At 71.9% G+C, this 56308-nt stretch carries 58 protein-coding genes (2 of these 58 cut by a window edge); 41 read left to right on the top strand and 17 right to left on the bottom strand.

Annotation, left to right across the window (positions count from 1 at the left end; all coding sequences use genetic code 11):
* From LDL48_RS07010 to LDL48_RS07020, 3 genes are all read right to left on the bottom strand, one after another.
* Positions 1 to 542, bottom strand: partial view of a trypsin-like peptidase domain-containing protein gene (locus tag LDL48_RS07010; RefSeq protein ID WP_225254193.1) — the beginning only. The gene continues 2980 nt to the left of window position 1, outside the view; the window shows 542 of its 3522 coding nt (coding positions 1–542); its start codon is at positions 540 to 542; its stop codon lies off the left edge, out of view.
* A 71-nt stretch (positions 543 to 613) separates the two neighbouring features.
* Positions 614 to 1072, bottom strand: a complete 459-nt coding sequence (locus tag LDL48_RS07015; RefSeq protein WP_225254194.1) for a hypothetical protein — start codon at positions 1070 to 1072, stop codon at positions 614 to 616.
* Positions 1073 to 1130: 58 nt separating this feature from the next.
* On the bottom strand, positions 1131 to 2261 hold the full coding sequence (locus tag LDL48_RS07020) for an acetyl-CoA C-acyltransferase (protein WP_225254195.1): 1131 nt from the start codon (positions 2259 to 2261) through the stop codon (positions 1131 to 1133).
* Positions 2262 to 2296: 35 nt separating this feature from the next.
* Between LDL48_RS07020 and LDL48_RS07025 the strand changes: the two genes are divergently transcribed.
* Positions 2297 to 2743 carry a PH domain-containing protein gene (locus tag LDL48_RS07025; protein ID WP_225254196.1) on the top strand — a complete coding sequence of 149 codons (447 nt, stop codon included), beginning with the start codon at positions 2297 to 2299 and terminating at the stop codon, positions 2741 to 2743.
* On the opposite strand, the gene LDL48_RS07030 is transcribed toward LDL48_RS07025, so the two are convergent.
* From LDL48_RS07030 to LDL48_RS07040, 3 genes are all read right to left on the bottom strand, one after another.
* Positions 2640 to 3620: a DMT family transporter gene (locus LDL48_RS07030; protein WP_225254197.1), complete on the bottom strand. Its 981-nt coding sequence runs from the start codon at positions 3618 to 3620 to the stop codon at positions 2640 to 2642. The two genes, LDL48_RS07025 and LDL48_RS07030, sit on opposite strands and share 104 nt — an antisense overlap.
* Positions 3621 to 3774: 154 nt before the next feature.
* Positions 3775 to 4686, bottom strand: a complete 912-nt coding sequence (locus LDL48_RS07035) for a rhomboid family intramembrane serine protease (protein WP_225254198.1) — start codon at positions 4684 to 4686, stop codon at positions 3775 to 3777.
* A 26-nt stretch (positions 4687 to 4712) separates the two neighbouring features.
* Entirely contained in the window at positions 4713 to 5240 is a 528-nt protein-coding gene (locus LDL48_RS07040) for a peptidylprolyl isomerase (RefSeq protein ID WP_225254199.1), read from the bottom strand.
* 172 nt (positions 5241 to 5412) lie between these two features.
* Here LDL48_RS07040 and LDL48_RS07045 point away from each other — a divergent pair, with 172 nt between their 5' ends.
* The gene (locus tag LDL48_RS07045; RefSeq protein ID WP_225254200.1) at positions 5413 to 6090 is read left to right on the top strand and encodes a hypothetical protein; all 678 of its coding nucleotides are present in this window, start codon (positions 5413 to 5415) and stop codon (positions 6088 to 6090) included.
* Between the two features lie 68 nt (positions 6091 to 6158).
* On the opposite strand, the gene eccB is transcribed toward LDL48_RS07045, so the two are convergent.
* Genes eccB through LDL48_RS07060 form a run of 3 tightly spaced genes read right to left on the bottom strand, consistent with a single transcriptional unit; the run spans position 6159 to position 9885 of the window.
* Positions 6159 to 7565 (bottom strand): type VII secretion protein EccB, encoded by a 1407-nt coding sequence (eccB, locus tag LDL48_RS07050; RefSeq protein WP_225254201.1) that lies wholly within the window; start codon positions 7563 to 7565, stop codon positions 6159 to 6161.
* Positions 7566 to 7608: 43 nt separating this feature from the next.
* Positions 7609 to 8730, bottom strand: a complete 1122-nt coding sequence (gene corA / locus LDL48_RS07055) for a magnesium/cobalt transporter CorA (RefSeq protein ID WP_225254202.1) — start codon at positions 8728 to 8730, stop codon at positions 7609 to 7611.
* A 60-nt stretch (positions 8731 to 8790) separates the two neighbouring features.
* Entirely contained in the window at positions 8791 to 9885 is a 1095-nt protein-coding gene (locus LDL48_RS07060) for an aminotransferase-like domain-containing protein (protein ID WP_225254203.1), read from the bottom strand.
* Positions 9886 to 9923: 38 nt separating this feature from the next.
* Here LDL48_RS07060 and LDL48_RS07065 point away from each other — a divergent pair, with 38 nt between their 5' ends.
* The 4 genes from LDL48_RS07065 to LDL48_RS07080 are packed head-to-tail and all read left to right on the top strand — an operon-like array spanning position 9924 to position 12929.
* On the top strand, positions 9924 to 10364 hold the full coding sequence (locus tag LDL48_RS07065) for an NUDIX hydrolase (protein WP_225254204.1): 441 nt from the start codon (positions 9924 to 9926) through the stop codon (positions 10362 to 10364).
* A 57-nt stretch (positions 10365 to 10421) separates the two neighbouring features.
* Positions 10422 to 11153 (top strand): phosphocholine cytidylyltransferase family protein, encoded by a 732-nt coding sequence (locus LDL48_RS07070; protein WP_225254205.1) that lies wholly within the window; start codon positions 10422 to 10424, stop codon positions 11151 to 11153.
* On the top strand, positions 11141 to 12202 hold the full coding sequence (locus LDL48_RS07075; protein ID WP_225254206.1) for an iron-containing alcohol dehydrogenase family protein: 1062 nt from the start codon (positions 11141 to 11143) through the stop codon (positions 12200 to 12202). Before LDL48_RS07070 ends, LDL48_RS07075 begins: the two co-directional genes overlap by 13 nt.
* Positions 12177 to 12929, top strand: coding sequence for a CDP-alcohol phosphatidyltransferase family protein (locus tag LDL48_RS07080; protein WP_225254207.1), 753 nt, complete (start codon positions 12177 to 12179; stop codon positions 12927 to 12929). Before LDL48_RS07075 ends, LDL48_RS07080 begins: the two co-directional genes overlap by 26 nt.
* Before the next feature lie 737 nt (positions 12930 to 13666).
* On the opposite strand, the gene LDL48_RS07085 is transcribed toward LDL48_RS07080, so the two are convergent.
* Both LDL48_RS07085 and LDL48_RS07090 read right to left on the bottom strand, forming a co-directional pair.
* Positions 13667 to 15220: an arylsulfotransferase family protein gene (locus tag LDL48_RS07085; RefSeq protein ID WP_225254208.1), complete on the bottom strand. Its 1554-nt coding sequence runs from the start codon at positions 15218 to 15220 to the stop codon at positions 13667 to 13669.
* Between the two features lie 31 nt (positions 15221 to 15251).
* Entirely contained in the window at positions 15252 to 16442 is a 1191-nt protein-coding gene (locus LDL48_RS07090) for a glycosyltransferase family 4 protein (protein ID WP_225254209.1), read from the bottom strand.
* Positions 16443 to 16467: 25 nt separating this feature from the next.
* Between LDL48_RS07090 and LDL48_RS07095 the strand changes: the two genes are divergently transcribed.
* The 24 genes from LDL48_RS07095 to LDL48_RS07210 all read left to right on the top strand — a co-directional run bounded on the left by LDL48_RS07095 (position 16468) and on the right by LDL48_RS07210 (position 42082).
* Positions 16468 to 17328 (top strand): Fpg/Nei family DNA glycosylase, encoded by an 861-nt coding sequence (locus tag LDL48_RS07095; protein ID WP_225254210.1) that lies wholly within the window; start codon positions 16468 to 16470, stop codon positions 17326 to 17328.
* Positions 17329 to 17687: 359 nt separating this feature from the next.
* Positions 17688 to 19187 (top strand): sugar transferase, encoded by a 1500-nt coding sequence (locus LDL48_RS07100; RefSeq protein ID WP_225254211.1) that lies wholly within the window; start codon positions 17688 to 17690, stop codon positions 19185 to 19187.
* 63 nt (positions 19188 to 19250) lie between these two features.
* Positions 19251 to 20000 (top strand): SDR family oxidoreductase, encoded by a 750-nt coding sequence (locus LDL48_RS07105; protein ID WP_225254212.1) that lies wholly within the window; start codon positions 19251 to 19253, stop codon positions 19998 to 20000.
* Between the two features lie 26 nt (positions 20001 to 20026).
* Positions 20027 to 21238: a sensor histidine kinase gene (locus LDL48_RS07110; protein WP_225254213.1), complete on the top strand. Its 1212-nt coding sequence runs from the start codon at positions 20027 to 20029 to the stop codon at positions 21236 to 21238.
* Positions 21235 to 21975, top strand: a complete 741-nt coding sequence (locus LDL48_RS07115; RefSeq protein ID WP_225254214.1) for a LytR/AlgR family response regulator transcription factor — start codon at positions 21235 to 21237, stop codon at positions 21973 to 21975. Before LDL48_RS07110 ends, LDL48_RS07115 begins: the two co-directional genes overlap by 4 nt.
* Before the next feature lie 210 nt (positions 21976 to 22185).
* Entirely contained in the window at positions 22186 to 22878 is a 693-nt protein-coding gene (locus LDL48_RS07120; protein WP_225254215.1) for a response regulator, read from the top strand.
* 38 nt (positions 22879 to 22916) lie between these two features.
* Complete coding sequence (locus LDL48_RS07125) at positions 22917 to 23900, top strand: sensor histidine kinase (protein ID WP_225254482.1); 984 nt, start codon at positions 22917 to 22919, stop codon at positions 23898 to 23900.
* Between the two features lie 290 nt (positions 23901 to 24190).
* Positions 24191 to 25819: a DUF4153 domain-containing protein gene (locus LDL48_RS07130; protein ID WP_225254216.1), complete on the top strand. Its 1629-nt coding sequence runs from the start codon at positions 24191 to 24193 to the stop codon at positions 25817 to 25819.
* A gap of 419 nt (positions 25820 to 26238) precedes the next feature.
* A complete protein-coding gene (locus LDL48_RS07135; protein WP_225254217.1) occupies positions 26239 to 26622 on the top strand; it encodes a DUF485 domain-containing protein in 384 nt (127 codons plus the stop codon).
* Positions 26619 to 28259: a sodium/solute symporter gene (locus tag LDL48_RS07140; protein ID WP_225254218.1), complete on the top strand. Its 1641-nt coding sequence runs from the start codon at positions 26619 to 26621 to the stop codon at positions 28257 to 28259. The genes LDL48_RS07135 and LDL48_RS07140 overlap by 4 nt, the downstream gene beginning before the upstream one ends.
* Before the next feature lie 78 nt (positions 28260 to 28337).
* The gene (locus LDL48_RS07145) at positions 28338 to 28922 is read left to right on the top strand and encodes a septal ring lytic transglycosylase RlpA family protein (protein WP_225254219.1); all 585 of its coding nucleotides are present in this window, start codon (positions 28338 to 28340) and stop codon (positions 28920 to 28922) included.
* 103 nt (positions 28923 to 29025) lie between these two features.
* A complete protein-coding gene (locus tag LDL48_RS07150; protein ID WP_225254220.1) occupies positions 29026 to 29814 on the top strand; it encodes an ABC transporter ATP-binding protein in 789 nt (262 codons plus the stop codon).
* Positions 29805 to 31400, top strand: a complete 1596-nt coding sequence (locus LDL48_RS07155) for an ABC transporter permease (RefSeq protein WP_225254221.1) — start codon at positions 29805 to 29807, stop codon at positions 31398 to 31400. The genes LDL48_RS07150 and LDL48_RS07155 overlap by 10 nt, the downstream gene beginning before the upstream one ends.
* A gap of 31 nt (positions 31401 to 31431) precedes the next feature.
* Positions 31432 to 31959: a flavin reductase family protein gene (locus LDL48_RS07160; RefSeq protein ID WP_225254222.1), complete on the top strand. Its 528-nt coding sequence runs from the start codon at positions 31432 to 31434 to the stop codon at positions 31957 to 31959.
* Positions 31960 to 32101: 142 nt separating this feature from the next.
* On the top strand, positions 32102 to 32440 hold the full coding sequence (locus LDL48_RS07165) for a DUF485 domain-containing protein (RefSeq protein WP_225254223.1): 339 nt from the start codon (positions 32102 to 32104) through the stop codon (positions 32438 to 32440).
* Positions 32440 to 34122: a monocarboxylic acid transporter gene (locus LDL48_RS07170; RefSeq protein WP_225254224.1), complete on the top strand. Its 1683-nt coding sequence runs from the start codon at positions 32440 to 32442 to the stop codon at positions 34120 to 34122. The genes LDL48_RS07165 and LDL48_RS07170 overlap by 1 nt, the downstream gene beginning before the upstream one ends.
* 59 nt (positions 34123 to 34181) lie before the next feature.
* Positions 34182 to 35138, top strand: a complete 957-nt coding sequence (locus LDL48_RS07175) for a UDP-glucuronic acid decarboxylase family protein (protein WP_225254225.1) — start codon at positions 34182 to 34184, stop codon at positions 35136 to 35138.
* Between the two features lie 109 nt (positions 35139 to 35247).
* Positions 35248 to 36552, top strand: a complete 1305-nt coding sequence (locus LDL48_RS07180; RefSeq protein ID WP_372472063.1) for an LCP family protein — start codon at positions 35248 to 35250, stop codon at positions 36550 to 36552.
* Positions 36553 to 36727: 175 nt separating this feature from the next.
* The gene (locus tag LDL48_RS07185; RefSeq protein WP_225254227.1) at positions 36728 to 37924 is read left to right on the top strand and encodes an LCP family protein; all 1197 of its coding nucleotides are present in this window, start codon (positions 36728 to 36730) and stop codon (positions 37922 to 37924) included.
* Between the two features lie 18 nt (positions 37925 to 37942).
* Positions 37943 to 38278, top strand: coding sequence for a rhodanese-like domain-containing protein (locus tag LDL48_RS07190; RefSeq protein ID WP_225254228.1), 336 nt, complete (start codon positions 37943 to 37945; stop codon positions 38276 to 38278).
* Positions 38275 to 39093: a glycerophosphodiester phosphodiesterase gene (locus LDL48_RS07195; protein WP_225254229.1), complete on the top strand. Its 819-nt coding sequence runs from the start codon at positions 38275 to 38277 to the stop codon at positions 39091 to 39093. Before LDL48_RS07190 ends, LDL48_RS07195 begins: the two co-directional genes overlap by 4 nt.
* Positions 39094 to 39199: 106 nt before the next feature.
* Complete coding sequence (locus LDL48_RS07200) at positions 39200 to 40408, top strand: sensor histidine kinase (RefSeq protein WP_225254230.1); 1209 nt, start codon at positions 39200 to 39202, stop codon at positions 40406 to 40408.
* 49 nt (positions 40409 to 40457) lie between these two features.
* On the top strand, positions 40458 to 41333 hold the full coding sequence (locus LDL48_RS07205; RefSeq protein ID WP_225254231.1) for a DUF5926 family protein: 876 nt from the start codon (positions 40458 to 40460) through the stop codon (positions 41331 to 41333).
* Positions 41333 to 42082: a glycoside hydrolase family 16 protein gene (locus LDL48_RS07210; protein ID WP_225254232.1), complete on the top strand. Its 750-nt coding sequence runs from the start codon at positions 41333 to 41335 to the stop codon at positions 42080 to 42082. The genes LDL48_RS07205 and LDL48_RS07210 overlap by 1 nt, the downstream gene beginning before the upstream one ends.
* Here LDL48_RS07210 and LDL48_RS07215 read toward each other — a convergent pair.
* On the bottom strand, positions 42066 to 43271 hold the full coding sequence (locus LDL48_RS07215; protein ID WP_225254233.1) for an arginine deiminase: 1206 nt from the start codon (positions 43269 to 43271) through the stop codon (positions 42066 to 42068). The two genes, LDL48_RS07210 and LDL48_RS07215, sit on opposite strands and share 17 nt — an antisense overlap.
* A gap of 311 nt (positions 43272 to 43582) precedes the next feature.
* Here LDL48_RS07215 and LDL48_RS07220 point away from each other — a divergent pair, with 311 nt between their 5' ends.
* From LDL48_RS07220 to pheA, 5 genes are all read left to right on the top strand, one after another.
* Positions 43583 to 44326: a hypothetical protein gene (locus tag LDL48_RS07220; protein ID WP_225254234.1), complete on the top strand. Its 744-nt coding sequence runs from the start codon at positions 43583 to 43585 to the stop codon at positions 44324 to 44326.
* A gap of 110 nt (positions 44327 to 44436) precedes the next feature.
* Positions 44437 to 44901 carry a PAS domain-containing protein gene (locus tag LDL48_RS07225; protein WP_225254235.1) on the top strand — a complete coding sequence of 155 codons (465 nt, stop codon included), beginning with the start codon at positions 44437 to 44439 and terminating at the stop codon, positions 44899 to 44901.
* A 76-nt stretch (positions 44902 to 44977) separates the two neighbouring features.
* On the top strand, positions 44978 to 45370 hold the full coding sequence (locus LDL48_RS07230; protein ID WP_225254236.1) for an ACT domain-containing protein: 393 nt from the start codon (positions 44978 to 44980) through the stop codon (positions 45368 to 45370).
* A 45-nt stretch (positions 45371 to 45415) separates the two neighbouring features.
* Positions 45416 to 46222: a hypothetical protein gene (locus tag LDL48_RS07235; RefSeq protein WP_225254237.1), complete on the top strand. Its 807-nt coding sequence runs from the start codon at positions 45416 to 45418 to the stop codon at positions 46220 to 46222.
* Positions 46223 to 46248: 26 nt separating this feature from the next.
* Positions 46249 to 47205: a prephenate dehydratase gene (gene pheA / locus LDL48_RS07240; RefSeq protein WP_225254238.1), complete on the top strand. Its 957-nt coding sequence runs from the start codon at positions 46249 to 46251 to the stop codon at positions 47203 to 47205.
* Between the two features lie 20 nt (positions 47206 to 47225).
* Here pheA and LDL48_RS07245 read toward each other — a convergent pair whose 3' ends face one another.
* The 3 genes from LDL48_RS07245 to LDL48_RS07255 all read right to left on the bottom strand — a co-directional run bounded on the left by LDL48_RS07245 (position 47226) and on the right by LDL48_RS07255 (position 48849).
* Positions 47226 to 47957 (bottom strand): AIM24 family protein, encoded by a 732-nt coding sequence (locus tag LDL48_RS07245; protein ID WP_225254239.1) that lies wholly within the window; start codon positions 47955 to 47957, stop codon positions 47226 to 47228.
* Between the two features lie 57 nt (positions 47958 to 48014).
* Complete coding sequence (locus LDL48_RS07250; RefSeq protein WP_225254483.1) at positions 48015 to 48356, bottom strand: metallopeptidase family protein; 342 nt, start codon at positions 48354 to 48356, stop codon at positions 48015 to 48017.
* Positions 48357 to 48420: 64 nt separating this feature from the next.
* A complete protein-coding gene (locus tag LDL48_RS07255; RefSeq protein WP_225254240.1) occupies positions 48421 to 48849 on the bottom strand; it encodes an OsmC family protein in 429 nt (142 codons plus the stop codon).
* 96 nt (positions 48850 to 48945) lie between these two features.
* Between LDL48_RS07255 and LDL48_RS07260 the strand changes: the two genes are divergently transcribed.
* The 4 genes from LDL48_RS07260 to LDL48_RS07275 all read left to right on the top strand — a co-directional run bounded on the left by LDL48_RS07260 (position 48946) and on the right by LDL48_RS07275 (position 52794).
* Entirely contained in the window at positions 48946 to 49770 is an 825-nt protein-coding gene (locus LDL48_RS07260; protein ID WP_225254241.1) for a ZIP family metal transporter, read from the top strand.
* Between the two features lie 34 nt (positions 49771 to 49804).
* Positions 49805 to 51064 carry a serine--tRNA ligase gene (serS, locus tag LDL48_RS07265; RefSeq protein WP_225254242.1) on the top strand — a complete coding sequence of 420 codons (1260 nt, stop codon included), beginning with the start codon at positions 49805 to 49807 and terminating at the stop codon, positions 51062 to 51064.
* A 108-nt stretch (positions 51065 to 51172) separates the two neighbouring features.
* Positions 51173 to 51985, top strand: coding sequence for an HAD-IIB family hydrolase (locus LDL48_RS07270; protein ID WP_225254243.1), 813 nt, complete (start codon positions 51173 to 51175; stop codon positions 51983 to 51985).
* Positions 51985 to 52794 (top strand): HAD family hydrolase, encoded by an 810-nt coding sequence (locus LDL48_RS07275; protein WP_225254244.1) that lies wholly within the window; start codon positions 51985 to 51987, stop codon positions 52792 to 52794. The genes LDL48_RS07270 and LDL48_RS07275 overlap by 1 nt, the downstream gene beginning before the upstream one ends.
* Here LDL48_RS07275 and LDL48_RS07280 read toward each other — a convergent pair.
* Complete coding sequence (locus LDL48_RS07280) at positions 52789 to 53364, bottom strand: bacterial proteasome activator family protein (RefSeq protein ID WP_225254245.1); 576 nt, start codon at positions 53362 to 53364, stop codon at positions 52789 to 52791. The genes LDL48_RS07275 and LDL48_RS07280 overlap by 6 nt on opposite strands.
* 34 nt (positions 53365 to 53398) lie before the next feature.
* The gene (gene ddaH / locus LDL48_RS07285; RefSeq protein WP_225254246.1) at positions 53399 to 54226 is read right to left on the bottom strand and encodes a dimethylargininase; all 828 of its coding nucleotides are present in this window, start codon (positions 54224 to 54226) and stop codon (positions 53399 to 53401) included.
* A gap of 68 nt (positions 54227 to 54294) precedes the next feature.
* Between ddaH and LDL48_RS07290 the strand changes: the two genes are divergently transcribed.
* Both LDL48_RS07290 and LDL48_RS07295 read left to right on the top strand, forming a co-directional pair.
* Positions 54295 to 54753: an Lrp/AsnC family transcriptional regulator gene (locus tag LDL48_RS07290; RefSeq protein WP_225254247.1), complete on the top strand. Its 459-nt coding sequence runs from the start codon at positions 54295 to 54297 to the stop codon at positions 54751 to 54753.
* A gap of 79 nt (positions 54754 to 54832) precedes the next feature.
* A protein-coding gene (locus LDL48_RS07295; protein WP_225254248.1) for a beta-propeller domain-containing protein crosses the window boundary here: on the top strand, positions 54833 to 56308 show its 5' portion. 414 nt of this gene lie beyond the right edge of the window; the window shows 1476 of its 1890 coding nt (coding positions 1–1476); the start codon lies at positions 54833 to 54835; its stop codon lies off the right edge, out of view.

Consider the following 56308-nt stretch of genomic DNA (forward strand, 5'->3'; position numbering starts at 1 on the left):
ATCCCGCACACCAGCCCGGTGGACCGGTCCACGATCGGCGCCCCGCTCATGCCGGACACCACACCGGTCTCGACACTCGCCTTCACGTACGGCCCGCTCGGTCCCTGGACCGCCATCCGGACGACGTCCACCGCCGCGCTGCCGACCGGACCGGTGCGGTTGAAGCCGTACGCGATGAGTTCGGCGTCCTGGTTCTGCCTGTGCTGCAGCAGCAGCGACCGGGTCTCGGCGACCGGGTGGTCGATGTTCGCGTCCAGGCCGATGAACGCCAGATCGGGGAAGGGGTACGCGCCCCGGGCCGCGCCGCCGCGCGGGAACCGGTCCAGCACCACGCCGGGCACGTCCTGCTCGTTGACCCGGATGCGGACCCGGATGCGCCCCTCGGCGTCGCGGTCCCGCCGCCCGGCGCCCGCGACCACGTGCGCACACGTCAGGATGATGTGGCGGTCGATGAAGAAGCCGGTCCCGGTGCTCCGGGCACAGGTGACGTGCACCGTGGCCTGGCGGACGCGGTCGAGGGCGGTGGTCGCCGAAAACGCCATGGGCCCCCTCGAGCCGTCACCCGTGCTGACCGTCCCGGGACGATCCTATCGGCGGCGTACCGGGGGGCCGGTCACGCGGCCACGGCCGCCGGGCGGGGTTCCGGCGCGGACAGCCGGCCGAACAGGCGCTGGGAGAGGGACTCCACCTGGCGTACCCGGTCGACGTCGCCCAGGTTCATCCAGAAGCGCTCCCGGACTCCGTCCACCGCGGTCGCGGCCAGCTCGACCGCGGGCTGGTGCCGTTCGGTCGTCCACGTCACGTTGCTCAGCCGCCGCAGGTTCACGTTGAGGTGCAGGCTCAGCCGGTGGAGCAGCCGGCTCTCCCGGATCACGACGAGCCGCCGGTTGGTGAGCAGCAGCACGAACTCGCCCGCCATCGCGGAGTTCGGCCGCAGGCAGCGGGCCAGGAGAACGGCGCTGTCGTCCGGGTCGACGCAGCGCCGGAAGACCGGCAGGTGCCGGCTCACGGTGGGGATCGCGACCCCGGCTTCCGCCGCGGCGGCGAGGAACGTGCGGGAGAAGACGTCCATGTGCCGTTTAACGGCCACGCCGCGGTGAAGCAGCGGCCACGCCGAGATGAATGACTTATTACAGGAGCTCGACGATTGTGGCGTTGGCCATTCCGCCGCCCTCGCACATCGTCTGCAGCCCGTAGCGCAGTCCGTGCTGTCGCATGTGGTGCACCATCGTGGTCATCAGCCGGGCACCGGAGGCACCGAGCGGGTGCCCGAGCGCGATCGCCCCGCCGCGCGGGTTGAGCCGGGCCGGGTCGGCACCGGTCTCCGCCAGCCACGCCAGCGGCACCGGGGCGAACGCCTCGTTCACCTCGTACACCCCGATGTCGTCCAGCTTGAGACCCGCCTTGGCCAGCGCCTTCGCGGTGGCCGGGAGGGGCGCGGTGAGCATGATGACCGGGTCGCCGGCCGCGACCACCGCGGTGTGCACGCGCGCCAGCGGGCGCAGCCCGTGCGCGGCCGCCCACCGCGACGTGGTCACCGCGAGCGCCGCGGCGCCGTCCGAGATCTGCGACGCCGAACCGGCGGTCACCACGCCGTCCGGCTTGAACGGCGTCTTCAGGGTGCCCAGTTTCGCCAGGCTGGTGTCCCGCCGGATGCCCTCGTCGGCGGTGCACCCGGCCAGGGGCGCGATCTCCGCGGTGAACTCGCCGGCGTCCTGGGCCCGCGCCGCGGCGGCGTGACTGGACAGGGCGTACTCGTCCAGCCGGGCCCGGGAGAACCCCCACCGCTCGGCCATCATCTCCGCGCCGACGCCCTGCTCGAAACGGTCGACGCCGTAACGGGAGCGGACCGCGGCGCCGTACGGATCGCGGTCCATGGCGCTGGAACCCATCGGCACCCGGCTCATCGACTCGACCCCGCCGGCCACCACCAGGTCGGCCTGGCCGGAGAGCACGGCGGCGGCCGCGAAGTGCACCGCCTGCTGGCTGGACCCGCACTGCCGGTCCACCGTGGTGCCGGGCACCGACTCCGGCCAGCCGGCCGCCAGCACCGCGTTGCGGCCGACGTTCCAGGACTGCTCGCCGACCTGCGACACGCAGCCCCACACCACGTCCTCGACGTCGTGCGGATCGAAGCCGGTCCGTCCGGCCAACTCGCGCAACACATGGGCCGAGAGATCGACCGGATGGACCTCCGACAACCCGCCGTTGCGCCGTCCCACCGGGGTCCGGACGGCGCCCACGATCACCGCATCACGCATGGTTCGACGGTACGCCGGACTGCCATAGTGGGACCATGACTCCCGAGCCCTGGCGGATCAAGCCGGTCCTCCCGGTCACGAAACTGCTCGGTGCGGTGGCGATCGTGGTGCTGGCGTTCGCGTTCATCCGGCGCGACCCGGTCCAGTGGGCGATCGCGCTGACCGCGTCGGCCGGCCTGGCCGTCTGGGCGCTGCGCGACCTGGTCGCACCGGTGCGGCTCGCCGCGGACGCCGACGGCGTCACCGTGGTGGTGGGCTTCGCCGGACGGCGCCGGCACGGCTGGTCCGACATCGAGCGGGTACGCCTGGACCGCCGCGACCGCCTCGGCGTGTCCTCGGAGTTCCTGGAGATCGACGCGGAGGACGCGCTCTACCTGTTCAGCGTGCACGATCTGGGCGCGGATCCGCGGGACGTGCTGCAGGTGCTCGAGGAACTGCGCGCCCAGTACGAGAAGGACGAACCCGGCCCGGCACCGGCCTGACGTAGAGCGCGGCGACCGAGGCCAGCAGCAGCAGTCCGCCCGCGACGGTGAGACCGGGCAGCGGCTCGCCCAGCAGCGCCACCGCGAGCAGCGCCGCGGTCAACGGCTCCAGCAGTGTCACCACCGCCGCCACGCTGCCCGGCACGGTGCGCAGGCCGGCGTAGAACAGCGCGTACGCGACCGCGGTCGTCACCACGCCGAGGAAGAGCAGCAGGGCCACGGTGTCCGCCCGCACGTCGAACGTGACACCGCCGGCCACGGCCACCGGCGCCAGCGCCACGGCACCCACCGCGGAGGTCGCGGTGGTCAGGGTGAGCGGGTCGCCGCGTTGGGACAGCTCCCGGCTGAGCAGGGCGGACACCGCGTAGCCGAGGCCTGCGCCGACCGCGGCGAGCAGGCCCAGCGCCGGTTGCGGCGCGTGCGCTCCGGGCTCGACCGTGATCAGCAGGAGTCCGGCCACGGCCGCGGTCACGGTCACGGTGATCCGCGGTCCCGGGCGGACCCGGGACCGGAACGCCTCCCAGGCCGTGGTGACCAGGGGTGCCAGGCCGAGGCTGACGACGGTGGCGACACCGACCCCGGCGTACGTCACGGCGGCGAAGTAGAGCGCCTGGTAGCCGCCGAGCAGGACGCCGGTGGCGAGCACCCGCCCGGGCGACGCCCGCAGTGCCTCGGTCCGCACGCCCCGGCGCAGCACCGCCCGCGCGGCGGCGGTGAACGCCAGGAGGACCGTGGCCGCGACGGCGAGCCGGTAGAAGCCGATGGTGGCCGGGGCCAGCCCGGTGCGGTCGCGCACCACGGCGACGGCGACCCCGGTGGTGCCCCACAACACGGCGGCCACGGTGATCGAGGACAGGTGGACATGGCGGTACGACATGACTGCGCTCCGGGAATGAGTCCAGGTCAGGGACGGCTGTCGGAGCGCAGACAGCAGCCACCCACCGCGTAGGGCGGGTCAGGGCGCGGGCGCTCCGGTCAGGAGCGCGGCGGGGGCAGAACGCCCGGGAACGGACTCACGGCGCCGACCCTAGTCAACCGAGCAGGTCGACGGTACGCAATATCGCGGCCAGCAGCAGGAGCGCGGCGACCGCGCCGCAGCCGACGCCCTGGATCAGGTTGCGGCGCTCGCGCGGGGCGTACGCCAGGATCGCGGCGACCAGCGCACCGGTCACCAGGCCGCCGAGGTGACCCGCAACGGAGATGTTGGCCACCACGAACGTGAACAGCACATTGATCATGATGATCGGCAGGATCGGCGCGACGCTCATGTTCAGCCGTCTGAGGACCACGAACGTGGCGGCCATCAGGCCGAAGACCGCGGTGGAGGCGCCGGCGGTGGCGGCGTTCGGGGCGGAGAAGAGGTACGCCGCCACGTTGCCGCCCAGCCCGGCGAGGACGTAGAGGGCGGCGAACCGCAGCCGGCCCAGCACCGCCTCCAGCTCGCGGCCCAGGATCCACAGCGCGTACATGTTCATCAGCAGGTGCAGCACGCCGTAGTGCAGGAACATCGCGGTGACCAGGCGGTACCACTCGCCGGCCGCGACGCCGTGCAACTCGCTGTCGAACGGGCCGTAGGTGGCGTACCCGATGACCGAACCCCAGTCGGTGAGCGGCGTGCTCTGCCCGAGCAGGCCGCCCCACCCGCCGCCGGCCACCGCGGTCATCCCGCCGGTCGCGACGGAGATGACCATCGCGAGCACGTTGATGCCGATCAGCGTTCGGGTGACCACACCGTCACGGCCGGCCACGCTCCCGCCGAAGGCGGTGCGGGCCGACCGTTGGGTGCGGCGTCCCTCGGCGACGCACTCCGGGCACTGGTGGCCGACCGACGCCGCGTTCATGCAGTCCGGGCAGATCGGACGCTCGCACCGGGTGCACCGGACGTACGTCTCCTTGGCGGGGTGTCGGTAGCAGACCGGAGCCGTCACCGGAGACTCACTCATGTCACAAAGATACCCGCACGGGGTAACTAGCCGGCGCGCTCGATCTCCACCCGCTCGATCACCACGTCCTCGCGGGGACGGTCACCCGGACCGGTCGGCGTGCCCGCGATCGAGTCCACGACCTTCGCGGACTGCTCGTCGGCGACCGTACCGAAGATGGTGTGCCGGCGGTTGAGGTGCGGGGTCGGGCCCACCGTGATGAAGAACTGCGAGCCGTTCGTGCCCGGCCCGGCGTTCGCCATGGCCAGCAGGTACGGGCGGTCGAACTGCAGCTCGGGGTGGAACTCGTCGCCGAACTGGAAGCCCGGGCCGCCGCGGCCGGTGCCGGTCGGGTCGCCCATCTGGACCATGAAGCCGGCGATGACCCGGTGCGAGATGGTGCCGTCGTAGTACGGCCCGCTGCCCTTCTGGCCGGTGCGCGGGTCGATGTAGTCCTTGGTGCCCTCGGCGAGCTCCACGAAGTTGCGCACGGTCGCCGGCGCGTGGTCCGGGAACAACTGCAGCCGGATCGGGCCGTGGTTGGTGTGCAGAGTGGCGTAAAGCGTCTCGGCCACGGGTACTCCTGTCTGTGTCGCGGTCGTCGATCCGCACCGCGGGCCGACGCTGGACAGTTCTTTGGCAGTTCGGATCCTCCCCCATGTGTCTGAATCCGGCAGCGCGGGGGTACCTGAGAAGGCAACATGACGTGGAGAGAGCCACAGGAGGTGGGCACTGGTGTTTGAAACCATGCGACGGAAGCGCCGCAGCACGAACATGAAGAGCGAGCTCGGCCAGAGCGTTGATCACTTCAAGCGCGCCGCTGCGATCGCCGCGCAGGAGACCAGCTCGACTGTCGGCCCGAAGTTCTCCGCGGCGCGGGACCGGGTGCAGCCGGCCGCCACCAAGGCGAAGGGCGCCGCCACGAGCAGCTGGGACAGTGCTCTGGCGACGTTGACGCCGCTGGTGGCTGCCGCGACGGAGAGCGCACGGCAGTCGAACGAGAAGGTGGTCAAGGTCGGCAAGAAGGCCGCCAAGGACAACCGGAAGAGCGCCAAGAAGCTCGAGAAGCACGCCGCGAAGGCACTGAACCGCAAGTCGTCGAGCCGCCGTGGCTCGCGTCTGATCGGTCTGGCTCTGATCGGTGGCGCGCTGGGCGCCGGCGCCGCGTACGCGCTGCGTCGCCGCCAGGCGGCCCAGTGGGACGAGTACGAGCCCAGCCGCCCGGTGACCGCCACCACGGCCGGCAGCGTGGACGACGCCGCGTTCGAGCCGGCGGACTCGGCCGCGTTCACTCCCCGCGGCACCGGGTCGGACGCCACCACCGTGGTGACCGACACCACGGACCAGACGTCCTCGACGCAGCACTCGGCGAAGGTCGCCCGGATGGCCGGCGGCCAGAACCCGAACGGCACCACCAAGAGCTGACCCCGGGCACCGACTGCCGCACGTCGGGCGGGCACCGTCATCGGTGACCCGCCCGTCGGGCTACCTGGTCAGCGGTCGGCGGTGGCCGATCTGCGGGCCCGCGCGGGATCCAGCGGCGGGCCCTGCGGCAGCAACGCCACCAGCTGGGCGGGCACCTGCACCGGCGCCTTCCCGGCGTACCCCAACCGGCCGAGCAGGTCCCGGGCGGCCAGCGGGTACCGCCGACCGGTGTCCGTGACAATGCTCACGGTGCCGCTGTCCGGCGGCGCGGTCGCCGACGCGGCGGCCGCCACCAGCGCGCCCCTGCCCCGCTCCACGTGCACCAGGTCGGCCTGCACCCCGCCGGGCACGGCCGGGGCACCGCGGACCGGCACACCGGCCGGAACGGTCGGGTCGATCCGTACCCCGTCTCCGGCCTGATCCAGCGGGAGGGTCATGCAGACCCGCGCGGCCGGGGTGATCAGCTCCGGCACGGCCGGCGGCAGGCCGCCGGCGTCGACCAGCTGCCGCCGGGAGGCCGGCAAGGTGTTGAAGGCACTGCCGAGTTCGACCGGCGGGTACGCGTCCGGCTCGGTCTGCAGCAGCAGCGCCTGCACCGCGGTGATCGGCGCCAGGCCGTCGGACAGCACGACACCCCACTGCTTGCCGTCGGTCACCAGCTGACCCACCCGCCAGTCCCGCACGCCGGAGTCGTCGCCGGCGTCCGGCACCGGCGGCGGGACGAGGTCCGGGCCCAGCGGCACCGAGTTCGCCCACGCCGCCGCGACCGGCCACGGCTGCCGGTCGGCCCAGCCCAGGGCGCGCAGCGTGGCGGTGGCCCGGCCCTCCGGGAACAGGAAGCGCTTGTTCGCGTACACCAGGAAGATCCGCTCGGCCGGGTCCTGGACCAGCAGCCCGGCCGGCGCCTGGCCGGGGCCGGGCGCAGCGGCGACCCGGCCGTCCGCGATCCGGTGGCCGACCAGCAGCGTGCTGCGCGGGCCGGAGTCGGACGCGGCCGGGTCCGGCGGCTGCGAGCACACCGACCAGCGGCCGGTCAGCAGGCTGCCGGCGGCGGGCAGCGAGTCCGGTGCGTCCGGGATGCCCAGCGGGTCACCCAGCGGCACCTTGGCCAGGTGGTCCCGCGAGGCGCTGACCACCCTGGGTTCCGACCCGCTCGTGACGAGTAGACCGGACGTGTAGTTGAGCACCGGGTGCAGCTTGCCGTCGGACTTCAGGAAGACGTACCGGGCGCCGGTGCCCTTCTCCAGGAACACCGCGGACTCGTCCTGCAGGTTGACGTTGCTGTGGCCGGTGAGCAGGCCGTAGACCGCGGCGGCGCCGACCGCCAGGGCCGCGATGACGAGGCTGACCAGTGCCGTGGTGCCGGCCCGGCGCAACGGCGAACGGTACGGGTCGGGCTCGTGCGTGACCAGCGCCGCCACCACCCGCTGCAGCGAGTACTGGTACGAGTGGAGCTGGTCCTGACGCGACGGCACCCGGCCACTTTAGGGGTCGGTCCGGGTGCGTGGGGGGCGCCGGTCAGAGCCAGCCGTTGCGCCGGAACGCCCGGTACAACAGCACCGAGATGCCCAGCATGAGGGTGACCACGACCGGGTAGCCGTACTGCCACTGGGTCTCCGGCATGTGCGCGAAGTTCATCCCGTACACGCCGGCCAGCGCGGTCCAGACCGCGGAGATACCGGCCCACGCGGCGATCTTGCGCATGTCGTTGTTCTGGTCCACCGTCACCTGCGCGAGCCGGGCCTGCAGGATCGAGTTCAGCAGATCGTCGTACGACGAGACCTGCTCCACGGTCCGGGTCAGGTGGTCCTGCACGTCCCGGAAGTATCGGCGGATCTCCTTGGAGACCACGGTGTTGTGCGCGGCGGTCAGCGTGGCGAGCGGGCGTTGCAGCGGCACCACGGCGCGGCGGAACTCCACGATCTCCCGCTTCATCTGGTAGATCTGCTGCACCGAGGTGCCCGAGTCGCGGGAGAACGCGCCCTGCTCGATGATGTCGAGATCCGCCTCGACCTGGTCGGCCACCTCGACGTAGTGGTCGACCACCCGGTCGGTGACCGCGTAGGCGACCGCCCACGGGCCCTGCTCCAGCAGGGTGGCGCGGCCCGCCTCCAGGTCGGCGCGCACCTGCGCCAGCCGGGAGGCGTCACCGTGCCGGACCGTGATCACGAACCGCGCCCCGATGAACAGCATCACCTGGCCGGTCTCGACCACCTGCGACGTCTCGGTGAGTTCCCGGTGCGGCACGTACCGGGCGGTCCGCAGCACCAGGAAGTCGACGCTGCCGAACTGCTCCAGCTTCGGTCGCTGCTCCGCCTTCACCGCGTCCTCGACGGCAAGTTCGTGCAGGCCGTACGTGCGGGCCACGGCGGTCATCTCGTCCAGCGAGGGCTCGTGCAGCCCCAGCCAGACGAACGCGTTGTCCCGCGCGCACGCCTCCCGGAACGCCGTCTCCGGGGTGAAGTCGCCCGGTTCGCGCTTGCCGTCGACGTACACGCCGCAGTCCACCACCGCGCTGAGCCGGTCCCCGTCGCGCCGCTGGTCGGCCGGGCCGTCGGCGGCTCCCAGGATGCGGTTCATCGCCCGCACCGGAGCGGTCCAGGCCCGCGACAACGAGCGGTTGATCCCGTTCTCACTCATGGCCGTGGACCCCTCTCGGTACGGTCGACCCGCCGGTGGGTCGTCGGAAGCGGCCCGAGGTTACCCGCGTACCTCCTCGATCGCGGTGGCCAGGCGCCGCACGCCCTCCTCGATCTGGTCCACGGTGACCGCCGAGAACGCCAGCCGGACCGAGTGCCGGCCGCCGTCCAGCAGGAAGTCACTGCCCTTGACGATGGCGACGCCCTTCTTCATGGCCGCCGGGAAGAGCCGGTCCACGTCGACGTCGTCGGGCAGGTCAACCCAGAGGAAGTACCCGCCGTCCGGCTCGGTGAACACCGCACCGGGCAGGTGCTTGCGGATCGCCTCGGCGAGGACCCGGGCCCGCTCGCCCAGCGCCGCGCTCACCGTGGCGATGGAGCGGTCGATGTCCCCGGAGACGCAGAACTGGTGCACGATCGCCTCGGACACCATGCCGGGCGAGATGTAGAGGTTGGTGGCCTTCTTCGCGATCGCGTCGATCAGCGCAGCCGGCCCGACCAGGTAGCCGACGCGGACGCCGGGGCAGACCGTCTTGGTGAAGCTGGACGCGTGCACCACCACGTTGTCGGTGTCCATGGAGAGCATCGAGGGCAGCGCCTCGCCGCGGAACCGGATGTCGACGTACGGGTCGTCCTCGAAGATCACGAAGCCGTACTGGGCGGCCAGGGCGAGCAGTTCGCGCCGCTTCTCCAGCGAGAGAGTGACACCGGCCGGGTTCTGGTAGTTCGGGATGATGTGTGCCAGCTTGGGGCGCAGACCCGACTCGAGCAGGCCACGCAGCTCCGCGACGTCGATCCCGTCCGGCTGGATCGTCACCTGGTGCACCTTGCCGCCCAGGTTCTGCAGGTTCAGCAGCGTCCGGTCGTACGTCGGCTTCTCCACCACGACGTCGTCACCGGCCGACACCAGGTGGTTGAACAGGAACGCGTCCGCCTGCAACGAGCCGTTCGTGACGATGACCTGCTCCGGCGCGACGCCGTGCTTGTCCGCGATCCACTTACGCAGCGGCTGGTAGCCGACGGACGTCCCGTAGGCCGTCATCCCGGCCGGATCGGTGTCGAAGGCACGCGCGGCGGCGGCCTTCAGGCCGGCCACGTCGACGATGTCCAGAGAGGGGGCGCCACGGGCGAACGAGATCAGCTGCTCAGCGGTCATGGGGCAAGCTTACGAGCCGCCTCGATAGGATTTTTCCCGTGCCCCTTCACGTTGCCGGTGCTTTCGTCGTGGACCAGCAGAGCCGCATTTTCTTCCAGTTCCGGTCCCCGCAGCGCAAGCTTTTCCCGAACACCTGGGACATCGTCGGCGGACACCTGGAACCGGGCGAAACCCCCGACGAGGCGATGCGCCGCGAGGTGTACGAGGAGACCGGCTGGCAGGTGTCCACGGTCCTGGCCGTGGTCGGCGAGTACGAGTACACCGGCGACGACGGCCTGCCGCGGCGGGAGACCGACTTCCTGGTCCGGGTGGACGGCGACCTGGAGCGGCCCCGACTGGAAGCCGGCAAACACACCGAGTTCCGCTGGCTCGCCGAGACCGAGCTGGACCTCCTGGACCTGAACGCGCCGGTGGACGGCGGCCTGCTGAAACGCGTCGCGCGGGAGGCATTCGTGACGCTGCGTACCGTCGGGCTGTAGCGACACCGCTATCCTCGGCTGGCACCCCCTCGGAATTCACCCGGAAGGAACCGCCACATGATCGGTCTGGTCCTCGCCGCCGGCGCCGGCCGCAGGCTGCGCCCGTACACCGACACGCTGCCCAAAGCGCTGGTCCCGGTGGACGGTGACACCACGATCATGGACATCTCGCTGCGGAACCTGGCCGCCGCCGGGCTGACCGACGTGACCATCGTGGTCGGCTACTGCGCCAACGCGGTCGAAGAGCGCAAGGACGCGTTCGAGCAGAAGTACGGCGTGAAGATCACGCTGGTGCACAACGACAAGGCCGAGGAGTGGAACAACGCCTACTCGCTCTGGCTCGCCCGGGACCACTTCGCCCAGGGCGCACTGCTGGTCAACGGCGACACCGTGCACCCGGTCGGCGTCGAACACACCCTCCTCGCCCAGCGCGGTCCCGGCATCCTGCTCGCCGTGGACAGCGTCAAGAAGCTGGCTGACGAGGAGATGAAGACCGTCTTCTCGGCGGATGGCCGCCTGGTGAAGATTACGAAACTGATGGACCCGGCCGAGGCGTTCGGCGAGTACATCGGGGCCACCGTGATCGAGGCGTCGGCCGCCGCCGACCTGGCCGACGCGCTCAAGACCACGTTCGAGCGCGACCCCAACCTCTACTACGAGGACGGCTACCAGGAGTACGCCAACCGCGGTGGCGAGATCCGCGCGGCCACCATCGGCGACGTCCCGTGGGTCGAGGTGGACAACCACGACGACCTGACCCGGGCCCGGGAAATCGCATGCCACTACTAGCCCGCAGTGTGCAGACGCCGCTGCACATCGACGTCCGGCGCGGCGCGGTCGCCGACCTGGGGCGGATCCTGGCCGACGGGCGGATCTCGGCCGGTGGCGACGTGGCGGTGGTGGTCGGCCCCGGCCTGGGCGAGCGGATCGCCGAACTGATCCGGCCCTCGCTCGGCTCCGCCGACGTCTACACCACCTCCGGCGGCACCCTGGACGCCGCCCTGGAACTCTCCGCGAAGCTGCGCTCCCGCAGCTACGACGCGGTCGTCGGGATCGGCGGCGGCACCACGGTGGACATCGCCAAGTACGCCGCCACCCGCTGGGCGATGCCGATGGTCTCGGTGGCCACCAGCCTCGCCAACGACGGCGTCGCCTCCCCGGTCGCCAGCCTGATCAACGACGGCATCAAGGGTTCCTACGGCGTACACATCCCGATCGGCGTCATCGTCGACCTGGACTTCGTGGAGAACGGCCCGGAACGGGTCAACCGCGGCGGCATCGGCGACGTGATCAGCAACCTCAGCGCGCTCGCCGACTGGGAACTGGCTCGCGAGGTGCGTGGCGAACCGGTGGACGGCCTGGCCGCGTCCCTGTCCCGGATGGGCGCCGAAGCCATGATCAACCACCCCGGCGACATGACCGACGACGGCTTCGTCACCGTGCTCGCCGAGGCGCTGATCTCCAGTGGACTCGCCATGGCGGTGTGCGGCAGCAGCCGTCCGTCGAGCGGCGGCTGCCACGAACTCATGCACGCCACCGACTCGCTCTTCCCGGGCACCGCGTCACACGGCGAGCTGGCCGGGCTGGGCGCGTTGTTCTGCACGTTCCTCCGCGGCGACGAGCAGCGCTTCGCCCAGATGGCCGACTGCCTGGCCCGGCACCAACTGCCTCGCACCCCCGCCGACGTCGGCCTCGACGCCGACCAGTTCGTCGAGATCGTCACGTTCGCGCCGCGTACCCGGCCGGACCGCTACACCATCCTGGAACACCTCGACATGAAGCCGGACGAGATCCGCGGAAGGCTGGCCGAATATGTCGACGCCGTCGCCGCACGCTGAGCCCGGTGGCGGGCCGCCCGCCGGCCCCCCGGCACCCAGTGCCGACGAGTACTACCAGGTCAACCGCGGCGGCGGCCTGTTCAGCGAGGCGGTCAGCCAGCGGCTCGGCGCCCGGATCGCGGTGTTCGCGTACAAGCACCGGCTGGCACCCACCGTCCTGACGGTGGCGAACCTGGGCCTCGGCTGCCTGGTCTCGTTCATCGTCGTGGCGACCGCCGAGCCGGTCGCGGACGACCGCTTCTGGGCCTGGCCGATCGGTCTGCTCGCGCTGGTCGGCTGGCAGATCGCGTACGCCCTGGACTGCGCCGACGGCCAGCTGGCCCGGGTCACCGGACAGAGCAGCCCGGCCGGCGCCCGCATCGACGTGCTGTGCGACGTGGCGGCCCAGATCGCGCTGGTGTCGGCGCTGGCGGCCACCGCCGAGGCACAGGTGCCGGAAACACCGGCGTGGCTGTTGGCGGCGTTCGCCGGGACCTGGATGGTCAACCTGATCACGTCCGTGATGCAGTCCGGCCCGAACGCGGCCAGCATGGTGACCAACCGGTCCATGCCGGTGCGCGTGGTCAAGCTGGTCCGCGACTACGGCGCGGTGATCTTCCTGGCCGGCCTGGTCCTGACCGTGGCCCCGCAGCTGACCATCTGGCTGGTCGGCCTGTTCACCCTGATCAACGGCGCCTTCCTGGCCGCAAGCATCGCCTTCGCCGGCCGCGAGTCCCTCCGCCGCTGACCCCTCCCACCCCGCCCCTGCCCGCCCAGTGGCGTCGATCTTGGACCTTCGGTGGGGACAAAAGCCGCATCACACCGACGAAACGGGCACCACAAGTCCAAGATCGACGGAGGGTGGGCTTTGAGGGGGTAGGGGCGATCGGGCTCGCGCCACGTCCGCAGTCCAACCGTCGGTCGGGCGGGTCCCTCAGGTCTCCGGGCACCCATGAGCGCCCTCCACACGCCTGCCCGCAACAGGCGTGTTCAGCTGCGGCTCCGTCCGCACCTCAACTCCCCACACCCCCGCAGCCAGCAACAGGCGTGTCCAGCCGCGGCTCCGTCCGCACCCCAACTCCCCACACCCCGCAGCCAGCAACAGGCGTGTCCAGCCGCGGCTCCGTCCGCACCCCAACTCCCCACACCCCCGCAGCCAGCAGCAGGCGTGTCCAGCCGCGGCTCCGTCCGCACCTCAACTCCCCACACCCCCGCAGCCAGCAGCAGGCGTGTTCAGCCGCGGCTCCGTCCGCACCTCAACTCCCCACACGCCCTCAGCACGCACCTAACGTGTGCAGCCACGGCATCGTCCGCACCCGAACTCTCCACGGAACCCAGGCGCGAGCACCGCGGCGTCCCCGTGCCGCGAGCGGAATCGGCACCCGTACAACGCGTCCGCCGATCTTGAAGTTGTGGAGGCGCGAAAGCCACCGGAACCGACAACTCCGGCACCACAACTCCAAGATCGGCGCGCGCGAGGAAGGGTCAGACGCGGACCGGGATGGCGGAGGAGGTGCCCAGGACCTTGCCGGTGGCGTCCAGGGCGTCCACCACCACGTACTCGGCCATTCCGGGGATGGTCAGGGTGGTCTCGAAGCCGGTGCGGTTCGCCTCCACCGCGGCCTGGTTCAGGGCGCGCGGCTGCCCGCCCGCCCGGGCCCGCCACTTGGTCACCTTCGTGGCGCCGTTCCAGCTCGCGCTGACCACCACGTTGCCGCCCTCGACCCGCAACCCCAGCGCCGGCTGGTCCAGCGGCACGCCCGCCCAGTCCGCCTTGTACGCCCGGTACGACTGGTTGTCCTTCGGCAGGTGTCCGGCCAGCCGCACCGTCCCGTCCGGATTGTGCTCGGTGAAGTGCGGCATCTGGCCCCAGCCGACGAAGAAGCCGCCGTCCGACAGTTCGCGGAAACTGGCCTGGGTGGGCGCCGACAGCCGGTCGGGGTGCACGAACTCGGACACGAACGTGGCGGTGCGGGCGCCCTCGTCGAGCTTCAGGATCAGCCCGCGCGAGTAGTCGCGCTCCTTGGTGATGCCGGCGCCGTTGTCGAACAGGCTGTACCCGCCGTTGCGCAGGCGCCGGAAGTCGTGCTGCCAGGAGAACGTGGCGTTGCCGGTCAGCGGGAAGTCGGACTTCTTGCCGCCCAGGCGCCACATCACCTTGCCGGTCTCCTTGTTGACCTTGTAGCAGCACCAGGTGTGCCGGGCCGAGATCAGCAGGTGCCCGTCGGCGTCGAGGCCGACCGAGTTGGCGTGGAAGTAGTCGTACGGCAGGTGCGCGGCCTCGCCCTGGGGCATCGGGGCGTACGACTCGTCCAGCTTGACGTGGTCGCGGGCGCACCACTCGAAGACCCGGCGGCCGGTGGCGATGTCGATCTCCTGGATCACGCCGTCGTGCAGGACGCCGTCGGCGGGACCGCCCATCGGGGTGAGGTCGTACGGTACCGGGTCGTACACCCAGAACAGCGCGGTGCCGCGTGGCGTGATGACGAAGTCGTGCTGGTCGGCCTGCTCGGTGCCGGCCGCGCGGACCCGGGTGATCTCCCGGTAGTTCTGGTCCGCGATGACGAACTCGCCCTGGCCGACGCCCTGCCCGCCGGTCCCGCCGATGGTGCCTTCCCACCAGGTCAGCACCGGTTTGTTGCGGTACTGCTGGACCTTGAAGTCGATGGCCACGGTGGCCGGGTCGGGCACCTTCTTGAACCAGACCGGCGAACCCTTCTCGTCGACGATCAGCGGGCCCCAGAGGCCGGCACCGGACGCCGGGGTCAGGAAGATGGCGCCGGGGGTGGTCCCGTTGGCCGGCACCGTGATGGTGACGTCCGGCATGGTGCGCAGATCGGGGCGGGAGCGGAACTTCGGCGGCGCGGCCTGCGGGGTTTCCGGGGTTTCCGGGGGCGTCTCGGCGGAGTCGCCGAGTGCGAAGCCGGCGGCGCCGCCGGCCAGCGCGAACACCGCGGCGCCACCCGCGCCGAGCAGCAGATTGCGGCGTGAAGTTCGTGGGGGCTGTGGGGTCGGGGTATCGACAGGGCTGTCCGTCACGGCCCCCAGCTTTCCCCAATTAGATCAAGATCTACCTGTGCTCCCGGTGGGAATCCGCTGTGAGATCGGTATAGACGTCGATGAGCCGGCGGGTCACCACATCCGGGTGGAAGACCCGCAGGTAGCGGTCGCGGGCCGCGGGGGCCACCGTCGCGGCGCCGGCCCGGGCGACCGGCAGCGCGGCGGCCAGCGACTCCGGGTCCGGACGGACCGCCCAGCCCGCGGCCGGGCCGGCCTCCGCCACACCCAGCAGGTACGGAATACCGCCCACCTCCGTGCCGAGCACCGCCCGGCCGGTGGCCATCGCCTCCAGGATCACGGTCGGCAGCACGTCGTCCCAGGTCGGCACCGCGACCACCACGGACGCCTGGCGCCGGGCCGCGACCATGCCGGCGGCGTCGAGAGAGCCCAGGTACGTGACGTCCGACCGCTCGGCGGCGGCCTGCTCGGCGAGCCCGCGCAACTCGCCGTCCCCGGCGATCCGCAGCGGGCCGAGGGCGCCGTCCGGGTGCCGCCGCCAGGCGTCCAGCAGCAGGCCGAGGCCCTTCTCCGGGGACAGCCGGGCGGCGTACAGGAAACCGTCGCCGAGCGGCGGCGGCGTACCCGGGTCCGGCAGCCCGTTGGGCTTGACCACGATCCGGTCCTCGGCGATGCCGTAGTCGGCCAGGTGGGCGGCGATCCGGTCGGTGAGCGCGATGAACCGGTCCACCGACCGCCAGGTGGGCCGGTGCACGGCGAGCGTGGTGGCCATCAGCGCGCTCTGCGCCCGCGATCCGCGGTAGCACTTGTGCGCCACCGCGGGCCATCCGAACGCCTTGCCGCGGCAGTCGTAGCAGTTGTGGCCGTCCCGGAAGTACAGCCCGGGCGAGCAGACCTGCCGGTAGTTGTGCACGGTCTGCACGACCGGCACGCCGTGGGCGTGCGCGGTCTTCACCACCCAGGGCGAGAGCAGCGGGTACGGATTGTGCAGGTGCAGCACGTCCGGCCGGTGTTCGCGGAGCAGCGCGGCCAGGTCCGCCTGGGCGGGCCGCCCGTAGATCGGGGAGATCGGCAGCAGTGCCTTCTGGGCCGCGGGCAGCTCGGCGATCGAGTCGGAGCTGCGCTGGAACGGCAGCACCTCGACACCGGCCGCGGTCAACTGGGCGATCTCGGCGTCGACGATGACGTTCTCGCCGGACGGGATCGCCTCCCGATACCGGTTGTGCGCAACGACGACCTTCACGCCCGGAAACGCTACCGTTAGGGGTGTGCCGGAACTTCCCGAGGTCGAGGCGCTCGCGGCCTACCTGCGCGAGCGTGCCGTCGGCCGCACCGTCGAGCGCTTCGAGGTGGCCTCGTTCAGCGCGCTGAAGACGTTCGACCCGCCGCCGAGCGCGGTGGCCGGGCGGACGCTCAGCGGCGCCGGGCGGCACGGCAAGTTCCTCGACGTGCATCTCGGCGACGACCTGCATCTGGTGGTTCACCTGGCCCGCGCCGGGTGGCTGCACTACCGCGACGCGTTCAAGTCCGCGGCCCCGCTCAAGCCGGGCAGCGGCCCGATCGCGGTCCGGGTCCGCCTCGACGACGGCTCCGGCTTCGACCTGACCGAGGCCGGCACCCAGAAGTCGCTGGCCGCCTACCTGGTGCGGGACCCGGCCGAGGTGCCCGGCGTGGCGCGGCTCGGCCCGGACGCGCTGGCGGTGGACCGCGACCGGTTCGCCGAGCGGATCCGCAGCCGTAGGGGCCAGGTCAAGGGCGTGCTGACCGATCAGGAGGTGCTGGCCGGGATCGGCAACGCCTACTCGGACGAGATCCTGCACGTGGCGAAGATGTCACCCTTCGCACTCACCCACCGGCTCACCGACGAGCAGATCACCACGCTGTACGAGGCGACCCGCCAGGTCGAATCGGATGCGGTGGCCCGGTCGGTGGGTCAGCGGGCGGCCGAGCTGAAGGGGGAGAAGCGGGCCGGCCTCCGGGTGCACGCCCGCACCGGACTGCCCTGCCCGGTGTGCGGTGACACGGTGCGTGAGGTGTCGTTCGCGGACAAAAGCCTGCAGTACTGCCCCACCTGCCAGACCGGCGGCAAACCGCTGGCCGACCGGCGCCTGTCCAAGTTGATCCGTTAGCGGCGATTTGGTCACCGTCCGTGTGCGCTCGGGCACGGGGAACACGACGCAGGAATGCGGGCCCGACGTCCGCTTCTCCCAGCCCGATCCATCGGTATAGTGGCTCGGTCCCATGCTTCGTCCGCGGCGCAGAGGGGACCGGTGGGACTCACCGGAACCGAGAAGCTCGTGGCGGTGCGTAATGTTCTCCGGGGTTGTCTGCCGACCGCCGGCAGGCCGGGTCGCGATGCGGCGTCCGGGCCCCGAATGTCGGTGGGCGGTACGTGATGCGGGAGGACGTAGGCGAGGTGACCACGAGCCTCCACTCTGCCGCGCCGCATTCGCAGAATGTGCGGGCGACCGGAAACGGCCGGAGCAGCATGCCGTATGACAGCTTCGAGTGGCAGGAGCCACCGCCGAGCAACGGTGTGCCCCGCTCGGCGTGGACCCGGTCGCACCGGCGGGTGTCCCGGTGGCACCGGCCGTACACCGCGATCCTGATCGTTCTTGACTTCGTCTCCGCGGTGCTGGCCAGTTGGTTCGCGGTCTCGCTGCTGGAGCAGGCGAACTCGGGTTTCGGTGACCGGCTGGAGATCTTCCGGGCCACGGCGTACTTCGGGCTGCCGCTGGCCTGGGTGATCATCCTCTGGGGCAACGGCAGTTACGACCGCCGCTACCTGGGCCTGGGCAGCGAGGAGTTCAAGCGGGTCGTCCGCGCCTCCGTGGTGGTCGTGGCCGGCGTGTCGCTGCTCGCCTTCGCCACCAAGACCCCGCTCTCCCGCGGCACCGTGGCCCTGGTCTCGGTCAGCGCACTGATCTTCATCCTGCTCTGCCGCTACTTCGCCCGTCAGGTGCTGCACCTGGCCCGGCGGCGCACCGGCCACGGCGCGCACCGGATGGTGCTGGTGGGCACGCTGCCGGAGGCGCTCGAGGTCTACACCGCGGTCACCCGCAGCCCGGCCGCCGGGCTGATCCCGGTGGCGATCCACATCACCGACGGGTACGCGGCGGCCCGCGGCATCGAGACCCCGGTCCCGGTGTACGCCGGCCGGGACGTGATGTCGCTGGTCCGTGAGGTCGGCGCGGACACCATCGCGGTGTGCGGCTCGGCCAGCGCGGAACCGGGTGAGCTGCGCCGGCTGGCCTGGCAGCTCGAGGGCACCGGCGTGGACCTGGTGGTGGCGCCGCAGCTCACCGACATCGCCGGTCCCCGGGTGCACATCCGGCCGATCGAGGGCCTGCCGCTGCTGCACGTCGAGGAGCCCACGCTCTCCGGCCCGAGCTGGCTGGTGAAGAACCTGCTGGACCGGGTGGCCGCGTTCGGTGGTCTGCTGCTGCTGAGCCCGTTGCTGCTGATGATCGCGCTCAGCATCCGCCTCTCCGACCCCGGCCCGGTGTTCTTCCGGCAGCCCCGGGTCGGGCACGAGGGCCGCACGTTCCGGGTGTGGAAGTTCCGGACCATGTACGTCGACGCCGAGGAGCGCAAGGCCAGCCTCAAGGAGCTGGAGCTCAACGAGTCCGACGGCATGTTGTTCAAGATGAAGGAGGACCCGCGGATCTTCCCGTTCGGCCGCCGGCTGCGGGCCAGCTCACTGGACGAGCTGCCTCAGCTGATCAACGTGCTGAAGGGCGAGATGTCGCTGGTCGGCCCGCGTCCGCTGCCCGCCGACGACGGCGACTACCTGGGCGACGTCCGGCGCCGCCTGCTGGTGCGTCCCGGCATCACCGGCCTGTGGCAGGTGTCCGGCCGTTCCGACCTGTCCTGGGACGAGGCGGTCCGGCTCGACCTGTACTACGTCGACAACTGGTCGCTCACCTACGACCTGGGCATCCTCTGGCGCACCATCTGGGTCGTGCTCAAGCGTAAGGGCGCTTACTAGCCGTACCGCTCCCAGGCACGGTGCGGCCTTCTTCGCCGGGCCGCCGCGCGCCAGCCTGGGGGCATGACCGAGACACTGCAGAACCGCGTCGCCGTGATCACCGGGGCCACCAGCGGCATCGGCGAGGCCACCGCGCGCCGGTTCGCCGCCGAGGGCGCCGCCGTGGCGCTGCTGGGCCGCCGCCAGGACCGCCTGCAGACGCTGGCAGACGACATCGCCGGTCCGGCGCTGCCGGTCGCGGTGGACGTCGGCGACCCGGATGCGCTCCGGCGGGCGGCCGACCGGATCCACCGCGAGTTCGGACCGGTCGACCTGGTGGTGGCGAGTGCCGGGGTGATGCTGGGCGCGCCGTTCGAGTCCGCCGACCCGGCCGAGTGGCAGGAGATGATCGGCACGAACCTCACCGGCCTCATCCACACCGGCCGGGCCTTCGTCGCCGATCTGCTGGCCGCGGCCGCCGCGGGCCGGCCCGCGGACCTGGTGCACGTCGGCTCGGTCGGCGGGCACCAGGTCTTCCCGAACTACGCGGTGTACGACGCCACCAAGGCGGCCGTCGCCCACCTGACCCGGAATCTGCGTGCCGAACTCGGGCCGCGCGGCGTCCGGGTGAAGAACATCGAGCCGGGCGTGGTCAGCACCGAACTCGGCGCCGGCATGCGGGACACCGGGCAGAAGGAGTGGCTGGCCGGCTGGCGGCAGTCGATCGAGACGCTGCGCGGCGCCGACATCGCCGAGGCCGTCACCTGGGCGGTGGCCGCCCCGGCCCGGATGAACGTCGCCGAGCTGATCGTGGTGCCCACCCCGCAGGGCTGACGTACCGGGCATGACACGATGCCCGCGTGAAGGCTGATCTGCCGACCGTGCTGGCGGTGCTCGCGCTGATCGCGGCACTGGCCGGCGCGGTCGTCGCGGTCATCCGGCTGCGCGCACGCCGCGGGATCGCCACGGCGATGCAACGAGCCACGTACGACGTCCTGCACACCGCCGGGCTCGCGGCCGAGCCGCTACGCGGCGGCCTCACTCCGGCGTCCGCCGCGAAGGCTGTCCGGCACCTGCGCACCCTGGTCGGCGCGGTCGGGCTGACCATCGCGGACGCGGAGCAGTGCCTGGCGTTCGACGGCCGCGGCAGCCACCACAGCGCGCAGCTCACCGCGGCCGCGCAACGGGCCGTCGACGGCAACCGCTCGATCGTGGTGAGTACCGGGGAGCTGCCCTGCGACCAGATGGACTGCGTGGTCCGCGGCGCGGTGGTGACGCCGCTCGCCGGGCCGCACGGGCGGGCGACCGCCGCGCTGGTGGCGTTGGCGGACGACCAGCCGGCACCCGGGCTGGTGCAGGCCACCCTGGAGACGGCCCGCTGGGCCGGGTCCCAGCTCGCCCTGGCCGAGCTGGACTCGTCCCGGGAACGGCTGGCGCGGGCCGAGGTGCGGGCCCTGCGCGCGCAGATCAGTCCGCACTTCATCTACAACGCGCTGACCGCGATCGCCTCGTTCGTCCGGACCGACCCGGAGCGGGCCCGGGAGCTGATCCTGGAGTTCGCCGAGTTCACCCGGTACTCGTTCCGGGCGCACGGCGAGTTCACCACGCTCGCCGAGGAGCTGCGGTCGATCGACCGGTACCTCACCATCGAGCGGGCCCGGTTCGGCGACCGGCTGCAGGTCCGGCTGCAGATCGCCCCCGAGGTGCTGCCGGTCGGGCTGCCGTTCCTGTGCCTGCAGCCGCTGGTCGAGAACGCGGTCCGGCACGGCCTGTCGCGTAAGCCGGGCGTCGGTATGGTGAGCATCGAAGCCCGCGACGCCGGGGCCGAGTGCCACATCACGGTCGAGGACGACGGTGTCGGGATGGATCCGGCGGCGCTCGCGGCCGGGGTCGCCGAGGCCGTCACCGGGCGGGGTGACGACGCCGAGCAGCACGTCGGCCTCTCCAACGTCGACGAGCGGTTGCGGTCGGTGTTCGGCGACCACTTCGGGCTGGTGGTGGAGACCGCGCCGGGCGAAGGGACGAAAGTGAGCATGCGGGTGCCGAAGTTCCATCCCGGGGTACGGGCATGACGCTGGTCGTACTTGCCGTCGACGACGAGCCCCCGGCGCTGGACGAGCTGGCGTACCTGCTGAACGCGGATGACCGGGTGACCCACGTGCACCGGGCCGGCGACGCCACCGAGGCGCTGCGGGTGCTGCGCGACACCGAGGTGGACGCGGTCTTCCTGGACATCCGGATGCCCGGCCTGGACGGCATGGAGCTGGCCCGGATCCTGCGGCGGTTCGCGCACCCGCCGGCCATCGTGTTCGTGACCGCGTACGACGACGGTGCGGTGGACGCGTTCGACCTGGGCGTGACCGACTACGTCCGCAAGCCGGTGCGGGCCGAACGGCTGGGCGAGTCGCTGCGCCGGGTGGCCGGACTGCGGGCGGCGCCGGCGCCGGCGCCGGGCCGGACGGACGAGCCGACCATCCCGGTGGAGCTGGCCGGCACCACCCGGATGCTGCCGCGCTCCTCGGTGCGCTGGGTGGAGGCGCAGGGTGACTATGCGCGGCTGCACACCGCGGACGCGTCGCACCTGGTGCGGGTGTCGCTGGCCACGCTCGCGGAGCGCTGGGCGGACGCCGGTTTCGTCCGCATCCACCGGTCCTACCTGGTGCAGCTGCGGCTGATCGCGGAGCTGCGGCTGACCCAGTCGGGGTACGTGGTGGCCGTCGACGGCACCGAGCTGCCGGTGAGCCGACGGCACACCCGGGAACTCAAGGACAAGCTGATCCGGGCCGCCAAGCACGACTGGACCCGCTGAATCCACAGCGTTGTCCACAGCTTCCCCAGCTTTTCCACATAGTTATCCACAGGCAACCGGGCCGGTTTCCGGATCCTCCACAGGATCTTCACAAAGCGCGCGCCGCTCCCGCATAACCGGTCCCTAAGTTCGTCGCTGCAGGCCGGCGCGCCACGGGGACGCGCCGGCCTTGCACCCGCGCAGCATGATGCGGGCGAGCGGAGGCGAAGCGTGGACACGACAGCACAGCGCCGGATCCTGGTGGTCGAGGACGAGCGGACCATCGCCGAGGCGGTCGCCGCGCGGCTACGGGCCGAGGGTTTCGAGGTGCACCTGGCCGCCGACGGCCCCGGCGCGGTGGAGGCCGCCCGCCGGATCCGGCCGGACGCCATGGTGCTCGACGTGATGCTCCCCGGCTTCGACGGCCTGGAGGTCTGCCGGCGGGTGCACGCCGAGCAGCCGGTGCCGGTCCTCATGCTCACCGCCCGCGACGACGAGACCGACCTGCTGGTCGGCCTGGCCGTCGGCGCCGACGACTACCTGACCAAGCCGTTCTCCATGCGGGAACTGACCGCCCGCCTGCACGCTCTGCTGCGCCGGGCGACCCGTACCGCCCCGGCCGCGGAGACGCTGCGCCTGGACGACCTGGAGATCAACCTCTCCGAGCGCCGGGTGCACCGGGCCGGCCGCGAGGCCCACCTCACCCCGACCGAGTTCGACCTGCTGGTCCACCTGGCCCGGCGGCCGCGGACCGTGCTGCCCCGGGAACGCCTCCTGGCCGACGTGTGGGGCTGGGCCGACGCCTCCGGCACCCGCACCGTGGACAGCCACGTCAAGGCACTGCGCCGCAAGCTCGGCGCGGAGCTGATCCGCACGGTCCACGGCGTCGGGTACGCCCTGGAGGTGGCCCGGTGCGACCGCTGACCCAGGTGCTCGGCTGGCTGCCCCGGCCGCTGGACCCGATGCGCTCGATCAAGGCGAAGCTCTCCCTGGCTCTCGGGCTGGCCGGCGGGGTGGGCCTGCTGATCTTCTGGTGGAGCCTGGACTGGATTCCGGTACGGCTGTCCTGGTTCGCCATCGCGGTGGCGCTGGGCCTGGTGACGCTGCAGGTCATGGCGCACGGTGCGACCGTGCCGCTGCGCGAGATGACGGTGGCCGCCAAGGCGATGGCCCGCGGCGACTACAGCCGCCGGGTCCGCGCCACCTCCCGCGACGAGGTCGGCGAACTCGCCACCGCGTTCAACCAGATGGCCGGCGACCTGGCCGCCGCCGACCGGCAGCGCCGCGAGCTGATCGCGAACGTGTCGCACGAGCTGCGGACGCCGATCACCGCGCTGCGCGGCCTGCTGGAGAACATCGTCGACGGCGTGTCCAGCGCCGAGCCGGAGACCATGCGCACCGCGCTGTCCCAGACCGAACGCCTCGGCCGCCTGGTCGCCGAACTGCTCGACCTGTCCCGCCTGGACGCCGGCGTCGTGCCGCTGGCCCGGACCCCGATCGACGTGCGCGAGTTCCTCGACGACGTGGTCCGCGAGGCCCGGATCAACGCCGACGGTGCCGGGCACGACGTCCGGTTCGACGTGGCCGCCCCGCGGCTGCGCATCACCGGCGACCGGGAGCGCCTGCACCAGGTCTTCGCGAACCTGCTGGACAACGCGGCCCGGCACAGCCCGCCCGGCGGAACGGTCCGGATCCGCGCCGAGCGCCACGACGACCACGTGCGGATCGCGGTGGCCGACGAGGGCGACGGCATCCCCGACGCCGATCGGGACCGGGTCTTCGAACGCTTCACCCGCGGCGAGCGCGCCGCGGACGGCGGCACCGGGCTGGGACTGGCCATCGCGCACTGGGTGGTCCAACTGCACCGCGGCACGATCGCGGTCGCCGACCGGGCCGGCCGTCGCGGGTGCCACATTCACGTCACGCTGCCACTGCAGCCTGCCTGACACGGGGGACCGCCATGTCCGAGACCGACCCGCCCGCCTCCGGAGATCCGGCCCGCCCGACCCCGCCGGCTCCCGGCCCGACCGCCGCAACCGCCACGCCCACGCCAGGACCAGCCACCGCCACGCCAAAGCCGGGACCGGCCGCCGCCACGCCCACGCCCACGCCAGGACCAGCCGCCGCCACGCCCACGCCAGGACCAGCCGCCGCCACGTCCACGCCCACGCCAGGACCGGCCGCCGCCGCCGGCATGCCTGCGCCGGGTGCGGCCGCCGTTGCTGCGGTGTCCTCGGTGCGGGGCGGTGCCGTGGCCGCTCCGGCGCGGCCCGCGGGGGCGTCCCGGCCGGAAACGTACCCGCCCGGGCCGGCCGCACCGCTGCACGGCCCGTGGCCGGACGACGCGGTGTGGGGACGCCGCTGGCTGGGCCCGGCCCGCCCCGCCTCGCCCGCCACGGCGGCCGCGATCGCGCTGGCCGCCGCGATCGCCGCGGTCAGCGTCCCGATGGACCGGCCCGGCGTGGGCTGGCTGCTGGCCGCGGTGGCCGGCACCGTGGCGCTGGTCCTGGGCCGGGTCCGGCCGCGCCGGCCGCCCAGCATGCTGCCACCGCCGCCGGTGGTGCATCCGGCGGCCCGGCTGGGCCCGGCCCGCTTCGGCTGGTCCGCCGCGACCGTGACCCTGCTGGCGGCCGGGACGTTGCGCTCGGCCGGCTGGCTGTTCGTGCTGTGCCTGCTGACCGCCGGGTTCACCGGGACGCTGGCGGTGGCCGGCGGCCGTTCCCTGCGGGCCATGCTGCTGGCCACGCTGATGGCGCCGGCCGCCGCGCTGCGCGGGGCGCCCTGGGTGGTCCGGGGTCTGGCCCGCACCCGGCGCCCGGCCGGCGGCGTCGACGGTCTCCGGATCGCCGCCACGGTCGCCGTCTCGGCGGCGCTGCTGGTGGTCTTCGGCACGCTGTTCGCCTCGGCCGACGCCACGTTCGCGGACCTGCTGGCCACGGCGGTACCGGACGTGGACGCGGCCACCGTGACCCGGTGGGTCTTCGTGTTCGTGGTGACCGGCGTGCTCCTGACCGGTGGCGCGTACCTGCGCGCCGCGCCGCCGGATCTGTCCGGCCTGGACGGTGCCGGTCACCGCCGCGTCGCCCGGCTCGAGTGGGCGGTTCCGCTGACCCTGCTGGTTCTGCTGTTCGGCCTGTTCGTGGCGGTGCAACTGGCGGTCCTGTTCGGAGGGTCGCGGCACGTGCGGCACACCGACGGGCTGACCTACGCGGCGTACGCCCGCGGCGGCTTCTGGCAGCTCCTGGTGATCACCGGCCTCACCCTCCTGGTGCTGGCCGGCGCGGCCCGCTGGGCGCCCCGGCGGACCCGGGCGGACCGGGTGCTGATCCGCGCGGTCCTCGGCACCCTGGCGGTGCTCACGCTGGTCGTGGTGGCGTCCGCGCTGCACCGGATGGACGTGTACGCCGACACCTACGGGCTGACCCGGCTCCGGGTGATGGTCGCCGCCGCCGAGTTCTGGCTCGGCGCGGTGTTCCTGATGATCCTGCTGGCCGGCATCCGGTTGCGGGCCGGCTGGTTGCCGCGCGCCGCGGTGGCCGCCGCGGTCCTGGCCCTGCTGGGACTCGCCGCCGCCAACCCGGACGGCATGATCGCCGAGCGCAACGTCACCCGGTACCGGCAGACCGGACAGATCGACGTTCGGTACCTGAGCAACCTGTCCCCGGACGCGGTGCCCGCACTGAACCGGCTGGCCGGGCTGAACCGGGTCCGGCGGGACTGCACGCTGATCGAGATCCACGAGGCGATGCGCGGTGATCCCGGCGACTGGCGCGGCTGGAGCTACGGACGCGAGCGCGCCGGGAAACTGTTGGCGGCAGAACCGCCGGTACGCCACCGAGAGTGCCCGACCCATTACGCCGACTGACCCCCTACGTGACCTCGCTCGCCGGGCACCAGACTCCCGGTCGCGAGCGGCGGGAAAGTCGGATCGCGGAGCCGGACGACGGGATGAGCCCGGCGCGTGGGGAGTTCGGGTGCGGTGGGTGCCGCCTTTCCCCACGGCAAGGCGGAGCCGGCGGCGCGGGTGGAACTGGGGTGCGGTGGGTGCCACAACTTCACACGACTGCACGCGACCAGGCCGCCGCGGCGTGGGACGGATCCTGGATGCGCGGCGGAACGGGCAGTCGTCAAGGCGCAGTCGGGGCGTCCCGCAGGGCCGGCACGTACCCGCTGGGGTAGTCGTTCCGGCTCGGGTCGCCGGACGGCTGCCGCCGGCACGGTGACAGCGGTGCGCAACTGACCGCCGACACTTGACATTGTCCGCCGGGGCACCAGACTCCGGTCATGAACAGCGGCGACGAGGGTGCCGGCCGGCGGGTCCGGGTGGTGCTGAGCGAGGTGACCCGGCGTCCGCCGCGTGACCCGGCCCGAGCCGACCTTGCCGAGCAGACCCCGGTCGGGGAGGCGCTGGTCAAGGGACTGGTCCGGGCTCAGCTGGCGCTGGCGCTGCGGCTGTCGCTGGTGGTGCTGACCGGGCTCGGGGCGTTGCCGCTGCTGTTCGCGGTGGCGCCCGAGGTGGGCGGGGCGAAGCTGCTCGGCGTGAATCTGCCGTGGATGCTGCTCGGCGTGCTGTCGTTCCCGTTCCTGTTCGGCGTGGGCTGGGCGTACGTGCGCTGGGCCGAACGCAACGAGCAGGACTTCACCGCCGTCATCCGGCGGCGCGAATGAACCCGTACGTGGTGCCGGGACTGGTCGTGGTCGTCCTGGTCACGGTCGGCATCGGCGCGTACGGCCTGCGGTTCGCGCGCACCACCTCGGACTTCCTGGTGGCGTCCCGTTCGGTGAGTCCGTCGTGGAACGCGGCGGCGATCAGCGGCGAGTACCTGTCCGCCGCGTCCTTCCTCGGCGTCGCCGGCCTGGTGCTGCGGTACGGCGTCGACGTGCTCTGGTATCCGGTCGGGTTCGCCGCCGGGTACCTGGCCCTGCTGCTGTTCGTGGCGGCACCGCTGCGCCGCTCGGGTGCCTTCACGCTGCCCGACTTCTGCCAGGTCCGGCTGCGGTCGCCGTTCCTGCGCCGGCTCGCCACGGTCTTCGTGATCTTCATCGGTTGCCTCTACCTGGTGCCGCAACTGCAGGGCGCCGGGCTGACCTTCACCACGGTCACCGGCGGGTCGTACGTGTGGGGCGCGCTGCTGGTCGGCGTGGTGGTGACCGCGAACGTGGCGCTCGGCGGCATGCGCGCGATCACGTTCGTGCAGGCGTTCCAGTACTGGCTCAAGCTGACCGCGCTGGCCGTACCCGTGATCTTCCTGGTCCTGCAGTGGCAGGCCGACGACCGGCCCGAGGTGACGCCGCCGGCCGGACCGGCGTTCTCCGCCTCGACCACCGTGGTGGTCCAGCAGGACGCCACGCTGACCGGGCCGGACGGCAGCACCCGGCAGGTGTCCGCGGGTGACGAGTTGTCGTTCGCGGCGGGCGATCCGGTGCCGCAGGTCAGCACGGTGGACGCCACGTTCGGCGCGGAGTGGCTGCTGCCCGGCGGCGGGGACGGCAGCCTGTTCGCGACGTACTCGCTGATCCTCGCCACGTTCCTGGGCACCATGGGGTTGCCGCACGTGCTGGTGCGGTTCTACACGAACCCGGACGGCGCCTCGGCGCGGCGCACCACGCTCGTGGTGCTCGGCCTGGTCGGGCTGTTCTATCTGCTGCCCACGCTGTACGGCGTGCTGGGCCGGATCTACACCCCGCAGTTGCTGATGACCGGCCGCACCGACGCCGTGGTCCTGCTGTTGCCGGAGGCGGCGCTGGGCGGCGGGCATCTGGGGCAACTGCTCGGCGCGCTGGTCACCGCGGGCGCGCTGGCCGCGTTCCTGTCCACCTCGTCCGGGTTGCTGACCAGCGTGGCGGGCGTGGTGTTCACGGACATCCTGCACGCCGACCGTGGCGGCTCGGTGCGCGACTTCCGCCTCGCCACGGTGCTGTCCGCGAGCGTACCGATGCTGCTCTCGGTCTATGTGTCCAACATGGACGTGTCCCGGGTGGTGGGGCTGGCGTTCGCGGTGGCGGCGTCCAGCTTCTGCCCGTTGCTGGTGCTCGGCATCTGGTGGCGCCGGCTCACCGACTGGGGCGCGGCGGCGGGCATCCTGGCCGGCGGCGGCGCCGCGATGGGCGCGGTGCTGCTCACCGTCCTGGGTCCGCCGCTGACCGGCTGGCCGGCGCAACTGGTCAATCAGCCGGCCGCCTGGACGGTCCCGCTGGCGTTCCTGGTGATGGTGGTCGGCTCGCTGGCCACCGGCCGGCGGGTGCCGCCGGACATCGGCGCGACGATGCTGCGCCTGCACGCGCCGGAATCACTCCGTCTCTGATTTTTAAACCTTGTGAACTGAACCCTCCTTGCCGGTCGGCCCGTACAGCAGGCCGTGACCGACGCGAAGGAGCGATGGATGTATCGGCGGACGAACGGCCGGACCCGCAAGCTGATCCTCGGGGTGGCGGTCGCCGCGCTGGCCGGCGGCGCGCTGGCGGTCGGCACCGGGCTGAGCAGTGCGGGCGAGAACTGCGCCGGCCTGGACACCGCGCTGGGCAACAACCTGTCCTTCATCGCCGACCAGCGGGCCAACCCGGACGCGCTCTCCGACGCCCGGATCGCGAACCGGCAGGCCGTGGTGGACCTGATCAACCAGCGCCGGGCGACGGCCGGCTGCACCGGTGCCGTCGAGGCGGCGCCGGCCGCACCGCCGGCCGAGGAACCGGCCCCGGAACAGAACGGCGACGGCGACGGCGAGGTGGTCTGCAAGGGCTCCACCGTCACGCTCTCGGGTGAGGCGGGCGCGCCGTTCGCGTCCAGCGGGACGTTCCCGATCGGCACCACGCTCAAGGTCACGAACCTGGACAACGACAAGAGCATCACGGTGCGGGTGCAGACCACCTCCGGCAGCTGCGTCCTGCTCAACGACGCCGCGTTCGAGCAGGTCCGGGAGCCCGGCAAGTTCCTGATCCGCCGGGCCGTGATCGAGCGGGTGGGCTGACACGGGGGCTCACCCGTTCGCGGCCCGGACCAGACCCTCTGCCCGACCGGCCCCCCGCCGGGCAGGGCTGGTCCGGGCCGGTCACGGCGGTTAGGTTCGGACGATGACGGTGCCGGAACCACGACCACCCGCCCCGGCGGAGACCGAACCCGCGATGTCGCTGCGGGGGCTGGTCAAGCGGTTCGACACCAAGCTCGCGGTGGCCGGCCTCGACCTGGACGTGCCGGCCGGTTCGTTCTACGGCCTGCTCGGCCCGAACGGCGCGGGCAAGACCACCACGTTGTCCATGGCCGTCGGCCTGTTGCGGCCGGACGCCGGCCAGGCCCGGATCCTCGGGTACGACGTGTGGACCGACCCCGCCGAGGCGAAACGCCGGTTCGGGGTGCTGCCCGACGGTGTGCGCCTGTTCGACCGGCTCAGCGGCGCGGAGCTGCTGGCGTACCACGGGCTGCTGCGCGGCATGGACGCCGCCGTGGTGGACCAGCGCGCCCGGGAACTGCTGGACGTGCTGGAACTCGGCGTGGACAACCGCACCCTGGTGGTGGACTACTCGGCCGGCATGAAGAAGAAGATCGGGCTGGCCTGCGCGCTGCTGCACGGGCCGCGCCTGCTGGTCCTGGACGAGCCGTTCGAGGCGGTCGATCCGGTGTCGGCGGCGCTCATCCGGGACATCCTGCAGCGCTACGTCGCGGGCGGCGGCACCGTGGTGTTCTCCAGCCACGTGATGGAGGTGGTGGAGCGGCTCTGCAGCCACGTGGCGATCCTGGCGGCGGGCGCCATCCGGCTCAACGGGACGCTCGGCACGGTCCGCGGTGACCGGTCGCTGGAGGACGTCTTCGTGCAGGTGGTCGGCGGGCGTACGGCCACCGGGTCGGAACTCGCGTGGCTGTGAGCCCGGGGCCGGCCACGTTCGTCCGGCTCCGCATCCGGCTCACCGTCAACGGCCTGCGCGGGCAGACCTGGCGGGTCGTGCTGTTCGTGGTCGGCGTCCTGATGGCGGCCGGCCTCGCGGTCAGCGGGTACACCCTCTTCGCCCTGCCCGGCCTGCTCGGCGAGGAACGCGCCGCCGGACTGCTCGCCACGCTCGGCGGCGCCGGCGTGGTGCTGGGCTGGCTGTTCTTCCCGCTGGTGTTCTTCGGCGTGGACGAGTCGCTGGATCCGGCCCGGTTCGCGCTGCTGCCGCTGCGCCGGCGGGCACTGATCGGCGGTCTGCTGGCGGCCTCCCTGGCCGGGGTGCCGGCGGTCGCCACGCTGGGCGCCACCGCCGGCACGGTGTACGCCGCCGCCGTGCTGGGCGGCGCCGGGGCGGCCGTCGTCCAGGTCGCCGGCGTGCTGCTCGGCGTGCTGCTGTGCGCCGCGGTGAGCCGCGCGGTGACCAGCGCCTTCGCCACCGCGCTGCGGTCCCGCCGGGCCCGGGACACCGCGACCGTGCTGCTCGCCGTGGTCGCCGCGCTGCTCGGGCCGCTGCAGTTCCTGGTGCTGGCGAGCGCGCAGAACGCCGACTGGGACCGGGTCGAGCGGGTGGCCGGGGTGGTCGGGTGGACGCCGCTCGGCGCGCCGTACTCGCTGGGTTCGGAGGTGGCCGCCGGGCGGGTCTGGGCGGTACCGGTGAAGCTGCTGATCGTGGTGGTCGCTCTCGGCCTGCTGGTGTGGTGGTGGTCGGCGACGGTGGAGCGGGCCATGGTCGGCACGGCCGGCGGCACCCGGGCGTCCGCGGCGGCGCCCTCGGTGCGCCCGCCGGTCGACCAGCTGCTCCTGGCCTGGCTGCCGCGCACCCGGTTCGGCGCGCTGACCGCCCGGGAGGCGCGGTACTGGTGGCGGGAGTCGCGGCGCCGGGCCAGCCTGATCACGTTCGCCGTGGTGGGCGTGTTCCTGCCGGTGATGCTGACCGTGACCGGCGGCGGCGCCGGCGGATTCCTGCCGTTCGTCGGCGCGCTGGCCGCGATCAGCCTGGCGAACCAGTTCGGCTACGAGGGCAGCGCCTACGCCGCGAACGTGGCGGCGGGCGTGCCGGGCCGGGTCGAGCTGTGGTCCCGTACCGCCGGATTCTCCCTGTTCGTGCTGCCGCTGCTGACCGTCATCGCGGTCGTGGTGGGGCTGGCGGCCGGGCGCCCGGCCACCATTCCGACGCTGTTCGGCACGCTGATCGCGTCGTACGGCGTCGGCCTGGCCGTGGTGCTACCCGTCTCGGTACGCGCCGCGTTCGCGCTGCCGGACACGCAGAACCCGTTCGCGGTGTCCTCCGGCGGCGGCCTGGCCAAGGGCCTGCTCACCTTCGCCGCCCTGTTCGCGACGCTGGCCGCGACCGCACCGCTGCAGCTCGCCGCGTACCTGGTGGAGGACGTGTGGCGGTGGATCGGCCTGCCGGTGGGCATCGGGTACGCGGCGCTGGCGTACCTGATCGGTTCCCGGCTCGGCGGCGACCTGCTGGACCGCCGGATGCCGGAGGTGCTGGCCGCGGTCACCCCCAACCGCTGACCGGCCGGGCGCCGGCGGACAGAATGGTGCGGTGAATCCGATCGAGCCGGGCGCGCAGATCCACACGAGTGACCCGTTCGCCACCCCGGAGCAGGACCGGTCGCCGGTACGCCGGCTGCGCGGCCGGCTCGCCACCGCCGTGACGCTGTGGACCACGCCCGGGCCGGCCGGGCTCACCGTCTCGTCGATGCTGGTCGCGGACGGCGACCCGGGCCGGGTTCTCGGGCTGGTCGACGCGGAGAGCGACTTCTACGACGCCGTGCTGAGCACCCGGCGTTTCGCGGTCACTCCGCTGCGTGAGGACGACCGGCAGCTCGCCGACCGTTTCGCGGGCCTGATGCCGGCCCCGGGCGGACTGTTCGCCGGCGGCGGGTGGACCGAGACGGAGTACGGCCCGGTGCCCGCGGACGCCGGCACCTGGGCCGGCTGCCGGCTCGACGCGGACCGGCCGTACGCCTGGTCAATGCTGCTGGAGGCCACTCTGGAGGCCATCCACCTGGACGCCGGGCCGGCCCCGCTGATCCACTTTCGGGGTCGCTATCAACGGATGCATCGGTAACTGATCTCCGCTCGGCGCAGTCAGACGCCCATTCGGCGCAGCCGCCGACCGGCGGTCAGTGACCCGCTTCACTCCTTCGTACGGTGCCGGAAAGCCCGCCGACCGGGCTGGAACGTCTGCCCCTACGAAGGTGGTGAACCCGTTGACGACAGATGTGCCTAACTCGACTTCCACCGAGAAGTACCTTGCCGTCCAGAATTCCGAAGAGTTCGCGCGGCTACGCAAGACGCTGCGCGGCTTCATCTTCCCCATGACCGTCGCGTTCTTCCTCTGGTACGCGCTGTACGTCCTGCTCTCCGCATATGCCCGTGACTTCATGGGCGCCAAGATCGTCGGCAACATCAACGTCGCCCTGGTGCTGGGTCTCCTCCAGTTCGTGACGACGTTCCTGATCGCCTGGTACTACGCGCGGTTCGCCGCGAGCAAGGTCGACCCGCTCGCCGACAAGATCGGGGCCGAGCTCAAGGAGGACGCCAAGTAATGGAACCGCACGGATTCCTCCTGGCCGCGGACGCGTCGACCTCGACCTCCCGGACCCTGACCATCACGCTGTTCCTGGTCTTCGTGGCGATCACCCTGGCCATCACGATCTGGGCCAGCCGCCAGACCAAGACCGCCACCGACTTCTACGCCGGCGGCCGGTCCTTCTCCGGCTTCCAGAACGGCATGGCGATCGGCGGCGACTACATGTCGGCCGCGTCCTTCCTGGGCATCGCCGGCATCATCGCGCTGTACGGCTACGACGGCTTCCTGTACTCGATCGGCTTCCTGGTCGCCTGGCTGGTGGCACTGCTGCTGGTGGCCGAGTTCCTGCGTAACTCGGGCCGGTACACGATGGCCGACGTGCTGGCGTTCCGGATGCGTCAGCGCCCGGTCCGCACCGCGGCCAGCGTCTCCACCATCGTGGTGTCGGTCTTCTACCTGATCGCCCAGATGGTCGGCGCCGGCGCGCTGGTGGCGCTGCTGCTCGGCATCGCGCCGGGCACCACGTTCCTCGGCATGGACGCGGACACCGCCAAGATCGCAACGATCATCCTGGTCGGCGCGCTCATGATCACCTACGTGACCGTGGGCGGCATGAAGGGCACCACGTACGTCCAGATCGTGAAGGCGTTCCTGCTCATGGGCGGCGCGCTGATCATGACGCTGATGGTGCTGGCGGCGTACAAGTTCAACCTGTCCACGCTGCTCGGCGACGCCGCCGAGCAGTCCGGCAAGGGCGCCGCGTTCCTCGAACCCGGCCTGCGGTACGGCGTCGAGACGCAGGGCGACGCGCTGAAGACCTTCTACAGCAAGATGGACCTGCTGTCCCTGGGCATCGCCCTGGTGCTCGGCACGGCCGGCCTGCCGCACATCCTGACCCGCTTCTACACCGTGCCGACCGCGCGCACCGCCCGCAAGAGCGTGCTCTGGGCGATCGGCATCATCGGTACGTTCTACCTGTTCACCCTGGCCCTCGGCTTCGGCGCGGCGGCCCTGGTGGGCAGCAAGGACATCACCGCGCAGGACAAGGCCGGCAACACCGCGGCGCCGCAGCTCGCCCAGGAACTCGGCAACCGGTACCTCGGCGGTGAGACCGGCGGCGCGATCATGCTGGCGGTGATCGCGGCGGTCGCGTTCGCCACCATCCTGGCCGTGGTGGCCGGCCTGACCCTGGCGTCCTCGTCGAGCCTCGCGCACGACTTCTACGCCAGCGTCATCAAGCGCGGGCAGGCCTCCGAGCGCGACGAGGTCCGGGTCGCCCGGATCGCCGCGCTGGTCATCGGCGCGATCGCGATCGCGCTGTCGATCTTCGCGCAGAGCCTGAACGTGGCGTTCCTGGTGGCGCTCGCGTTCGCGGTGGCGGCGTCGGCGAACCTGCCGGCCATCCTCTACAGCCTGTTCTGGAAGCGGTTCAACACCTCCGGCGCGCTGTGGTCCATCTACGGCGGTCTGATCACCGCCGTGGGCCTGGTGTTCTTCTCGCCGGTGGTCTCGGGCTCGCCCACGGCCATGTTCCCGGACAGCGACTGGCACTTCTTCCCGCTGTCCAACCCCGGCCTCATCTCGATCCCGGTCGGCTTCCTCTGCGGCTGGATCGGCACGGTGATCTCGAAGGAGGACGACGCCGCGAAGTACGCCGAGCTCGAGGTCCGTTCCTTGACCGGACACGGCGCGCACTGACGTAGTTCGTCATGTGGGGGCCGGGCGAAAGCCCGGCCCCTTTCGCTTACAGTGACGGGATGGCAGTGACGCAGCGGTACGGCGCAGGGCATCGGATCCTTCTCAGCGGTGGGGCCGGCTTCGTGCCGTCACACGTCGCCGACGCGCTGCTGGCACGCGGCTGCGAGGTCGTGGTGGTGGACAACTTCGTCACCGGTTCCCGGGAGAACATCGCCCACCTCGCCGACGAGCCGCGCTTCACGCTGGTCGAGGCGGACCTGGTCGAGGGGCTGCCGGATCTGCCCGGCCGGTTCGACGCGATCCTGCACATGGCCTCCCCGGCCAGCCCGCCGGACTTCGCGAAGCTGCCGATGGAGATCCTCAAGGTCAATTCGGTGGGCACCATCGCCCTGCTGGACCGGGCCGTGGCCGACGCCGCCCGCTTCCTGATGGCGTCCACCTCGGAGGCGTACGGCGATCCGGCCGTGCACCCGCAGCCGGAGTCGTACTGGGGCAACGTCAACCCGATCGGCGTGCGCAGCGTGTACGACGAGTCCAAGCGCTTCGCCGAGGCCGCCACCATGGCGTACCACCGGTTCCACGGTGCGGACACCGCGATCGTGCGGATCTTCAACACGTACGGGCCGCGGATGCGCGCGGACGACGGGCGGGCCATCCCCACGTTCATCGACCAGGCGCTGCGCGGTACGCCGATCACGGTGCACGGCGAGGGGGCGCAGACCCGCTCCATCACGTACGTGGACGACCTGGTGCGCGGCATCCTGCTGCTGCTCGACTCGACCGAGACCGGGCCGATCAACTGTGGCACCGAACACGAGATGACCATGCTGGAGCTGGCCCGGACCATCGTCCGCCTGGCCGGCAGCAACTCGGAGATCCAGTTGGTGCCGCGGCCCGCGGACGACCCGGAGAAGCGGCGCCCCGACCTGACCCTGGCGCGCACCCGGCTGGGCTACGAACCCCAGGTGGACCCGGAGGACGGACTACGCCGGACCATCGAATTCTTCGCAAAGTGACGAATTCGCCCGGGTAGTGAACGTTTCACCGACGGTAATGTCTCCTCCCTTCGTGCCGAGCCGGTGTCGATGCGCGGTATGCCGGGATCCGGGTACGTAACCTGAGAACATGTCTGCGACCGCGTCTCCTTACGGGAGTTCTTCGTTCCACCGGGCCCCCGTGTCGGGCTCCGGCGGACGGGCTTCGGTGTCCGGCCCCGGCGGACGGGCCCCGGTGCCCGGTTCCGGCGGACGGGCCGGGGTGCCCGGGCGTCCGGCCGGCCGGGCCGGAGTCCCGGGTGGTTACCGCGAGCGGCAGGGCCTCGACGACTGGCCGCCGCGCGAGGTGTCACCGGGTGGTCCCGGTGGGCCGCCGCCGCGCGGGCCGGGTCACGGCGGTGGGCCGGGCCGGCCGTACCGGGGGCGGCGCAAGCCGAACTGGCGGCGCATCGCGCTGGTGGCCGGTGCCGCGGTCATCCTCATCGGCCTGATCGCCGGCATCTCGCTGTACGGCTACGCGTCGAACCTCAACGGCGACCTCAAGCGCACCGACGCGTTCGCCGAGATCACCGGCGGGCGCCCGGCCAAGACCGTGGACGGCGCCCTGAACATCCTGCTGGTCGGCACGGACTCACGGGACCCGGACGCGCCCAAGGACAGCGGCAGCAAGTGGCGCGCGGACACCCTGATCATCATGCACATCCCGGCCGACCACGGCTCGGCCCAGCTGGTGTCGCTCCCCCGGGACCTGTACGTGCGAATCCCGGAGAGCAGCGACGCCGCCTGCGACAGCGGCAGCCGGAACAAGATCAATGCCGCGTTCGCGTTCGGTGGCCTGCCGCGCGCCGTGCGTACCGTCGAGTGCATGACCGACGTCCGCCTGGACCACGTCATGGCGATCGACTTCGGCGGCTTCAAGGAGGTCACCGACGCGCTCGGCGGCGTCGACCTGAAGGTCGAGAAGACCGTGAAGTCGATCCACAAGCCGTACCGCACGTTCAAGAAGGGCACCATGCACATGAACGGTGCCCAGGCCCTGGACTGGATCCGTCAGCGCAAGCAGTTCCCGCAGGGCGACTTCGCCCGGATGCAGCACCAGCAGGACTTCCTCAAGGCGCTGATGGACAAGGCGACGAGCACCGGCACGCTGACCAACGCGGCCAAGCTGAACGACTTCCTCAAGGCGGTCACCGCCGCGGTCACCGTCGACAACGACTTCTCGTTGACCGACATGGCGGTGCAGTTCCGCAACCTGCGCGGCGAGAACCTCACGTTCATCACCAGCCCCAACAAGGGCAGCCAGACCATCGACGGGCAGTCGGTCGTGGTGTCCGACCGGGAGAAGGCGATCGCGATGTACGAGGCGATGGCCGAGGACAAGATGGCCGAGTGGATGGCGGCCGACAAGAAGCCGTCGGCGCCCGCGGGCAACTGACCCGGTGTGACGGAATGGTGGCGGATCGGCGGGAACGCCGGTCCGCCGTCTCATTCTGTGCCCACGACGGCCGAATAGTGGTCTTGTCACCGTCCGGAAACGCCGGGGGACTCCCGCCGACGGAAAGTTGACCGTACAGTAGGGCCGCTTCGGCCCCGACCGCTTGGAGACGTGCATGACCGTCCAGACCCCTCGACGTGCTCCGTCGCTGGATCGGGACGCCTCGCGGACACGCGGTCGCACCGTCACCACCCCGCCACCGGCCCCACCCGCCACCAAGCGCAAGCGGCGGGACCCGCTCTGGGCCCGGCTCACCGTCGTGCTCGGCGCGGTGCTGATGATGGCCAGCGGCGCCGGCATCGTCGGCAGCAAGTGGTTCATCAGCAACGCCACCAGCGCGGTCTCCCAGGACAACCTGCTCGGCGGCACCAAGAAGTCGGCCGCCGAGGGCGGTAACAGCCTCAAGGGTTCGATCGATCTGCTGCTGATGGGCGTGGACGCCCGCAAGCGCTGGGCCGTCGACGACCTGCACGCGGACACCATCATCGTGCTGCACATCCCGGCCAGCCACGACCAGGCCTATCTGGTGTCGATCCCGCGGGACACCGAGGTGCAGGTGCCGCCGTTCGCCAAGAGCAAGTACCCGGGCGGCACGGCGAAGGCCACCGAGGCGTTCTACCACGGTGCGCAGAACGGCGGCGGCTGGGCCGGCGGCGCCCAGCTCATGGCGCAGACGCTGAAGAACGCGACCGGACTGAGCTTCGACGGCGCCGCGATCATCGACTTCAACGGCTTCCGCGGCGTGATCGACTCGCTGGGCGGCGTCCGGATGTGCGTCGACCAGCAGGTGACGTCCAAGCACATGGTCATCGTCGACGGCGACCAGCAGATGTACATCGGCGAGGCCCGCAAGACCGGCAAGCGGATGGAGCCGGTGGTCCACAAGGTCGGCTGCAAGACCATGCCCGGCTGGCGGGCCCTCGACTTCGCCCGCCAGCGGTACGGCCTGAAGAACGGCGACTACGACCGCCAGCGGCACCAGCAGCAGCTGCTCAAGGCGATGGCCAAGAAGGCCAGCAGCAGCGGCGTGATGACCAACCCGCTCAAGGTGAACGGCCTGATCAAGGCGGCCGGCAAGGCGTTCGTGCTGGACACCGGCGGGGTACCGGTCGCCGACTTCATCTTCACGCTCAAGGGCGTGGCGGCGAACGACATGGTGCTGCTGCGCACCAACAACGGCACGTTCTCCGGCAACGGCCGGGGCCGGGAGCAGTTCAACGAGGTCACGCAGGACATGTTCCAGGCGATCCGCAAGGACAATCTTGCCGACTTCATCATCAACAACCCGGGTGTCGTGGCGAAGGAGAAGTGAGCCTCTAGGCTTGTTTCCGTGTTCGGACCACAGGTGCCCCAGGTGACCGCGTCGCAGGTCGAGCCCGACGCCTATCTGCTCGATGTGCGCGAGACCGACGAGTGGACGGCCGGCCATGCGCCGGGTGCCCACCACATGCCGATGATGGAGGTACCGGCGCGGATCGCCGAGATCCCCACCGACACCGACGTGGTGGTGGTGTGCCGGGTCGGCGGGCGGTCCAGCCAGGTGGTGTCGTACCTGCTCGGCAACGGCTGGGAGAACGTCCGCAACCTCGACGGCGGCATGCAGTCGTGGGCCGGCGCGGGGCGGGAAGTGATCAGCGAAGACGGTCAGCCGGCCCGCGTCCTGTGACCCCGTACCGTCCGCTGGTCTTCGCCCACCGCGGCGGAGCCGACGCGCTGCCCGAGCACACCCTCGCGGCCTACCTGAAGGCGCTGGACGAGGGTGCCGACGGCCTGGAGTGCGACGTCCGGCTGACCCGGGACGGTCATCTGGTCTGCGTGCACGACCGCCGGCTCAACCGCACCAGCAACGGCCGCGGCCGGGTCAGCCGGAAGACCCTCGCCGAGCTGGACGCGCTGGACTTCGGTTCCTGGCATCCGGCCGCCGGGGTGGCGTCGCCGGGCGAGTACCTGCCGACCGACGATCCGCCGGACCCCGACCTGACCCGGCTGCTCACGCTGGACCGGCTGCTCGACGCGGTGCGCGACTCCGGCCGCCGGGTGCGGCTGCTGATCGAGACCAAGCACCCCACCCGGTACGGCGCCGACGTCGAGCGCCGCCTGGTCGAGCTGCTGCGCAAGCATCGGCTGGACGAGCCCGCCCCGGACGATCCGGTGCGCGTGACGGTCATGTCGTTCGCCGCGCTCGCGCTGCGCCGGATCCGGCTGCTGGCTCCGGCCGTACCCACGGTGTATCTGCTGGAGATCCTGCCGCCCGGCGTGGGCCGCGGCCGGTTGCCGTTCGGCGCCCGGATCGCCGGCCCGGGCATCGGGCTGGTCCGGGCCCGGCCCGGCCTGATCCCGGCGCTGCGCGCGGCCGGCCACCAGACGTACGTGTGGACCGTCAACGCCGAGGCCGACCTGGAGTTGATCCTGGCGCAGCGGGTCGACGGCGTGATCACGGACCGGCCCCGATTCGTGCTGGATCGGGTCGGCATGACCTGATCTGGTGCCCGCCTGACTGTGACGTCGGACACGGTTGGGCGATTCTCGGCAAGATCCAAGCTGACCGCTCTGCACAAAATCCCGGAAGCGAGGCAGACTCGCAGACATGCCGGATCGCCCCGACTACGCCGCCCTCACCCGGGGGCAGATCGCGGTCCTCGACCGGATCAACGCCGGCGAGGCGGGACTGCCCGTACTGAACCAGATCGTCCGCCTGGCGCAGGACGTGCTGGGCGGTCCGGGCGCCGGTTTCGCCGAGTACAGCCCGGGCCACGGCCGGATCATCGCGGCCAGCGGGGTCTGGGCCGGCGCGCTGGGCCGGCGGGTGGACCGCGACGACACCCGTCTGCGGGGCAGCCGCACGCTGCTGCTGCCGCTGGACTCGCTCAACGACGAGTTCGCCAGCCACGTCGACGGCGGTGACCGGCGGCGCACGCTGGGCGCGCGGTGCGAGGTGGGCGACACCATCGTGGGCTCCCTGCACGTCTACCTGGACGCCGCGGACGGCGAGCCGGGGCCCGAGCACCACGCGGTGCTGGAACTGCTGGCCGCCTACGTGGGCCGGCTCTACGGCTACCGCACCGGCCTGCCCATCCACGGCCACCTGCCGGAGGTCGCCGAGGTGCACCGCCGCCAGGAGGCCCGGGACCTGTGGGTCGCGGTGACCAGCCACGAACTGCGTACCCCGGTCACCGTGATCAAGGGATATGCGGACACGCTGACCAACCACTGGGACTCGCTGGGTGAGCAGGGGCGGCAGGAAGCGGTCCGGATCATCGGTGCCCGGGCCGGCGAACTGGCCCGCCTGGTCGACCGGCTGCTCTCCGCCACCAGCGAGGACGGCGAGATCGGCGGCTCGGCGGCCGGCCCGTTCGACCTGGTCGAGGCGCTCCGCTCGGCGGTCGAGGAGCTGCCCGCCGACCTGCGCGGCCGGCTGGTGCTGGACGAACTCCCGGCGGAACTGCCGAAGGCGTTCGGCGACCGCGACTCGCTGGCCACCATCCTGACCGAGCTGGCCACCAACGCGGACAAGTACTCACCGCCGGACACCCCGGTGGAGCTGTGCGCGTCGGCCGACGACCAGACGGTCACGTTCCGGGTCTCCGACCGCGGCGTCGGGGTCAAGCCGGACCACGTCGAGAAGGCGTTCGAACGCTACTGGCAGGGCGAGTCCGGCGACCGCCGCCACCACCCCGGTGCCGGGCTGGGTCTCTACCTGGTGCGCCGGATCGTGGAACGCCAGCACGGCTGGGTGTCGCTGCGGCCGCGCGAGGGCGGCGGCACGGTCGCCGAGGTTCGGCTCCCTCGCGGCTGACCGGCCCTGGTCCTTCCCTCCGGGCCGTCAGCGCCTACTCTGGTTCGCCATGAGCAAGCGTCGGAAAGGCCCGCAGACCGCGCCGAAGCGTCAGAAGGTTCGTGACATCTTCGTCGCCCGGCCCTTCGAGGGTCTGGCGGACGAGCCGGAGTGGATCGCGCTCCGCGAGCTGGTCCCGGCCGCGTCCGCGCCGCTGACCCTCAAACCCGAGATCATCGAGGAGTACGGCGACCGCCCGGTCACGCTCTCCACCGTGCTGCCGATGGCCTGGCCCGCGATGACCCGCCAGGACGGCCGGGTGTTCATCGGGCTGCAACGGCACGTTCAGTCCGGCGACGTGTCCCGCGACCTCGCCGTCGCGATCCTGAGCGCGCTGCGCACCGAGCCGGGCGACACCGTGGCGGTGCCCGCGCTGCCCGGTGTGGGTCCCCGCCTGCAGGACATCCTGGTCGACGGGCCGCTCGACATCACCATGCACGAGGGCTTCGAGTACTGGCTCGACGCCGAGCAGGCCGACGACGTGAACGTGAAGGCGTCGCTGGAGCGGGCCAACGCCTCGATCTACCCGACCGGCCGGCTGGCCGCGGCGCCGGCGGCGTACTGGTGCCGGGTTCCGGAGAAGTCGCACGTGCGCTGGGTGCTGGCCGAGCCGGAGGACGCCGCGCTGGACGCGCTGGCCCGGCTCTCCGCCGCCGGTGACCTGCTGCTCGGCGAGGGCACCAAGTTCGCCGGCATGTTCCGGGCGCACGGCCTGCTGGTGCCGGTGTGGGACGTGCCCCGCGACCCGGAGGCCGCGGACTGGGAGGGCCCGCTGGCCGACTTCGCCAAGCGGTACGCCGACACGCTCGCCGACACCGGGCCGCTGGACTCCGCCGCCCGCCGCGCCAAGCAGGGCCTGGTCGGCCGGCAGCTCACCCTGCGCTGATGTTCGAGGAGCAGTTCACCGCCGATGACCTGGACCCGGCCGTCTGGGTCCCGTACTACCTGCCACATTGGAGTTCCCGGGCCCAGTCGGCGGCGACGTACACGGTGACCGGCGGTGAGCTGCGCCTGAGCATCCCGCCGTCGCAGGGCCTGTGGGCGGAGGGCATCCACCCCACGCCGTTGCGGGTGTCCTGCGTGCAGACCGCGAACTTCTCCGGCCCGGTGGGCAGCACGATCGGCGGTCAGCCGTTCCTGCCGGACCAGGTGGTCCGCGAGGAGCAGCCGACGTTCTGGGGCTACACCCCGCGGTACGGCCACATCGAGGCCCGGATGCGCGGCGTGGTGTCGCCAAGGTCCATGGTGGCGTTCTGGATGTCCGGCATCGAGGACCGGCCGCACCGTTCCGGCGAGATCTGCGTGATGGAGGTGTTCGGCGACGCGGTGCGGGACGGCTCGGTGGACGTCGGGATCGGCCTGCACCGGTTCCGGGACCCGGCGCTGACCGAGGAGTGGTCCACGGTCCCGCTGGATCTGGACATCGCCGAGTTCCACACGTACGGCGTGGACTGGCGACCCGGCTCGCTGGAGTTCACCGTGGACGGGACCGTGGTGCGCCGGATCGGGCAGGCCCCGGACTACCCGGTGCAGCTGGAGATCGGCGTCTTCGACTTCCCGGACAAGGCCGATCCGGACGCCGCCACCGTCGAGGTCCCCGAGCTGATCGTGTCGCACGTCATCGGTCGTCGGTAAGGGGCACCCGCTCGATCGGGCAGCTCATGCAGCGGGGCCCGCCGCGGCCGGAGCCGAGTTCCGAGCCGCTGATCCGGATCACCTCGATGCCGGCCCGTTCCAGCTGGGCGTTCGTCTCCACGTTGCGCTCGTAGGCGACACACAGCCGGGGCGAGATCGCCAGCGTGTTGTTGCCGTCGTCCCACTGCTCGCGTTCCGCGGTGACCGGGTCGAGTCCGGTGTCGATGATCCGCAGCCGGTCGATGCCCATCGCCTCCGCGGCGGCCTCGAGGAACGGCCGCGGCGGGGCGACCACCGGTTCGCCGTCCGCGCCCCGGGTCACGGTCCAGGCCCGCAGCGTGTCGGCCACGATCGGGTACATCACCACGGCGTCGACGTCGACCATCGTGCAGACCGTGTCGAGGTGCATGGTGGCCCGCTCCTGGGCGATCGGCACGGCCAGGATGGTGTGCGCCAGACCGGCCGCGAAGACCCGCAAAGCCAGGCGTTCGGCACCGGCCGGAGTGGTGCGTTCGCCCACCCCGACGGCGAGTACGCCGGGCGCCAGCAGCAGGACGTCGCCGCCCTCCACATGTTCCAGTCCCGGCTGGTAGAGCAGGTCGGTGCCGGCGAAGCGCGGGTGGTAGCGGTAGATCGCCTCGGTCAGCGTGGTCTCCCGGGCCCGGGCCGGCATGGCCAGGCTGGTGACCGCGACCCGGTCCCCGATCCACACCGACGAGTCGCGGGTGAACAGCAGGTTGGGCAGCGGGTCGATGACGAAGTCGTGCGGATCCATCATCTGGTAGACCAGCCCACCGGGCCCGGGCTTCATCTCCTCGTGGGCCAGGCCGGCCATCAGGACGTCGGCCAGGCGGGGCGGGTCCTGGTCGGCCAGGTACCCGGCGACCCGGCCGCGCAACGTGTCACCGAGCCGCCGGTCGTCCAGCACCCCGGCGATCACCTCGGTGCGCGCCTCGGACACCGCCAGCGTCTCGGCCAGCAACTGTCCGAGATAGAGCACCTCGACGCCGCGCTCGCGCAGGGCGGCCGCGAACGCGTCGTGTTCCTCCTGCGCGCGGCCCACCCAGGGGATGCCGTCGAACAGCAGCGAGTCGTTGTTGCGCGGGGTGAGCCGCGCCAGTTCCGGCCCGGGCCGGTGCAGCATGACCGTGGTGAGGCGGCTGACTTCGCTGTCGACGTAGTGCGTCACGGATCGAGACTAGGGCAATCCGGTCGATGCGGCGATTCATCGCGCAGAGCCGCCGTGATGTGACTTTGGGCCGAGATCAAGGATCAGTGCTGCGCGACGGCTAAGGTGAGGCTAACTTGGGCGGTGACGTAACCGAGTTCCGGGGGGATCGAGGGACGAGTGCGCCATACGCAAGAAGAGGCCGTGCGTGAATGCGGCATTCATCCCCAGTCATTCCACTTTCTTTCCCCCTTTGCATCTTGCTTCCGTATGGGGTCAAACACTTACGGTAGTGGCCAGAGAGCCCGACGGACCTTTTGCCGGAGGTCACGATGACTGTCTTCCCCGCACGTCCCGCCCTGCCTGTCACACCGTCCAAGGCGTTGGCCCCGGTCGACCGCCGTCAATCAGCCCCACCCGCACCGCTCGAGGCACCCCGCCCGAGTCCGGTCGAGTGGGCACGTCGCCGCCGCGCCGAGCGTGACGCCCGCCGGCTGGAGGCGGCCGGAGCACGTGCGCTGACCCGGCTGGACCGTCTGGGTCCCGCCTGGCACATCGTGGACTGGCCCCGCACCGACACGCTGCACGGGTACTACGAGCCCGACCCGAGCGACGAGCGCGCCGGATTCCTCGCCATCGGCCCCGGCGGCGTGTACGCCGTCACCGTCGCCGACCACGGGCGGGCCCGCGTCCTCATCGCCGGTGACGTGGTACAGATCAATGGCAAGCGCCCGGCGTTCGTGGCCGAGGCCCGCCGCGACGCCCGCCGGGCCAGCAAGGCCATGTCGGCCGCGGTCGGGCTGACCGTCCCGGTCAGTCCGGTCCTCGCGTTCGTCGGGTCCGGGGTGATCAGCGTCCACGGCCTGCCTAAGGACTGCCTGGTCGCCACGCACCGGGAGCTGGACCGGCTGCTCATCGCCGGCGGTGCGCGCATCTCACCGGCCACCGCGGGTAAACTTTCGGCGGTCGCCGAGAACCCGTCGACCTGGGCAAACGCTCCGTACCGTCCGGCCGGCGACTATCGGTGGTATGCCGGCGGACAAACGGCCGCTGACAAGCGGACGACCCGCCGGTAACGTTCCTGCCGGTGCACCGTTCGCCGCCGACCGGTCACCACGGCGACACGGCCGGGGTTCGTCCCCGGCCGGGCCGTGACCCGGCGGCACGGAGGATCAGGGAGGTGCAGGTGGCGCACGTCGAACTCTCACTCTCGGGAGCGTTCGTGCCCCAGGCGCGTACACCAGCCGAGTCGGAGTTCCTCTCGAACGTCGAACGCTGGGCGGCAACGGTCGCGACCTCGGTCGAGCCGTGCCTGATCATCGACGTGGCCACCACGATCCTCGCCCTCTCGCCGTCCTGCAGCGAGCTGCTGGGGCTGGGCAAGCCGGCGGACGCGGTCGGCCAGCCGCTGCTCGGCGACGGTGCGCTCCGGCTCATCGACTTCACCGCCGGCGGCGGCGAGCTGGACGAGCCCGAGGTGGAGAAGATTCCGCCGCTGCTCGCGATCCGCAGCGAGCGCCTGGCCCGCGGCCTGATGCGGGTCCAGCTGGACGACGGCAACGAGCACCTGACCGTGGACGCCATCGCCACCCCGCTCATCGCGGCCAACCAGGTCGTCGCGTCGCTGTCGTTCTTCGCACCGGTGCGCTGACCCGCCGCGAGGCGTGTGGCGATCATTTCACCGCGCGGCCATTGGGCCCGCGCGATCCGAACCGTACGCTCTCCTCATGCTCGATCTCGATCTGTTGCCTGAGGAATACGCGGTGTGCCGACTGCCGGCCGGTTCGCCGCTGCCCGCCTCGCTGAGCGGCGGACCGGACGACAAGAGCGTCATCTCCGTGACGTGGGCGCCGGACGAGCTGTCCATCATCTGCCCGAGCGACCGGGTGCCGTCCGACGCCGTGGTGGAGACCCCGTGGCGCTGCCTGCGGGTGGTCGGCCCGCTGGACCTGGCATTGACCGGCGTGCTCGCGTCCCTGCTCGGGCCGCTCGCCCAGGCCCGGGTCAACATCGTGACCTTCTCGACGTACGACACCGACTACCTGCTGGTCCCCACGGTCCGGTTGGCCGAGGCGCTGGGCACGCTCAGCGCCGCCGGACACCGGATCGCCGCCGGCTGAGATCCGGCCTCTTCACGAACGTCGATCCGGCCCTACCATGGGCGCGTGTCCCGCACGCCTGACCGCGCCGCCGAGCGGTCACTCCTCCTTGCCGCCGCCCCGCGGCCGCCCCACCGCGCCGCCGTGCGGTTCCGTCGGCACGCCGCCCACCGGTTGTGCCCCGGCCTGCCGGTGGGGCTCAGCCAGCTGGTGAGACTCGGCCAGCTGGTGAGACTCGGCCAGCTCGTCAGACTCGGCCGGCCGGTGAGACTCGGGCTGCCGCTCGCGCTAGGTCTGCTGGGCATGCTCGCCGGGTGCGGGGAGCCGCCGCAGCCGCTGGCCACCGCGCCGCCCGAGCCGCCCCGCAGCGCCCCCGTACCGCCCTCCGGAGCCCCGTACCCGTCCGGCGGCCTGCCACCCACCATGCCGGCCGGCACGCTCCCCACCGGCGGCCTGACCACCCAGCCGTACCCGACCCAGCCGTACCCGACCGGATTCGGGCCGACCTACCCGACCGCCACGCTGCCCACCACCAGCCCCACCACGACGCCGAGCCGCAGCCTGCCGCCGGCCGCCCCGCGCTGCACCGCCGGCCCGAGCCGGGCGCAGGTGCTCGCCGTGATCAAGGACAACCCGACCATCCCCACCGACAAGCAGCCGGTGGTCAAGGAGGGACCGTTCTGCGCGGGATCGTGGCAGTTCACCGTGGTGGGCAGCACCGTGCAGGACCCCGAGGGCGACGAACCACTGCTGGTGGTCACGACCGGCCGGCCGGCCGCGCTGACCCTGGTGGTGATCGGCACGGACGTGTGCACGGACCGGGTGGAGGACGACGCCCCGGCCGGGATCCGGGTACGGGCGTGCGGATTCTGATCCCGGCCGGCCTCTAGGCTGGGGTCATGCCCGGAACACCGCCGACCCGCTTCGTGTACCTCGGGCCCGAGGGCACGTTCACCGAGCAGGCCCTGCGCACCATCTCCGCGGCCGAGCACGGCATCCGTACGCCCGCCCGCAGCGTCCCCGAGGCGCTCGAGGCGGTCCGTACCGGAGACGCCGACGCCGCGCTGGTGCCGTTGGAGAACTCGGTCGGCGGCGCCGTCCCGGTGACGCTGGACGAGCTGGCCACCGGAAGCCCGCTGGTGATCACCCGCGAGGTGGTGCTGCCGGTGGAGTTCCAGCTGGCCGCGGCGCGACTCATCCCGCTCGCCCAGCTGCGTACGGTGGCGGCGCATCCGCAGGCGTCCGCGCAGTGCCGCAACTGGCTGCTGGCGAACATGCCGGACGCGGTGGTGGTGGACGTGTTGTCCAACGCGACCGCCGCGATCAGCGCCGCGAGCGGCGAGTGCGATGCGGCGATCTGCGCGCCGATCGGCGTACCCCGCAATGGTCTGACCGTGCTCGCCGACAAGATCGCGGATCGCGCCGACGCGGTGACCCGCTTCGCGTTGCTGTCCCGGCCGGCGCCGCCGGCCGCGCCGACCGGCGACGACGTGACCTCGCTGGCGGTGTCGATCCGCCACGACCAGGTCGGTGCACTGCTCGCGGTGCTGACCGAGCTGGCGGTACGCGGCATCAACCTGAGCCGGATCGAGTCCCGGCCGACCGGCGAGCAGCTCGGGACGTACGTGTTCTTCCTGGACTGCACGGGTCACGTCGCCGAGCCCCGGCTGGGCGAGGCGCTGCAGGGGCTGCGCCGGATCTGTGCCGAGGTGCGCTTCCTGGGCAGTTACGCCCGGCACCGCTGGTCCACGGCGGCCGCCGAGGCCCCGGTGCCGTCCCCACCGGGGCTCTCGAACGCCGACTTCGCCGACTCCACGGCCTGGCTGACCCGCATCCGCGCCGGCCACTCCGCCTGACCGCCGCGGAGCGGCGGCACTCAGCTGAACAGGTTGCCCAGGACTCCGCCCTGCTGCTGCTGGCCCTGCGCCACACCGGCCAGCCCGCCCGGGGGTTCCTCGGACGGCTGGACCACGACGAAGCCCTGCCCGGCGAAGCTCATCGTGAACCGCTCGCCGGTGGTCCGGCCCAGCAGCGTGCCGAGGCCCATCTGCTCGGCCTGGTGGTAGCCGGTCTGCAGGTTCGCCGACCAGCAGATCGCCGCCTGCGGGTCCACGAACGTGGGCTGGTCGACGCTGAGCACCACCGGGGTGCCCTTGGTGGTCACGGCGATCCGGCCGTACCCGCTGAACACGCAGTTGAACAGGCCGGCGTTGGACAGCATGCCGGCGCCCTGGACCATCTTGATGTCGTAGTTGAGGGTGGAGTCGAACGCGAGCACGTTGGCGCCGTTGATGGAGAGCGCGTCGCCCTGCTCGAGGTCGATGATGTGGATGTCGGCGGCGTTCTCGGCCAGGAACACGTCACCCTGGCCGCTGACCCGCATCAGCGGGACGCCCTCGCCGGTGAGCTTCTGCTTGAGGAACTTGCCGAGGCCTCCGGAGCCGAGCGCCTCGAACTTGACCTGTCCCTGGTACGCCACCATCGAGCCGACCCGCGCCATGAACTCGCCGTTCAGCTCGGCCTTGAGCAACTTGGAATTCTGCAGCCGGAGGCCGGGCTGAGCCGACTCCTTCTCGAGGTTGTCGGCCGAGAAAAGTTCGCTGCGCATGAGCGTGTCCTCCTGTAAGCACTTGGAGTCCCAGAGTAAGGGCTGCTCACAAGGGGGTCAGCCCCAGCCCAGCTCGTGCAGGCGGTGATCGTCTATCCCGAAATGGTGGGCGATTTCGTGGACCACGGTGATCGCCACCTCGTCGATGACGTCGGTCTCGGAGTCGCACACCTTGAGCGTGGGCAGCCGGTAGATGGTGATCCGGTCGGGCAGCACGCCGGCGTAGTCCCAGCCGCGTTCGGTGAGCGCATAGCCCTCGTACAGGCCGAGGAGATCGTCGCTGCCGTCCGGCGGGCGGTCCTCGACCAGGACGACGACGTTGTTCATCACGTTGAGCAGTTCGACCGGGACCTCGTCGAGCGCCTCGCCGACGAGTTCCTCGAAACGCTCACGACTCATCTCGACCGGCACCCGACCATTGTGCTCCGTCGACCCGTGCGGGTCGACGGAGCAGCGTGGAGAATCAGGCGAGCGACGCGCTGAGGCTGATCTGCGCGCCGGGGGAGAGCAGGCGGGAGATCGGGCAGTTCTCCTTGGCGCCCTCGGCGATCTTCTGGAACGTGCCCTCGTCGATGTTCGGGACGTTACCGACCGTCTCGAGCTCGATCCGGGTGACGCCGAAGCCACCGTCGGTCTTGTCGAGGTGCACCTTGGCGGTGGTCTCCACGGACGTGGGGGTGAAGCCGGCGTCGGCCAGACCCTTGGAGAACGCCATCGAGAAGCAGCCGGCGTGCGCCGCCCCGATCAGCTCCTCGGGGTTGGTGCCTTCGCCCTCCTCGAAGCGCGACTTGAACGAATAGTTCCCCTGGAGCCCGCCCTTGCCGGTCTTGACCGTGCCGGAACCCTCGGTGAGGTTCCCTTCCCAGCGGGCTGAAGCAGTACGAATTGGCATACCACCGAAACTAGTCCATGGCGCGTGGCCGGTTGGCGGCCCTTGCCCAACCGCACCCGCTGGTCGGCGGGCGCGGGGCAAGACATGATGGATCGCATGGCGTCCGACCTGCAGCCCACCGGCGACCCACCGACGCCGGCCGAGGCGGTCGTGGAGTTCGGCCCCGACTCCGGTTCCGAGTCCGGCGAGCCCGGGCGGGGCCGACGATGGCACCTGGCCGGACTGGCCGGCAGCCTGGCCGCGGACCGCCGGGTGGTGCCGCTGGCCGCCGCGGTGGGCGCCGTGGCGCTGTTCGCGTCGCTGGTCTCGGAGTGGCAGATCACGTCCGTGGACACCACCCCGTTCGGCGGTACGGACGCCGGCAACCGCCAGGTCGCCGCCTCGATCGCCGACCTCGGCGCGCTCGGCGCCGGTTACCTGGCCGGGCTGTTCGTGCTGGCCGGTGCGGTGGTGCTGCTGCTGTTCGGCCCGGCCGCCCCGCGCCCGTACGCCCGGCTGATCGGACTCACCGCCGGCGGGGTCCTGCTCGCCGTGGTCGCCGCCATGGCCTCCGACCTGGACGAGGTGAGCCGTTCCATCGCCCGCGTCTATCTGATCGATCTGGACGCCGAGGACGTGGTGCTGCGGTACGGGCGGGGCCTGTGGTGTGCGGTGTTCGGGGTGGCCGCCACGGTGCTCGCGCTGTATCTGGCGGGCCGGCATCTGGCCGTGGCGGCACCGGACGCGACGGCGGACGCGACGGTGCCCGAGCCGGAGGCGGTGTGGTCCTGGCGGCGCCCGCGTACCGCCACGGAGGAGGAACCGCCGGTGGATGAGCCGTTCGACCTGACCGTGTCGCCGGTGACGCCGTTCATGTCGCTGTCCGACGACCGCGACAAGGCCACCGAACGGGACAAACCCAGCGGAGGTATATCGGGATGAACGACCGGCCGGTCCGCCGGTAGGCTCGACAATCGTGATTGACCTGCGCCTGCTCCGCGAGGACCCCGACCTGATCCGTGCCAGCCAGCGACTGCGTGGCGAGTCCACGTCGGTCGTGGACGAGCTGCTGCGCGCCGACGAGGAACGGCGGGCGGTCACGCAGCGGTTCGAGTCCGTGCGCGCCGAGCAGAAGTCGCTGGGCAAGCAGGTGGCCAGGGCCTCCGGCGACGAGCGGGCCGCGCTGCTGGCCCGTACCAAGGAGCTCGCCGTCGAGGTGAAGGCGGCCGAGGCGGCCGCCACCGAGGCCGACCAGGCACTGCGCCGGGCGCAGTTGGCCGTGCCCAACGTGGTCGAGGACGGCGTCCCGCCGGGCGGCGAGGACGATTTCGTGGTGCTGCGCGAGGTCGGCGACGTGCCGGACCTCCCGCAGCCGAAGGACCACCTGGAGCTGGGCGAGGCGCTGGGCGCGATCGACACCGAGCGCGGCGCGAAGGTGTCGGGTTCGCGGTTCTACTTCCTCACCGGCGTGGGCGCGCTGCTCCAGCTGGGCCTGCTGCAGATCGCGATCCAGCAGGCGGTCGAGCACGGCTTCACGCCGTCGATCACGCCGTCGCTGGTCCGCCCGGAGGCGATGGAGGGCACCGGTTTCCTCGGTGCGCACGCCGGCGAGGTCTACCGGCTCGAGGCCGACGACCTCTACCTCGTGGGTACGTCGGAGGTGCCGCTGGCGGCGTACCACTCGAACGAGATCCTGGAACTCGACGGGCCGCGCCGCTACGCCGGCTGGTCGTCCTGTTACCGGCGGGAGGCCGGCTCGCACGGCAAGGACGTCCGCGGCATCCTGCGTGTGCACCAGTTCGACAAGGTGGAGATGTTCTCGTTCTGCCGGCCGGAGGACGCGCAGGCCGAGCACCTGCGCCTGCTCGCCATGGAGGAGGAGATGCTGGCCAAGGTCGAGGTGCCCTACCGGGTGATCGACGTGGCGGCCGGCGACCTGGGCTCGAGCGCGACCCGCAAGTACGACTGCGAGGCGTGGGTGCCGTCGCAGCAGCGGTACCGCGAGGTGACGTCGACGTCGAACTGCACCACGTTCCAGGCCCGGCGCCTGAACATCCGGTACCGCGACGCCGACGGCCGGCCGCAGGCGGCGGCGACGCTGAACGGCACGCTGGCCACCACCCGGTGGCTGATCCCGATCCTGGAGAACCACCAGCAGCCGGACGGTTCGGTGCGGGTGCCGAAGGCGCTCCAGCCGTACCTGGGCGGCCGGGACATTCTCGAACCCGTCAGGTAACCGAAACTCAACCGGCCCGCTACCTAAAGCCATAGCCGCAGGTAGCCGGGCCGGTGTAACGTTTTCCTTCCGCCCTTCGGCGGGGGTACCCCACACGCGGAGGTACCCATGACCCGACCCGGTCTGCCGAAGCTCATCGCCACCGACCTCGACGGCACCCTGGTGCGCAGTGACGACACCGTGTCCGCGTACACCCATGCGGTGCTGGACCGGGTCCGCGCGGCCGGCATCCGCATCGTCGGCGCCACCGGCCGCGGACCGCGGCTCACCGAACTCACCCGCAACGACATCCGGGTGGCCGACTTCCTCGTGCTGGCCCAGGGCGGCTGGGTCATCGACCAGGCCGACCCGGTGCCGCTGCGGACCGAGCGGCTGTCCGGCGCGGCGCTGGCCCAGGTGCTGACCGCGCTGGAGGCCGAGGTCGGCCCGCTGTCCGTCATGGTCGAGGCGCTGGAGCACGACGACGCGCCGCTGTGGGGCGACTACGACCCGACCTGGCGGTACCCGGTGGTGCTGGAGCCGCGGACCCGGGCCGAGTGTGTGTCCGCCGACGTGATCAAGGCGTTCGCCCGGGCGGCCGGCACCGACGTCGACGACCTGCTCGCGGCGGCCGAGCGGATCATCCCGCCGCACGTGGCATCGGTCACTCAGGCGGGCCTGAACTACATCGAGATCTGCCCTCCGCACGTCGACAAGGGCACCGGCCTGGCCGTGGTCGCGCAGGCCGTCGGGGTCGACCCCGCGGACGTGCTGGTATTCGGGGACATGCCGAACGACCTGCCGATGTTCGCCTGGGCCGGGTGGAGCCGGGTGGCCGTGGCCAACGCGCACCCGCTGGTCCACGCGGCCGCCGACGAGGTCACCACGACCAACGACGAGGACGGGGTGGCGGTCTATCTGGACCAGTTACTGTCGAGGTGATGTCATCGCCCTTCCGCCTCGTCGCCTCGGACATCGACGGCACCCTGATCCGTACCGACGGCACGCTCAGCCCGCGCACCTCCGACGTGCTGGACCGGCTGTACCACCGCGGCGTACCCACCGTGCTGGTGACCGGCCGGCCGGTGCGCTGGCTACGCCAGCTCTACGACCAGATGGCCGAACCGCTGCCGGCGGTGTGCGCCAACGGCGCGGTGGTCTACGACCCGGACACCGACGAGGTGCTGCGGGCCGCGCCGCTCGACGTCGACCTGCTGCTCGACGTGACGAAGAAGCTGCGCGAGGCGGTGCCGGACATCGCGCTGGCGGTCGAGGTCGAGGACGGCCGGTCCTTCTGGTACGAGGAGGCCTGGCCGATGCGCTGGGACGGTGAACACCAGTCGGTACGGGTGCTCACCACGCCCGAGGACCTCACCTCGGCACCCGCGGTGAAGCTGCTCGCCCGTTCCGCCACGCATCCCCCGGACGACTTCTTCGCCCTGGTCAGCCGGACGCTCGGCGACGTCGCCGAGGCCACCCACTCGTCGTCGTCGGCGCTGGTGGAGATCTCCGCGGCCGGCGTCACCAAGGCGGCCGGACTGGCCTGGCTCTGCGAGCGGGAGGGTCTCACCGCCGAGGACGTGGTGGCCTTCGGCGACATGCCGAACGACGTGCCGCTGCTCAGCTGGGCCGGCCGCTCGGTGGCGATGGGCAACGCCCACCCCGCCGTCCGGGAGGTCGCCGACGAGGTGACGTCGACGAACGACGAGGACGGCGTGGCGGCGTACCTGGAACGGCTTTTCGATCTATAGGTACTGACCGGTGCGGCCGTCGGGGCCGCCCGGGGCGGCGCCGGGCATGCCGGGGATCAGGCCGTTCGGTCCCACCGGGAGCGCCGGCCGGCCGGCACCGCCGCCACGCATCTGTTCGAGCTGGAGCCGGGCCGCCATCTGCTGGGCGACCAGCGCGGCCTGGATCCCGTGGAACAGGCCCTCCAGCCATCCGACCAGCTGCGCCTGGGCGATCCGCAGTTCCGCCTCGCTGGGCGGGGTCTCCCCCTCGAACGGCAGCGAGAGCCGCTCCAGCTCGTCGCGCAGCTCCGGGGCGAGCCCGTCCTCGAGTTCGGTGATCGAGCGCTGGTGGATCTCGCGCAGGCGGGTGCGGCTCGCCTCGTCCAGCGGCGCCGCGCGCACCTCCTCCAGCAGCTGTTTGATCATGCTGCCGATCCGCATGACCTTCGCGGGCTGCTCGATCAGGTTGCCCGGTTCCTCCGGCTTGAGACTGCCGTCGGATTCGACCGTGCCCATGGGCCGGCCGTCCGGGCCCACGACGATGACGGAACCGTCGTCGTTCTTCTCTGCGCTGTGGGTGTCGTCGGTCATGCGATCCATCTTCCCGCACCGCGACGAGCGGCGGTCAGGGGCGTAGCTCGGCCACCGCGCACTTGACGCTGCCGCCGCCGCGCTTCAGCTCGGAAAGTTCCACCGGGACCGGGACATAACCCGCGGCCCGGACCTTCTCCGCCATGCCGGTGGCCTCGTGGTTGAGCACGATGTGGCGGCCGTCACCGACCAGGTTCAGCCCGAACGCCTCGGCGTCGGTGCGGTCGGCCCGGACCGCGTCCGGGAAGAGCTGGGCGAGGATCCGCTGCGACGACGCGGAGAAGGCATCGGGGTAGTAGGCGATGTGCCGGTCGTCGAGCGCGGCGAGCGCGGTGTCCAGGTGGTAGAACGCCGGGTCGACCAGGTGCAGCGAGACCACCGGGCGGCCCAGCACCTCCTGCGCCTCGGTGTGGGCGGCCGGCTGGGTGCGGAAGCCGTGGCCGGCCAGGATCAGCCCGCCGTACGCGCCGGGCAGGTAGGCGAAGTCGCCCTCGCCCTCGTTGACGTGGGCCGGCGCCACGAACCGCCACGGGCCGGCCGCGTAGAACGACCGGTGGTGCGCGGCCTCCGCGGCGCGCTGCGGGTGGCGGAACCGGGCGCCGTACGCGGTGCCGTCCACCGAGAACGCGCCGTTCGCGGCGTAGACCATGTCCGGCAGGCCGGGCTCCGCCGGAAGCTCGTGCACCGTGTGACCGAGGTCGATGAGCGTGTCCCGGAGCAGTTGCCACTGCTTGAGCGCCAGCGCGGCGTCGACCGGCACGGTGGTGTCCATCCAGGGGTTGATGGCGTACTCCACCGCGAAGTGCCGCGGCGGGCACATGAGATATGTCCGGGTTCGCGGCATCCGCTCCGTCTGGCTCATGAGGTAAACGATAGGTAGGGTGGAGACGTTTGAAACAGCCGTCGACCTTGCGCCGAATAGGTGATTCGTTGCAGATGGATGCCGTTGACCAGCGAATCATTGCGTCACTGGTCGCCGATGCCCGCGCGTCGTACGCCGAGATCGGCGCCAAGGTCTCGCTGTCCGCGCCGGCCGTCAAGCGGCGGGTCGACCGGCTGCGGTCCAGCGGGGTCATCAAGGGATTCACCACCGTCATCGACCCGGCCGCGGTCGGCTGGACCACCGAGGCCTTCGTCGAGCTGTTCTGCACCGGGCGCACCACCCCCGCCCAGATCACCGTGGCGACCCGGCGGCATCCCGAGGTGGTCGGCGCGTACACCGTCTCCGGCCAGGCGGATGCGCTGGTGCACCTGCGGGCGGCCGACATCGGTCACCTGGAGCAGGCGCTCGAACGCCTCCGCGCCGAACCGTTCGTGACCAGCACCCGCAGCATGGTGGTGCTGTCCCGGCTGGTGGAGACGCCGACCCCGGTGCCCGCCCCGGACTGACCCCGCCGTCCCGCGCGTCGCGTCCGGCGAACCCGGCAGGCCCGGGAACCGGAACGCCACCGGCCGCGTCCTACCCCGCATGTCCCGCCGAATGCTGTTGAGCGCCGCCGCGATCACCTTCGCCGTGGTCGGATGCACCGCCAAGCCCGAGCCCGGGCCCGGTTCCACGGGCCGGCCGCCGGGTGCCCTGCGCCTGGTCGCGTTCGACTCCTGCGACCAGCTCACCCGCGACCTGCGGACGGCCGGCAAGGCCGCGGTCGGCCCGTACGGATTCCCCGGCGCGGGCGGCCCCGAGATGCTCACGGCGGACGCGGGCGGTGTGCGTGCCGCCGCCGGCGGCGCGGCGCCCGCCGCGAAGGCCCCGGCCCCCGCGTTCTCCGGCACCAACGTGCACGAGCAGGGCGTGGACGAACCAGACCTGGTGAAGACGGACGGGCGGCGGATCGTCACGGTCGACCGCGGCGTGCTGCGCGTGGTGGACGCGGCGAGCCGTCGGCAGACCGGAAAGCTGGACCTGGGCGGGGACCAGTACGGCCCAGCGAACCTGCTGCTCGCCGGCGACCGGGCGCTGGTGCTGCGGTCCGGCGGCTACGGAACGATGCAGCCGAACCGGGTCGCCTTCGACGGCGGCCCGGAACTGATCCTGGTGAACCTGGCCGGCACGCCGCAGGTGCTCAGCCGCTTCCGGACCGACGGGGTGCTCGTGGACGCCCGGCAGACCGGCGACACGGTCCGCGTGGTGCTGAGCAGCGCGCCGCGGATCACCTTCCCGGATATGCCGAAGGTCGACGACCAGGACGACCGGGTCAAGGCGAACCGCACCGCCATCGACGACGCACCGGCCGACGCCTGGCTGCCCGAGTGGACGTACACCGACGAACACACCACGCACCGCGGGCGGGTGGGCTGCGGGCAGGTCAACCGGCCCGCCCGGTTCTCCGCCGCCGCCCTGCTCACCCTGCACACCTTCGACCTGCGCGCACCCGCGCTGGCCAGCGGCGACCCGGTCACCGTGGTGGCCGACGGCGACACCGTCTACGGCACCCCGACCAGCCTGTACGTCGCCAACGACCAGCGCTGGCGGCTCAACATGTGGCGCGGCCGGGACAACCGCAGCGTGCCGCAGGAGACCGAGATCTACCGCTTCGACCTGACCGGCGGCGGCCGGCCGGTCTACACCGCCGCCGGCACGGTGCCCGGATGGCTGGTCAACCAGTACGCGCTGAGCGAATGGGACGGCCACCTGCGCGTCGCCACCACCGACGACCGCAAGCGCACGTCCGCGGTACGGGTGCTGGCCACCCGCGGCGACCGGCTGACCCAGGTCGGTGTCGCCGACGGCCTGGGCAAGGGCGAACGGATCTACTCGGTCCGGTTCATCGGACCACGCGGGTACGTGGTGACGTTCCGGCAGACCGACCCGCTGTACAGCGTCGACCTGAGCGACCCGGCCCGGCCCCGGGTCACCGGCGAACTGAAGATCACCGGGTACTCCGCGCACCTGCAGCCCGCGGGCGACGGCCGGCTCATCGGCATCGGCCAGGAGGCGGACACC

The organism is Jidongwangia harbinensis, assembly GCF_020216025.1.
Classification (GTDB): Bacteria; Actinomycetota; Actinomycetes; order Mycobacteriales; family Micromonosporaceae; genus Actinoplanes; species Actinoplanes harbinensis.

Bases quoted from the DNA above. Each gene is read 5' to 3' on its own strand.
- LDL48_RS07015 (WP_225254194.1), bottom strand. From the start codon at position 1,072: ATGGACGTCTTCTCCCGCACGTTCCTCGCCGCCGCGGCGGAAGCCGGG.
- LDL48_RS07020 (WP_225254195.1), bottom strand. From the start codon at position 2,261: ATGCGTGATGCGGTGATCGTGGGCGCCGTCCGGACCCCGGTGGGACGG.
- LDL48_RS07025 (WP_225254196.1), top strand. From the start codon at position 2,297: ATGACTCCCGAGCCCTGGCGGATCAAGCCGGTCCTCCCGGTCACGAAA.
- LDL48_RS07030 (WP_225254197.1), bottom strand. From the start codon at position 3,620: ATGTCGTACCGCCATGTCCACCTGTCCTCGATCACCGTGGCCGCCGTG.
- LDL48_RS07035 (WP_225254198.1), bottom strand. From the start codon at position 4,686: ATGAGTGAGTCTCCGGTGACGGCTCCGGTCTGCTACCGACACCCCGCC.
- LDL48_RS07045 (WP_225254200.1), top strand. From the start codon at position 5,413: ATGCGACGGAAGCGCCGCAGCACGAACATGAAGAGCGAGCTCGGCCAG.
- corA (WP_225254202.1), bottom strand. From the start codon at position 8,730: ATGAGTGAGAACGGGATCAACCGCTCGTTGTCGCGGGCCTGGACCGCT.
- LDL48_RS07060 (WP_225254203.1), bottom strand. From the start codon at position 9,885: ATGACCGCTGAGCAGCTGATCTCGTTCGCCCGTGGCGCCCCCTCTCTG.
- LDL48_RS07070 (WP_225254205.1), top strand. From the start codon at position 10,422: ATGATCGGTCTGGTCCTCGCCGCCGGCGCCGGCCGCAGGCTGCGCCCG.
- LDL48_RS07075 (WP_225254206.1), top strand. From the start codon at position 11,141: ATGCCACTACTAGCCCGCAGTGTGCAGACGCCGCTGCACATCGACGTC.
- LDL48_RS07080 (WP_225254207.1), top strand. From the start codon at position 12,177: ATGTCGACGCCGTCGCCGCACGCTGAGCCCGGTGGCGGGCCGCCCGCC.
- LDL48_RS07100 (WP_225254211.1), top strand. From the start codon at position 17,688: ATGCCGTATGACAGCTTCGAGTGGCAGGAGCCACCGCCGAGCAACGGT.
- LDL48_RS07105 (WP_225254212.1), top strand. From the start codon at position 19,251: ATGACCGAGACACTGCAGAACCGCGTCGCCGTGATCACCGGGGCCACC.
- LDL48_RS07115 (WP_225254214.1), top strand. From the start codon at position 21,235: ATGACGCTGGTCGTACTTGCCGTCGACGACGAGCCCCCGGCGCTGGAC.
- LDL48_RS07125 (WP_225254482.1), top strand. From the start codon at position 22,917: ATGCGCTCGATCAAGGCGAAGCTCTCCCTGGCTCTCGGGCTGGCCGGC.
- LDL48_RS07135 (WP_225254217.1), top strand. From the start codon at position 26,239: ATGAACAGCGGCGACGAGGGTGCCGGCCGGCGGGTCCGGGTGGTGCTG.
- LDL48_RS07140 (WP_225254218.1), top strand. From the start codon at position 26,619: ATGAACCCGTACGTGGTGCCGGGACTGGTCGTGGTCGTCCTGGTCACG.
- LDL48_RS07145 (WP_225254219.1), top strand. From the start codon at position 28,338: ATGTATCGGCGGACGAACGGCCGGACCCGCAAGCTGATCCTCGGGGTG.
- LDL48_RS07150 (WP_225254220.1), top strand. From the start codon at position 29,026: ATGACGGTGCCGGAACCACGACCACCCGCCCCGGCGGAGACCGAACCC.
- LDL48_RS07170 (WP_225254224.1), top strand. From the start codon at position 32,440: ATGGAACCGCACGGATTCCTCCTGGCCGCGGACGCGTCGACCTCGACC.
- LDL48_RS07175 (WP_225254225.1), top strand. From the start codon at position 34,182: ATGGCAGTGACGCAGCGGTACGGCGCAGGGCATCGGATCCTTCTCAGC.
- LDL48_RS07180 (WP_372472063.1), top strand. From the start codon at position 35,248: ATGTCTGCGACCGCGTCTCCTTACGGGAGTTCTTCGTTCCACCGGGCC.
- LDL48_RS07185 (WP_225254227.1), top strand. From the start codon at position 36,728: ATGACCGTCCAGACCCCTCGACGTGCTCCGTCGCTGGATCGGGACGCC.
- LDL48_RS07200 (WP_225254230.1), top strand. From the start codon at position 39,200: ATGCCGGATCGCCCCGACTACGCCGCCCTCACCCGGGGGCAGATCGCG.
- LDL48_RS07205 (WP_225254231.1), top strand. From the start codon at position 40,458: ATGAGCAAGCGTCGGAAAGGCCCGCAGACCGCGCCGAAGCGTCAGAAG.
- LDL48_RS07210 (WP_225254232.1), top strand. From the start codon at position 41,333: ATGTTCGAGGAGCAGTTCACCGCCGATGACCTGGACCCGGCCGTCTGG.
- LDL48_RS07220 (WP_225254234.1), top strand. From the start codon at position 43,583: ATGACTGTCTTCCCCGCACGTCCCGCCCTGCCTGTCACACCGTCCAAG.
- LDL48_RS07230 (WP_225254236.1), top strand. From the start codon at position 44,978: ATGCTCGATCTCGATCTGTTGCCTGAGGAATACGCGGTGTGCCGACTG.
- pheA (WP_225254238.1), top strand. From the start codon at position 46,249: ATGCCCGGAACACCGCCGACCCGCTTCGTGTACCTCGGGCCCGAGGGC.
- LDL48_RS07245 (WP_225254239.1), bottom strand. From the start codon at position 47,957: ATGCGCAGCGAACTTTTCTCGGCCGACAACCTCGAGAAGGAGTCGGCT.
- LDL48_RS07250 (WP_225254483.1), bottom strand. From the start codon at position 48,356: ATGAGTCGTGAGCGTTTCGAGGAACTCGTCGGCGAGGCGCTCGACGAG.
- LDL48_RS07255 (WP_225254240.1), bottom strand. From the start codon at position 48,849: ATGCCAATTCGTACTGCTTCAGCCCGCTGGGAAGGGAACCTCACCGAG.
- LDL48_RS07260 (WP_225254241.1), top strand. From the start codon at position 48,946: ATGGCGTCCGACCTGCAGCCCACCGGCGACCCACCGACGCCGGCCGAG.
- LDL48_RS07270 (WP_225254243.1), top strand. From the start codon at position 51,173: ATGACCCGACCCGGTCTGCCGAAGCTCATCGCCACCGACCTCGACGGC.
- LDL48_RS07275 (WP_225254244.1), top strand. From the start codon at position 51,985: ATGTCATCGCCCTTCCGCCTCGTCGCCTCGGACATCGACGGCACCCTG.
- LDL48_RS07280 (WP_225254245.1), bottom strand. From the start codon at position 53,364: ATGACCGACGACACCCACAGCGCAGAGAAGAACGACGACGGTTCCGTC.
- ddaH (WP_225254246.1), bottom strand. From the start codon at position 54,226: ATGAGCCAGACGGAGCGGATGCCGCGAACCCGGACATATCTCATGTGC.